General features: G+C 70.3%; 48 protein-coding genes and 1 pseudogene. 33 read left to right on the top strand and 16 right to left on the bottom strand.

What is annotated here, in order from left to right:
- Window positions 1–114: 114 nt before the first annotated feature.
- The 8 genes from mtnB to ACFVHO_RS35865 form a co-directional block, all read right to left on the bottom strand.
- A complete protein-coding gene (gene mtnB / locus ACFVHO_RS35900) occupies window positions 115–726 on the bottom strand; it encodes a methylthioribulose 1-phosphate dehydratase (protein ID WP_385724256.1) in 612 nt (203 codons plus the stop codon).
- A complete protein-coding gene (mtnC, locus tag ACFVHO_RS35895; RefSeq protein ID WP_385724254.1) occupies window positions 717–1,460 on the bottom strand; it encodes an acireductone synthase in 744 nt (247 codons plus the stop codon). The genes mtnB and mtnC overlap by 10 nt, the downstream gene beginning before the upstream one ends.
- On the bottom strand, window positions 1,457–2,050 hold the full coding sequence (locus tag ACFVHO_RS35890; protein WP_385724252.1) for an acireductone dioxygenase: 594 nt from the start codon (window positions 2,048–2,050) through the stop codon (window positions 1,457–1,459). Before ACFVHO_RS35890 ends, mtnC begins: the two co-directional genes overlap by 4 nt.
- Window positions 2,051–2,130: 80 nt before the next feature.
- Window positions 2,131–3,195 carry an LLM class flavin-dependent oxidoreductase gene (locus ACFVHO_RS35885; protein ID WP_385724249.1) on the bottom strand — a complete coding sequence of 355 codons (1,065 nt, stop codon included), beginning with the start codon at window positions 3,193–3,195 and terminating at the stop codon, window positions 2,131–2,133.
- A gap of 113 nt (window positions 3,196–3,308) precedes the next feature.
- Window positions 3,309–4,928 (bottom strand): FAD-dependent oxidoreductase, encoded by a 1,620-nt coding sequence (locus ACFVHO_RS35880; protein WP_385724246.1) that lies wholly within the window; start codon window positions 4,926–4,928, stop codon window positions 3,309–3,311.
- A 37-nt stretch (window positions 4,929–4,965) separates the two neighbouring features.
- Window positions 4,966–6,507, bottom strand: coding sequence for a glycerol kinase GlpK (glpK, locus tag ACFVHO_RS35875; RefSeq protein WP_030356227.1), 1,542 nt, complete (start codon window positions 6,505–6,507; stop codon window positions 4,966–4,968).
- Window positions 6,508–6,556: 49 nt separating this feature from the next.
- Window positions 6,557–7,342, bottom strand: coding sequence for an MIP/aquaporin family protein (locus tag ACFVHO_RS35870; protein ID WP_385724243.1), 786 nt, complete (start codon window positions 7,340–7,342; stop codon window positions 6,557–6,559).
- Between the two features lie 275 nt (window positions 7,343–7,617).
- On the bottom strand, window positions 7,618–8,382 hold the full coding sequence (locus ACFVHO_RS35865; protein ID WP_385724240.1) for an IclR family transcriptional regulator: 765 nt from the start codon (window positions 8,380–8,382) through the stop codon (window positions 7,618–7,620).
- 292 nt (window positions 8,383–8,674) lie between these two features.
- On the opposite strand from ACFVHO_RS35865, the gene metH reads away from it, so the two are divergent.
- From metH to ACFVHO_RS35845, 4 genes are all read left to right on the top strand, one after another.
- On the top strand, window positions 8,675–12,223 hold the full coding sequence (gene metH / locus ACFVHO_RS35860; protein ID WP_385724237.1) for a methionine synthase: 3,549 nt from the start codon (window positions 8,675–8,677) through the stop codon (window positions 12,221–12,223).
- Window positions 12,224–12,469: 246 nt separating this feature from the next.
- On the top strand, window positions 12,470–13,165 hold the full coding sequence (locus ACFVHO_RS35855; protein ID WP_385724234.1) for an HAD family hydrolase: 696 nt from the start codon (window positions 12,470–12,472) through the stop codon (window positions 13,163–13,165).
- Window positions 13,166–13,562: 397 nt separating this feature from the next.
- Entirely contained in the window at window positions 13,563–15,170 is a 1,608-nt protein-coding gene (locus ACFVHO_RS35850; RefSeq protein ID WP_385724232.1) for an ABC transporter substrate-binding protein, read from the top strand.
- A 42-nt stretch (window positions 15,171–15,212) separates the two neighbouring features.
- Window positions 15,213–16,793 carry an ABC transporter substrate-binding protein gene (locus tag ACFVHO_RS35845; RefSeq protein WP_385724229.1) on the top strand — a complete coding sequence of 527 codons (1,581 nt, stop codon included), beginning with the start codon at window positions 15,213–15,215 and terminating at the stop codon, window positions 16,791–16,793.
- A 109-nt stretch (window positions 16,794–16,902) separates the two neighbouring features.
- Here ACFVHO_RS35845 and ACFVHO_RS35840 read toward each other — a convergent pair whose 3' ends face one another.
- Together ACFVHO_RS35840 and ACFVHO_RS35835 are read right to left on the bottom strand one after the other, a co-directional pair.
- Complete coding sequence (locus ACFVHO_RS35840) at window positions 16,903–17,574, bottom strand: response regulator transcription factor (RefSeq protein ID WP_030356234.1); 672 nt, start codon at window positions 17,572–17,574, stop codon at window positions 16,903–16,905.
- Window positions 17,575–17,589: 15 nt separating this feature from the next.
- A complete protein-coding gene (locus ACFVHO_RS35835) occupies window positions 17,590–18,507 on the bottom strand; it encodes a RecB family exonuclease (protein WP_385724226.1) in 918 nt (305 codons plus the stop codon).
- A 129-nt stretch (window positions 18,508–18,636) separates the two neighbouring features.
- Here ACFVHO_RS35835 and ACFVHO_RS35830 point away from each other — a divergent pair, with 129 nt between their 5' ends.
- The 3 genes from ACFVHO_RS35830 to ACFVHO_RS35820 all read left to right on the top strand — a co-directional run bounded on the left by ACFVHO_RS35830 (window position 18,637) and on the right by ACFVHO_RS35820 (window position 21,999).
- Window positions 18,637–20,262 (top strand): site-2 protease family protein, encoded by a 1,626-nt coding sequence (locus ACFVHO_RS35830; protein WP_385724223.1) that lies wholly within the window; start codon window positions 18,637–18,639, stop codon window positions 20,260–20,262.
- A gap of 68 nt (window positions 20,263–20,330) precedes the next feature.
- Window positions 20,331–21,233 (top strand): tRNA (adenine-N1)-methyltransferase, encoded by a 903-nt coding sequence (locus tag ACFVHO_RS35825; protein ID WP_016639459.1) that lies wholly within the window; start codon window positions 20,331–20,333, stop codon window positions 21,231–21,233.
- A gap of 175 nt (window positions 21,234–21,408) precedes the next feature.
- Complete coding sequence (locus ACFVHO_RS35820; RefSeq protein ID WP_385724265.1) at window positions 21,409–21,999, top strand: hypothetical protein; 591 nt, start codon at window positions 21,409–21,411, stop codon at window positions 21,997–21,999.
- A gap of 140 nt (window positions 22,000–22,139) precedes the next feature.
- On the opposite strand, the gene ACFVHO_RS35815 is transcribed toward ACFVHO_RS35820, so the two are convergent.
- Window positions 22,140–22,454 carry a ferredoxin gene (locus ACFVHO_RS35815; protein WP_289953000.1) on the bottom strand — a complete coding sequence of 105 codons (315 nt, stop codon included), beginning with the start codon at window positions 22,452–22,454 and terminating at the stop codon, window positions 22,140–22,142.
- A gap of 254 nt (window positions 22,455–22,708) precedes the next feature.
- On the opposite strand from ACFVHO_RS35815, the gene arc reads away from it, so the two are divergent.
- The 6 genes and pseudogenes from arc (at window position 22,709) to prcA (ending at window position 28,480) form a co-directional block, all read left to right on the top strand.
- Window positions 22,709–24,475, top strand: coding sequence for a proteasome ATPase (gene arc / locus ACFVHO_RS35810; RefSeq protein WP_385724220.1), 1,767 nt, complete (start codon window positions 22,709–22,711; stop codon window positions 24,473–24,475).
- Window positions 24,476–24,734: 259 nt separating this feature from the next.
- A complete protein-coding gene (gene dop / locus ACFVHO_RS35805) occupies window positions 24,735–26,246 on the top strand; it encodes a depupylase/deamidase Dop (RefSeq protein ID WP_385724218.1) in 1,512 nt (503 codons plus the stop codon).
- A gap of 132 nt (window positions 26,247–26,378) precedes the next feature.
- Entirely contained in the window at window positions 26,379–26,597 is a 219-nt protein-coding gene (locus ACFVHO_RS35800; RefSeq protein WP_016325855.1) for a ubiquitin-like protein Pup, read from the top strand.
- Between the two features lie 49 nt (window positions 26,598–26,646).
- Window positions 26,647–26,844 (top strand): annotated as a pseudogene (locus tag ACFVHO_RS35795) (endonuclease VII domain-containing protein); the annotation flags it as partial.
- Complete coding sequence (prcB, locus tag ACFVHO_RS35790; RefSeq protein ID WP_380852719.1) at window positions 26,796–27,641, top strand: proteasome subunit beta; 846 nt, start codon at window positions 26,796–26,798, stop codon at window positions 27,639–27,641. The pseudogene ACFVHO_RS35795 and the gene prcB, both read left to right, overlap by 49 nt.
- A 50-nt stretch (window positions 27,642–27,691) precedes the next feature.
- On the top strand, window positions 27,692–28,480 hold the full coding sequence (gene prcA / locus ACFVHO_RS35785; protein ID WP_385724215.1) for a proteasome subunit alpha: 789 nt from the start codon (window positions 27,692–27,694) through the stop codon (window positions 28,478–28,480).
- A 26-nt stretch (window positions 28,481–28,506) separates the two neighbouring features.
- On the opposite strand, the gene ACFVHO_RS35780 is transcribed toward prcA, so the two are convergent.
- Complete coding sequence (locus tag ACFVHO_RS35780) at window positions 28,507–29,541, bottom strand: LacI family DNA-binding transcriptional regulator (protein WP_385724212.1); 1,035 nt, start codon at window positions 29,539–29,541, stop codon at window positions 28,507–28,509.
- A gap of 154 nt (window positions 29,542–29,695) precedes the next feature.
- Here ACFVHO_RS35780 and ACFVHO_RS35775 point away from each other — a divergent pair, with 154 nt between their 5' ends.
- The 12 genes from ACFVHO_RS35775 (at window position 29,696) to ACFVHO_RS35720 (ending at window position 42,150) form a co-directional block, all read left to right on the top strand.
- Complete coding sequence (locus ACFVHO_RS35775) at window positions 29,696–30,955, top strand: MFS transporter (RefSeq protein ID WP_385724209.1); 1,260 nt, start codon at window positions 29,696–29,698, stop codon at window positions 30,953–30,955.
- A gap of 9 nt (window positions 30,956–30,964) precedes the next feature.
- The gene (gene pafA / locus ACFVHO_RS35770) at window positions 30,965–32,326 is read left to right on the top strand and encodes a Pup--protein ligase (protein WP_385724206.1); all 1,362 of its coding nucleotides are present in this window, start codon (window positions 30,965–30,967) and stop codon (window positions 32,324–32,326) included.
- Between the two features lie 183 nt (window positions 32,327–32,509).
- Window positions 32,510–33,505: an FKBP-type peptidyl-prolyl cis-trans isomerase gene (locus tag ACFVHO_RS35765; protein ID WP_380838335.1), complete on the top strand. Its 996-nt coding sequence runs from the start codon at window positions 32,510–32,512 to the stop codon at window positions 33,503–33,505.
- 64 nt (window positions 33,506–33,569) lie between these two features.
- Complete coding sequence (locus ACFVHO_RS35760) at window positions 33,570–33,944, top strand: FKBP-type peptidyl-prolyl cis-trans isomerase (RefSeq protein ID WP_289953024.1); 375 nt, start codon at window positions 33,570–33,572, stop codon at window positions 33,942–33,944.
- A gap of 200 nt (window positions 33,945–34,144) precedes the next feature.
- Window positions 34,145–35,161, top strand: coding sequence for a helix-turn-helix transcriptional regulator (locus ACFVHO_RS35755; RefSeq protein ID WP_385724203.1), 1,017 nt, complete (start codon window positions 34,145–34,147; stop codon window positions 35,159–35,161).
- An 18-nt stretch (window positions 35,162–35,179) separates the two neighbouring features.
- Window positions 35,180–36,208, top strand: a complete 1,029-nt coding sequence (locus tag ACFVHO_RS35750; RefSeq protein ID WP_385724200.1) for a helix-turn-helix transcriptional regulator — start codon at window positions 35,180–35,182, stop codon at window positions 36,206–36,208.
- Between the two features lie 52 nt (window positions 36,209–36,260).
- On the top strand, window positions 36,261–36,506 hold the full coding sequence (locus ACFVHO_RS35745; RefSeq protein ID WP_385724198.1) for a hypothetical protein: 246 nt from the start codon (window positions 36,261–36,263) through the stop codon (window positions 36,504–36,506).
- Between the two features lie 9 nt (window positions 36,507–36,515).
- Window positions 36,516–36,713, top strand: coding sequence for a hypothetical protein (locus ACFVHO_RS35740; RefSeq protein ID WP_385724195.1), 198 nt, complete (start codon window positions 36,516–36,518; stop codon window positions 36,711–36,713).
- 239 nt (window positions 36,714–36,952) lie between these two features.
- The gene (tatA, locus tag ACFVHO_RS35735) at window positions 36,953–37,252 is read left to right on the top strand and encodes a Sec-independent protein translocase subunit TatA (protein ID WP_385724192.1); all 300 of its coding nucleotides are present in this window, start codon (window positions 36,953–36,955) and stop codon (window positions 37,250–37,252) included.
- 95 nt (window positions 37,253–37,347) lie between these two features.
- Window positions 37,348–38,250: a twin-arginine translocase subunit TatC gene (tatC, locus tag ACFVHO_RS35730; protein ID WP_385724262.1), complete on the top strand. Its 903-nt coding sequence runs from the start codon at window positions 37,348–37,350 to the stop codon at window positions 38,248–38,250.
- Between the two features lie 86 nt (window positions 38,251–38,336).
- Entirely contained in the window at window positions 38,337–39,227 is an 891-nt protein-coding gene (locus tag ACFVHO_RS35725; RefSeq protein WP_385724189.1) for a diacylglycerol kinase, read from the top strand.
- A gap of 112 nt (window positions 39,228–39,339) precedes the next feature.
- The gene (locus tag ACFVHO_RS35720) at window positions 39,340–42,150 is read left to right on the top strand and encodes a DEAD/DEAH box helicase (RefSeq protein ID WP_385724186.1); all 2,811 of its coding nucleotides are present in this window, start codon (window positions 39,340–39,342) and stop codon (window positions 42,148–42,150) included.
- 65 nt (window positions 42,151–42,215) lie between these two features.
- Here ACFVHO_RS35720 and ACFVHO_RS35715 read toward each other — a convergent pair whose 3' ends face one another.
- Entirely contained in the window at window positions 42,216–43,883 is a 1,668-nt protein-coding gene (locus ACFVHO_RS35715) for an IS1182 family transposase (RefSeq protein ID WP_385724183.1), read from the bottom strand.
- Window positions 43,884–44,391: 508 nt separating this feature from the next.
- On the opposite strand from ACFVHO_RS35715, the gene ACFVHO_RS35710 reads away from it, so the two are divergent.
- From ACFVHO_RS35710 to ACFVHO_RS35690, 5 genes are all read left to right on the top strand, one after another.
- Window positions 44,392–46,023, top strand: coding sequence for an ATP-binding protein (locus ACFVHO_RS35710; protein ID WP_385724180.1), 1,632 nt, complete (start codon window positions 44,392–44,394; stop codon window positions 46,021–46,023).
- Window positions 46,020–46,427: a roadblock/LC7 domain-containing protein gene (locus ACFVHO_RS35705; protein WP_385724178.1), complete on the top strand. Its 408-nt coding sequence runs from the start codon at window positions 46,020–46,022 to the stop codon at window positions 46,425–46,427. The genes ACFVHO_RS35710 and ACFVHO_RS35705 overlap by 4 nt, the downstream gene beginning before the upstream one ends.
- Window positions 46,424–46,834: a DUF742 domain-containing protein gene (locus ACFVHO_RS35700; RefSeq protein ID WP_385724175.1), complete on the top strand. Its 411-nt coding sequence runs from the start codon at window positions 46,424–46,426 to the stop codon at window positions 46,832–46,834. The genes ACFVHO_RS35705 and ACFVHO_RS35700 overlap by 4 nt, the downstream gene beginning before the upstream one ends.
- A complete protein-coding gene (locus tag ACFVHO_RS35695) occupies window positions 46,815–47,444 on the top strand; it encodes an ATP/GTP-binding protein (RefSeq protein ID WP_385724172.1) in 630 nt (209 codons plus the stop codon). Before ACFVHO_RS35700 ends, ACFVHO_RS35695 begins: the two co-directional genes overlap by 20 nt.
- Window positions 47,445–47,548: 104 nt before the next feature.
- Window positions 47,549–49,078, top strand: a complete 1,530-nt coding sequence (locus ACFVHO_RS35690; protein WP_385724169.1) for a cytochrome P450 — start codon at window positions 47,549–47,551, stop codon at window positions 49,076–49,078.
- Here the strand turns inward: ACFVHO_RS35690 and ACFVHO_RS35685 are convergent.
- Entirely contained in the window at window positions 49,072–50,043 is a 972-nt protein-coding gene (locus tag ACFVHO_RS35685; RefSeq protein WP_385724166.1) for an RluA family pseudouridine synthase, read from the bottom strand. The genes ACFVHO_RS35690 and ACFVHO_RS35685 overlap by 7 nt on opposite strands.
- A gap of 98 nt (window positions 50,044–50,141) precedes the next feature.
- Between ACFVHO_RS35685 and ACFVHO_RS35680 the strand changes: the two genes are divergently transcribed.
- A complete protein-coding gene (locus ACFVHO_RS35680) occupies window positions 50,142–50,744 on the top strand; it encodes a GNAT family N-acetyltransferase (protein ID WP_385724163.1) in 603 nt (200 codons plus the stop codon).
- Window positions 50,745–51,078: 334 nt separating this feature from the next.
- Here the strand turns inward: ACFVHO_RS35680 and ACFVHO_RS35675 are convergent, their stop codons facing one another.
- Both ACFVHO_RS35675 and ACFVHO_RS35670 read right to left on the bottom strand, forming a co-directional pair.
- Window positions 51,079–51,918 (bottom strand): siderophore-interacting protein, encoded by an 840-nt coding sequence (locus tag ACFVHO_RS35675; RefSeq protein WP_385724160.1) that lies wholly within the window; start codon window positions 51,916–51,918, stop codon window positions 51,079–51,081.
- 76 nt (window positions 51,919–51,994) lie between these two features.
- A complete protein-coding gene (locus tag ACFVHO_RS35670; RefSeq protein ID WP_385724259.1) occupies window positions 51,995–52,909 on the bottom strand; it encodes a 5'-3' exonuclease H3TH domain-containing protein in 915 nt (304 codons plus the stop codon).
- A gap of 248 nt (window positions 52,910–53,157) precedes the next feature.
- Between ACFVHO_RS35670 and ACFVHO_RS35665 the strand changes: the two genes are divergently transcribed.
- Both ACFVHO_RS35665 and ACFVHO_RS35660 read left to right on the top strand, forming a co-directional pair.
- A complete protein-coding gene (locus tag ACFVHO_RS35665) occupies window positions 53,158–54,267 on the top strand; it encodes a glycine betaine/L-proline ABC transporter ATP-binding protein (protein ID WP_385724157.1) in 1,110 nt (369 codons plus the stop codon).
- Complete coding sequence (locus tag ACFVHO_RS35660) at window positions 54,260–56,869, top strand: ABC transporter permease/substrate binding protein (protein WP_385724155.1); 2,610 nt, start codon at window positions 54,260–54,262, stop codon at window positions 56,867–56,869. The genes ACFVHO_RS35665 and ACFVHO_RS35660 overlap by 8 nt, the downstream gene beginning before the upstream one ends.
- The last annotated feature ends 131 nt before the right edge of the window (window positions 56,870–57,000 follow it).

Here is a 57,000-nt window from a genome sequence, read left to right as displayed (position 1 = left end):
CTTCTAGCCCGTCCGGCGATTGAGGACGAGGCGCGAAGCGCCGACAAGCGGGGTCCAGGGGGCGCAGCCCCCGGTTTCGGAGAAGGGGCGGGACTGGGGCGCCCCCGCGAGGGCTCAACCCCCCGCCAGTTCCAGCTCCAGCAACCACTCCACCACCTCGGCCCGATGCCGCGCCTCGCGAGGGTCCGCTCCCCAGACGTACAACCCGTGCCCAGCCACCACCACCGCAGGCATCCCGGGCGACAACGCGGCCTCGAGCCGATCCCCGAGCACCTCCATGTCCTGACTGTTGCCGATCACCGGCAGGGTGACGGCCACCTCATGGGTGGGATGCCCGAGCCCCTTGAGCATCTCCAGGTCCCGGAAGGCGATGCCCTCCGGCCGCCGCCGCCCGAGCGCGACGGAGGCGACGGTGTGGACGTGGACCACGGCCCCCGCCCCGGTGAGCCGCACGACCCGCGCGTGCAGCGCGGCCTCGGCGGACGGCCGCCCGGCCCCGAGGGCGGCGCCCCGGTCGTCGGTGAGGACGACGTCGGAGGGGGTGAGCTCCCCCTTGTCGCGCCCGCTGGCGGTGACGGCGAGCCGTACGGGATCGCGGGAGACGACGACGGAGAGGTTCCCGGAGGTCCCCCGCATCCAGCCGAAGGAGGCGAACCGCGCGGCCTCGGCGGCGAGCACGGCCCCGGCCTCCTCGAGGTCCAGGTCGAGATTCACCTTCACGTCCATTCGTCCGTCCTCCGCTCAGAGAACAACTCGATCTCCCCGAAGGCGGCCGCCTCCGGATGCCCGCCGACCCCGGCGTCGAAGTACGGCTCCCCGACCCGCCGTACGCCCACGGTCCGCCACCCGGCGCCCCGCGCGGCGTCCAGCTCCCCGAGCCGGTCGGACAGGAAGAGGGTGCGCCCCGCCGGCACGCCGATCGCGGCGGTGATGGCGCGGTAGGAGCCGGACTCCTGCTTCGGCCCGGCGTTCTCGGTGTCGTACAGGCCGCTGACGAGCCGGGTGAGATCGCCCTCGGCGGAGTGCGTGAACCACGCGCGCTGCGCGGCCACCGACCCGGAGGAGTACACGTACAGGCGCAGCCCGGCGGCGTACCAGCGCCGCAGCACCGGAACCACGTCTTCGTAGAAGTGGGAGACGAGGTCCCCGAGGGCGAAACCCTCGGCCCAGAGGACGCCTTGAAGGGCCTTGAGGGGGGTCGCCTTGCGGTCCGCGTCGGCCCACTCGCCGAGGACCTTCTCGACGCGTGCCGCGTCCGCGTCCGGTTCGCCGATCTCCTCGCGGACCTGTGCCACGGCCCGCGCCACGACGGGCTCCTCGGCCCGCCGGGTCAGCAGCTCGCCGAACCGCTCGCGGGCGTAGGGGTACATGACGTCCACGACGAATCCGGTGGCGCTCGTGGTGCCCTCGATGTCGAGCACCACGGCGTCCACGGAGCCGGACGGGAGGCGCACGCTCACGCGGCGGACTCCGCGTACCCCGCGTGGATGGTGTCGAAGTCCGGGAAGCGCTCGGCGATGGGGCTGCCGGTGAAGTTGCCGATCCAGCCGTCCTCCTCGTGGAAGAAGCGGATGGCGGTGAACGACGGTGACGTCCCCATGTCGAACCAGTGCGTCGTGCCGCGCGGCACCCCGAGCAGGTCGCCCTTCTCGCAGTAGACGGCGTGCACTTCGCCGGCCGCGTGCAGATAGAAGATCCCGGCGCCCGCGACGAAGAAGCGGACCTCGTCATCGTCGTCGTGGGTGTGCTCGGCGAGGAACTTCTGCCGGGCCGCCTTGGCCTTGTCGGGCCAGCCGGGGTCGTCGCTCGGGTGCAGGGCGACGACGTCGACGGTCCGGAAGCCCTCTTCGGCGTTGAGTCGGTCGATCTCCGCGCGGTACGCGGCGAACACGGTGTCGCTGTCCGCGTCGGCGGGCACGTCCGCGCGGACCGGCCACTGTTCGTAGCGCACACCGAGGGGCGCGAGGGCGGCGGCGATCTCGGCGGGGTCGGCGGTGCGGCGCACGACGGTCGCGGGGCCGGACTCCGGCCATGTGGTGAGGAGGGTCATGGGTCACTCCAGGAGGCAGTGAGCGGTACGGGGAGCGGGGCCGGACGCCTGTACGGATCGTAGCCCGGCGCGGTCAGGGGTCACGAGGGGTCCCACAGCGTGGACGGCGCCTCGCGCCGCACCACCGGAGCGATCTCCTCCGCGAACCGCTGGAGGGTTTCGACCTGTTCGCCGCGCGACAGGCCGAAGCCGTCCACGGAGATCGACTGCAGATCGTGCCGGTACACCTCGTGGTAGCCGAGGATCTTGTCGATGATCTGCTGCGGCGAGCCGATGAGCTGCGGTCCGTCGGCGATGGCGTCCTCGATGGTGCGGAAGGGGGTGTTGTAGCCCGCCTTCCCTTCGAGGTGCGGCTTGAACGTCTGGCGCACCTTCGCCTCGTACAGGTCCCGGTAGCGGCTCACCGCCCGCTCCGCGCTGTCCGCGATGAGCAACCCGCCCGAGCCCGCCGCCACATGGGCGCGCGCCGGGTCGTGGCCGTGCGCCTCGAACCGCTCCCGGTAGTGCGCGATGAGCTTCGCGTACGCGGCGCGCGGCTGGATGGCGTTGGCGGTGAAGAGCGGATCGCCGTGCAGGGCGGCGAGTTCGGGGGAGTTGCGGGAGGTCGCGGAGCCGTGCCAGACGCGCGGCGGTCCCGCGTAGGGGCGCGGCACGGTCGTGACGTCCTTCAGGGCGGGCCGGAACTCGCCCGACCAGTCGACGTTCTCCTCCCGCCACAGCCGCCGCAGGAGTTCGTACTTCTCCTTCTGGAGGTCCCACTGACGGTCCTCGTCGAGCCCGAACAGGTCGAAGTGGCCCGCCTCGGCGCCCTTGCCGATCACCAGCTCCACGCGCCCGCGCGAGAGCTGGTCGAGCGTCGCGTAGTCCTCGGCGACCCGCACCGGGTCGAGGATCGCGACCACCGTCACGCCGGTCAGGAGCCGGATGCGGGAGGTGCGTGCCGCGAGCGCGCCGAGCACCACGGTCGGGCTCGACGACAGGAACGCGCCCGCGTGCCGCTCGCCCACCGCGTACGCGTCGTATCCGAGCCGTTCCGCCTCGACACCGACCTCGACGACGTCCTCGAACCGCTCGGCGGCGGAAGGGAGTTCACCGGTCAGGGGGTGGGGCGAGTGGGAGATGAGGGAAAGGACCTGAAACTTCATGCTTCAAATGTGCGCGCCGAACGTTGCGGCGGTGTGGCGGCGGCATGGCACACCTGGGCATGCGTAAGGGGCGGCCTCCATGGAGGCCGCCCCTTACCCACGCCGAGTGGGCGTCAGCTCTTCTTGCCCAGCAGGTCCTCGACCTTGCCACGGACCTCGTCCGTCGCCAGGCCCCGGATCGTCAGGGTCGTACGGCGACGCAGCACGTCGTCGGCCGTCTCGGCCCACTCGTTGTCACGGGCGTACACGACCTGCGCCCAGATCTCGGGGGCGTCGGGGTGGACGCGCTCGGCCAGCTCCGGGTTCTCGTTCGCCAGGCGGGCGATGTCGAACGACAGCGAGCCGTAGTGCGTGGCCAGGTGCCGCGCGGTGTCGGGCGCCATGCGCGGGCCGGGCGCCGGGCCGTCGACCAGGAGGCGGTGGGCGACCGCGCGCGGGTTGGCGATACCGGGCAGCGGCAGCTTCTTCGGCAGTTCGGAGATCGGCTCGTAGTCGTCACCGAGCGGGTGGCCGGGAAGGGCCTCCAGCTTCTTCATGACCGTACGGCCGATGTGGCGGAACGTCGTCCACTTGCCGCCCGCGACCGACAGCATGCCGCCGCGGCCCTCGGTGACGACCGTCTCGCGCTTGGCCTTGGAGGTGTCGCCGGGACCGCCCGGCAGCACCCGCAGACCCGCGAAGGAGTACGTGATCAGGTCCCGGGACAGCTGCTGGTCGCGGATGGAGAACGCGGCCTCGTCCAGGATCTGCGCGGTGTCGGACTCGGTGACGCGCACGTCCGCCGGGTCGCCCTCGAACTCCTCGTCGGTGGTGCCGAGAAGCAGCATGTCCTCCCAGGGCAGGGCGAACGTGATGCGGTACTTGTCGATCGGCGTGGCCAGCGCGGCCTTCCAGGGGGCGGTGCGCTTGAGGACCAGGTGGGCGCCCTTGGAGAGCCGGATGGAGGGGGCCGCGTCCGGGTTCTCCATCTTGCGCAGGTGGTCGACCCAGGGGCCGGTCGCGTTCAGGACCAGGCGGGCGTTCACACCGAACTCGGTGCCGTCTATCCGGTCCTTGAGGTCGGCGCCGGTGACCCGGCCGCCGGTGAAGCGCAGGCCGGTGACCTCGGCGTGGTTGAGGACGGCGGCGCCGGCCTCGGCGGCGGCGCGGACCGTCATCAGGGCCATGCGCGCGTCGTTCATCTGGTCGTCGCCGTACACGGCTACGGCCTTCAGGTTGTCCGTGCGCAGCTCCGGCACGTCCTGCGCCGCCTTGGCGGGGGAGAGCAGGTGGCCGACGCCGTCGCCGAACGCGGAGAGCGCCGAGTAGGCGAAGACGCCCGCGCCGAGCTTGGCGGCGCCGTGCGGGCCGCCCTTGTAGACCGGCAGGTAGAAGGTGAGCGGGTTGGCGAGGTGCGGTGCCACCTGGCGTGACACCGCACGCCGCTCGAAGTGGTTCTCCGCGACCAGCTTCACCGCGCCGGTCTGCAGGTAGCGCAGACCGCCGTGGAGGAGCTTGGAGGAGGCGGAGGAGGTGGCGCCGGCGAAGTCGCCGGCGTCCACCAGGGCCACCCTGAGACCCGACTGCGCGGCATGCCAGGCGGTGGAGATGCCCAGGATTCCGCCGCCGATCACCAGGAGGTCGTAGGACGCCTTGGACAGACGTTCCCGGGTCTCGGCGCGGCTCGGCGCGCTGCCGGCGGCCGGGGGCGTGCCGAGAGCCGGAAAGGCGGGGCCGCTCTGCAGGGTGGTCATGGTTGCTTAACTCCTCATCAGCTGAGCTGAGTGCGGTTCAGCTCTCGTCGTCCTCGAGCCAGCCCATGGTCCGCTCGACGGCCTTGAGCCAGTTCTTGTACTCACGGTCGCGGATGTCCGCGTCCATGCGGGGGGTCCACTCCGCGGCCCGGCGCCAGTTGGCGCGCAGGTCGTCGGTGGAGGACCAGAAGCCGACGGCGAGACCGGCGGCATAGGCGGCGCCGAGGCAGGTCGTCTCGGCGACCATGGGGCGCACCACCGGCGCGTCCAGGAAGTCCGAGAGGGTCTGCATCAGCAGGTTGTTGGAGGTCATGCCGCCGTCGACCTTGAGGGCCGCGAGCTCGACGCCGGAGTCCTTCGTCATGGCGTCGGTGATCTCGCGGGTCTGCCAGGCGGTGGCCTCCAGGACGGCGCGCGCGATGTGCGCCTTGGTGACGTACCGGGTCAGACCGGCGATCACACCGCGGGCGTCGGAACGCCAGTACGGGGCGAACAGGCCCGAGAAGGCCGGTACGAAGTAAGCGCCGCCGTTGTCGTCGACCGAGGACGCCAGCGTCTCGATCTCGGCGGCGGAGTTGATCAGGCCCATCTGGTCGCGCATCCACTGCACGAGCGAGCCGGTGACGGCGATGGAGCCCTCGAGGGCGTAGACCGGCTTCTGCTCGCCGATCTGGTAGCCCACGGTGGTGAGCAGCCCGGAGTACGAGTTGATGGCCTTCTCGCCGGTGTTCATCAGCATGAAGGTGCCGGTGCCGTACGTGGACTTGGCCTCGCCCTCCTCGAAGCAGGTCTGGCCGAAGAGGGCCGCCTGCTGGTCGCCGAGGGCGGAGGCGACCGGGATGCCGCCCAGGATGTCGCCGAGCTTGCCGCCGGTGACCTCGCCGTAGACCTCGGCGGAGGAGCGGATCTCGGGGAGGATCTGGGTCGGCACGCCGATGGACTCGGCGATGCGCTCGTCCCACTCCATGGTGTGCAGGTTCATCAGCATGGTGCGCGAGGCGTTGGTGACGTCGGTGACGTGCTTGCCGCCGTTCACCCCGCCCGTCAGGTTCCAGATGACCCAGGAGTCCATGGTGCCGAAGAGGATGTCGCCCGCCTCGGCGCGCTCGCGCAGGCCGTCGACGTTGTCGAGCAGCCAGCGGGCCTTGGGACCGGCGAAGTAGGAGGCCAGCGGCAGGCCCGTCTCGCGGCGGAAGCGGTCCTGGCCGACGTTGCGGCCGAGCTCCTTGCAGAGGGCGTCGGTGCGGGTGTCCTGCCAGACGATGGCGTTGTACACCGGCTCGCCGGTGTTCTTGTCCCACAGCAGCGTGGTCTCACGCTGGTTGGTGATGCCGATGGCCTTGATGTCGGCGCTGGTGATGCCGGCCTTGGAGATGGCTCCGGCGACGACTTCCTCGACGTTGGTCCAGATCTCGGTGGCGTTGTGCTCGACCCAGCCCGGCTTCGGGAAGATCTGCTCGTGCTCCTTCTGGTCGACGGAGACGATGCGCCCGTCGCGGTCGAAGACGATACAGCGGCTGGAAGTGGTGCCCTGGTCGATGGCGGCGATGAAGGGGCCGGCGGTGTGTGCGTCGGTCACGGTGTGCTCCTGAAGGTCCGTCGGGTTCTCGGCGTGGTCGGCTGGTCGCTCAGAACAGCTTGAAGATGTATGCGGCGAGAGCGCCGCCGATCAGCGGTCCGACGACGGGAATCCACGCGTACGACCAGTCGGAGCCACCCTTGTTGGGGAGCGGGAGCAGCGAGTGGACGACGCGCGGGCCGAGGTCACGGACCGGGTTGATGGCGTAGCCCGTGGGGCCGCCGAGCGAGAGGCCGATGCCCACCACGACGAGCGCGGTGATCAGGGCGCCGAGGACGCCGAGGCCGTTGCCGCCGTCGTTGAGGCCCTGGGTGAGGATCGCCAGGACGAGCACGGTCGTGGCGATGATCTCGGTGACGAGGTTCTGGGCGACGTTGCGGATCTCCGGACCGGTGGAGAAGACGCCGAGCACGGGGCCCGCCTTGGGCGCGGCCTTCAGGTCGACCATGCCCTCGTCACCGGACTTGGCGCCCACGATCTCCGGGTCCGTGAGGTGGGCCTGGAACTGGCCGTAGTACGTGGCCCACACGAGCACCGCACCGATCATGGCGCCGAGCAGCTGCGAGCCGAGGTAGATCGGCACGTCGCTCCACTTGGTGCCGCCGTCCACGGCCAGGCCGATGGTGACCGCCGGGTTCAGGTGCGCGCCGGAGACGCCGCCCGCGAGGTACGCGCCGGTCAGTACGGCGAAGCCCCAGCCGAACGTGATCGCGAGCCAGCCCGCGTCCTTGGCCTTCGAGCGCTTGAGCGTGACAGCGGCGCACACGCCACCGCCGAGCAGAATGAGCACGGCGGTACCGATGGTCTCGCCGATGAAGATGTCGGAGCTGGACACCCGCGACTCCTTTGTCCTTCGTCCAGGGAAAGGCGAACCCCGGGTCCCTCCGGTGGTCCGCGCCCTCAGGTGAGGGCGTTGCCGGCCCTGGCTTGCCCCACTGTAACGCGTAATGCCGTTAGGTGTTCGACAATGCCGACCGGTGGACGCGAGTCTGGCCGTGGGGTTACCAACACGTCAAGACTTCTGTTATTGAAAACACGATCGTTATTGATCGTTCTGGGTTATCGCCGCCGCCGCAACCAGGAGGGCCCCGAGTCGCGCCGGGTGCCGGGTCAGAACCGGCTCGCGCCCAGATCCCGGGAGACGGCCCGCGCGCAGTCCCGCACGGCCGCGATCAGCTCGGGCTTCATCTCGCCCGCGGGACACACCCGCTCCACGGCTCCCGTGATCCCCACCGCCCCCACCGGCATCCGGCGCCGGTCGTGGATGGGCGCGGCCACGGACGCGATCCCCTCCCAGGTCTCCTCCACGTCGGCCGCGTACCCCCGCGCGCGCGTGAGGTCGAGGACCCCCTCGAACGCCTCCGCCGCGCTCACCGTGTGCGCCGTGAACGACTCCCGCTCGGCCTCCAGGGCCTCGCTGTGCGCCACGGGGTCGTACGCCGCGAGCACCTTGCCGAGCGCCGTGGAGTGCAGCGGCTGCATGGCCCCCACCTCCAGGACCTGGCGGCTGTCGTCGGGCCGGAAGACGTGGTGCACGATCAGCACGCCCTGCTGGTGCAGGACGCCCAGGTACACGCTCTCGCCGCTGGAGCGGGCCAGGTCGTCGGTCCACACCAGGGCGCGGGCGCGCAGCTCGTGGACGTCCAGATAGCTGTTGCCGAGCCGCAGCAGCTCCGCGCCCAGCTGATAGCGGCCCGAGGCCGCGTCCTGCTCGACGAAGCCCTCCTGCTGGAGGGTGCGCAGAATGCCGTGGGCCGTGCCCTTGGCGAGGCCGAGGGCGGAGGCGATGTCCGAGAGGCCCAGTCGGCGCTCGCCGCCCGCGAGCAGGCGCAGCATCGCGGCGGCCCGCTCGAGCGACTGGATGTTCCGTGCCATCGCAGCCCTGTCCTCCATCCCGTGCCACGCACGCAAGTCCGCAGCGAACTCAAGAACGCATTCACCGTTCGACAATGCTGAACACTATCGGTCGTTGCCGACCTGTGGCTAAGGGTGCGCATACAGCGTTTCCGCCAGACGGGGTCGGGCGAACACTTCCGGCCACATGGCGAAGGGGTCCGCCCGCTGGGACGCTCTCACGGTGGGACCGGGGTCCCCGCTACCCTGGCCGGGTGCGGGTCCCCAAGGAACCCGCAAAGCCGACAGCCGTCGCACTCCAGGGAGCTCATTCATGGCCTCGTCGCCGACCCCCTCATCCGCTTCCACGGTGGACACCTCCGCCGGGAACCGGGCCGACGCCCTCCGCGAAGCACTGGCGACCCGCGTGGTCGTCGCCGACGGTGCGATGGGCACCATGCTGCAGGCGCAGGATCCCAGCCTCGAGGACTTCCAGAACCTCGAGGGCTGCAACGAGATCCTGAACATCACGCGCCCCGACATCGTGGCCTCCGTCCACCGCGAGTACTTCGCCGCCGGCGTCGACTGCGTCGAGACCAACACCTTCGGCGCGAACCACGCGGCCCTCGGCGAGTACGACATCCCCGAGCGCGTCTTCGAGCTCTCCGAGTCCGGCGCCCGCATCGCCCGCGAGGTCGCCGACGAGTTCACCGTCTCCACCGGCCGGCAGCGCTGGGTCCTCGGCTCCATGGGCCCCGGCACCAAGCTCCCCACCCTCGGCCACGCCCCGTACACCCTGCTGCGCGACGCCTACCAGCAGAACGCCGAGGGCATGATCGCGGGCGGCGCCGACGCGCTCCTGGTGGAGACCACCCAGGACCTGCTGCAGACCAAGGCCGCCCTCCTCGGCGCCCGCCGCGCCCTGGACGCCACCGGCGCCACCGTGCCGCTGATCTGCTCCGTCACCGTCGAGACCACCGGCACCATGCTGCTCGGCTCCGAGATCGGCGCCGCGCTGACCGCCCTGGAACCGCTGGGCATCGACATGATCGGCCTGAACTGCGCGACCGGACCGGCCGAGATGAGCGAGCACCTGCGCTACCTCGCCCGGCACTCCCGCGTCCCGATCCTCTGCATGCCCAACGCCGGCCTGCCCGTCCTCGGCAAGGACGGCGCGCACTACCCGCTGACGCCCCCCGAGCTCGCCGACGCCCAGGAGACCTTCGTCCGCGAGTACGGCCTGTCCCTGGTCGGCGGCTGCTGCGGCACCACCCCCGAGCACCTGCGCCAGGTCGTCGAGCGCGTCCGCGGCCTGACCCCGACCGCGCGCGAGCCGCGCCCGGAGCCGGGCGCGGCCTCGCTCTATCAGACTGTCCCGTTCCGCCAGGACACCTCGTACATGGCGATCGGCGAGCGCACCAACGCCAACGGCTCGAAGAAGTTCCGCGAGGCCATGCTGGACGCCCGCTGGGACGACTGCGTGGAGATGGCCCGCGACCAGATCCGCGAGGGCGCCCACATGCTCGACCTGTGCGTCGACTACGTCGGCCGGGACGGCGTCGCCGACATGCAGGAGCTCGCCGGGCGCTTCGCCACCGCCTCCACGCTGCCCATCGTCCTCGACTCCACCGAGGTGCCCGTCATCCAGGCGGGCCTGGAGAAGCTGGGCGGGCGCGCCGTCATCAACTCCGTCAACTACGAGGACGGCGACGGCCCCGACTCCCGGTTCGCGAAGGTCACCGCGCTCGCCCAGGAGCACGGCGCCGCCCTGATCGCCCTCACCATCGACGAGGAGGGCCAGGCCCGCACCGTCGAGAACAAGGTCGCCATCGCCGAGCGCCTCATCGAGGACCTGACGACGAACTGGGGCATCCACGAGTCGGACATCCTCATCGACACCTTGACCTTCACCATCTGCACCGGCCAGGAGGAGTCCCGGGGCGACGGCATCGCCACCATCGAGGCCATCCGCGAGCTGAAGAAGCGCCACCCCGACGTCCAGACCACCCTCGGCCTCTCCAACATCTCCTTCGGCCTCAATCCGGCCGCCCGCGTGGTCCTCAACTCGGTGTTCCTCGACGAGTGCGTCAAGGCGGGCCTGGACTCCGCGATCGTGCACGCCTCGAAGATCCTGCCGATCGCCCGCCTGGAGGAGGAGCAGGTCAAGGTCGCCCTCGACCTGATCTACGACCGCCGCCGCCCCCAGCAGGGCGACGAGCCCGCCTACGACCCCCTGCAGCGGCTCATGGAGCTGTTCGAGGGCGTCAACATGAAGTCGATGAAGGCGGGCAAGGCCGAGGAACTCCTCGCCCTGCCGCTGGAGGAGCGGCTGCGGCGCCGCATCATCGACGGCGAGAAGAACGGCCTGGAGGCCGACCTGGACGAGGCGCTCGTCGACCGGCCCGCCCTGGACATCGTCAACGACACGCTCCTGGAGGGCATGAAGGTCGTCGGTGAGCTGTTCGGCTCCGGCCAGATGCAGCTGCCGTTCGTGCTCCAGTCCGCCGAGGTCATGAAGACCGCGGTGGCCCACCTGGAGCCGCACATGGAGAAGTCCGACGCCGAGGGCAAGGGCACCATCGTGCTCGCCACCGTGCGCGGCGACGTCCACGACATCGGCAAGAACCTCGTCGACATCATCCTGTCCAACAACGGCTACAACGTGGTCAACCTGGGCATCAAGCAGCCCGTCGCCGCGATCCTCGACGCCGCCCAGGAACACCGCGCCGACGTCATCGGCATGTCGGGCCTTCTGGTCAAGTCGACCGTGATCATGAAGGAGAACCTGGAGGAGCTGAACCAGCGCCAGATGGCCGCCGACTACCCGGTCATCCTCGGCGGCGCCGCGCTCACCCGCGCCTACGTCGAACAGGACCTGCACGAGATCTACGAGGGCGAAGTCCGCTACGCCCGCGACGCGTTCGAGGGCCTGCGCCTGATGGACGCCCTGATCGCCGTCAAGCGCGGCGTGCCCGGCGCCACCCTGCCCGAGCTCAAGCAGCGCCGTGTCCCCAAGCGCGACACGCCCGCCGTCGAGGTCGGCGAGCCCGAGGGCCCCGCCCGCTCCGACGTCTCGACCGACAACCCCGTGCCCACGCCCCCGTTCCGCGGCACCCGCGTCATCAAGGGCATCCAGCTCAAGGAGTACGCCTCCTGGCTGGACGAGGGCGCGCTGTTCAAGGGCCAGTGGGGCCTCAAGCAGGCCCGCGTCGGCGACGGACCGACGTACGAGGAGCTGGTCGAGACCGAGGGCCGTCCGCGTCTGCGCGGCCTCCTCGACGAACTACAGACCAAGAACCTCCTCGAAGCCGCCGTCGTCTACGGCTACTTCCCCTGTGTGTCCAAGGGCGACGACCTGATCATCCTGGACGAGCAGGGCAACGAGCGCACCCGCTTCTCCTTCCCGCGCCAGCGCCGGGGCCGACGCCTGTGCCTCGCCGACTTCTTCCGCCCCGAGGAGTCCGGCGAGACCGACGTCGTCGGCCTCCAGGTCGTCACCGTCGGCTCGAAGATCGGCGAGGCCACCGCCGAGCTGTTCGCCGCCGACGCCTACCGCGACTACCTGGAACTGCACGGCCTGTCCGTGCAGTTGGCCGAGGCCCTGGCCGAGTACTGGCACGCCCGCGTCCGCGCCGAACTGGGCTTCGGCGGCGAGGACCCGGCCGATGTCGAGGACATGTTCGCGCTCAAGTACCGCGGCGCCCGCTTCTCCCTCGGCTACGGCGCCTGCCCCGACCTGGAGGACCGCGCCAAGATCGCCGAACTCCTCCAGCCGGAGCGGATCGGCGTGGAACTCTCGGAGGAGTTCCAACTCCACCCCGAGCAGTCGACGGACGCGATCGTGATCCACCACCCGGAGGCGAAGTACTTCAACGCGAGGTGATCGAGCCCGCCCGGCTCAAGGTGATCGAACCCGTCCGGCTCGAGGTGATCGAGCCCGTCCGGCGATTGAGGACGAGGCGCGAAGCGCCGACAAGCGGGGGCAAGGGGGCGCAGCCCCCATAGCGGCGCCCGCCCCGGCAATATCGCAGCGCGAGTTCGGCGCCGGGAACGTACACTGGTCGGTCCAGCTCTCAGGCCGGTCCCCCTTGGGGGACCGGCCTTCTCGTCCCTCATGGAGGTGTGCCCGATGACCAGTACGGTTCCCGCCCTCGGTACCCGAACGGCCGAAGGATCCGCTCTGCAGGCCGTTCTCCTCGACATGGACGGAACCCTCGTCGACACCGAGGGCTTCTGGTGGGACGCCGAGGTGGAGGTCTTCGCGGCGCTCGGGCACACCCTCGACGAGTCCTGGCGCGACATCGTCGTCGGCGGCCCCATGACGCGAAGCGCCGGCTTCCTCATCGAGGCCACGGGCGCCGACATCACCCTCGCCGAGCTGACCGTGCTGCTCAACGACGGCTTCGAGGACCGCATCAGCCGCACCCTGCCGCTGATGCCGGGCGCCGCCAGACTGCTCGCCGAACTCGCCGCCCACGACGTGCCGACGGCGCTGGTCTCCGCCTCGCACCGGCGCATCATCGACCGGATCCTCGGCTCCATCGGCACCCACCACTTCCGCCTGACCGTGGCGGGCGACGAGGTGGAGCGCACCAAGCCGCACCCCGACCCCTATCTGATCGCCGCCGCCGGCCTCGGTGCCGAGCCCGGCCGCTGCGCCGTCATCGAGGACACCGCGACCGGCGTGGCCGCAGCCGAGGCCGCGGGCTGCCGGGTCGTGGCCGTCCCGTCCGTCGCGCCGATCGCCCCGGCCGCCGGCCGCACCGTCGTGCCCACGCTCGAACACGTGGACCTGCGGTTCCTGCACGGCCTGATGAGCCTCTGAGAAGAGTGCCCGAACGGGCATGACGGCCGGTGAACCAGCCTCGGGTGGCTGAAATGCCCGGGGCATACGGCCAGTTGAAAGTGTGACGTTTCCCACTTGAAAGAGGGTCGACAGCCCTTCGATCCTGTGCCGGAGAGCCCTTACCTCTCAGGCGGGGCGTGCCCTTGTGTCCTGATTGGGCCGCCCGTGCACGAAACCTTCCGGTGTCGGGTTATCGGTGCGTCCACGCCCCGTATCACTGCGTGATGGCAGCTCAACTCCGGTCCCCTCCAACGCCTCTGCTGGTGCGGACTAATCTCGTCGCGAGAACATCGCCCCACCCCCCCCGTGACCCATCAACCCCACCCCGCCGTTGCCGGAAAACACGGGTATTCAAGAGTTCTGGAGAACGTCCAGCATGAACCGCAAGACTTTGGTGCTGCCGGCCCTGATAGGTCTGCTCGCCCCCACGCTCGCCGCGTGTGGCGGTTCGGGCAGCGGGGACGGCGACGACCCCATCGCGGTGGGCACCACGGACCGGTTCGCCGTCTCGAAGGAAGTCCCGGCTCCCTTCGACCCTGCGTACTCCTACGACGCCGGAACCTGGAACATTCTGCGGCAGACCCTGCAGACGCTCATGGCCATGCCGCGCGGGGGCGGCGAGCCGGAGCCCGAGGCGGCGCAGAAGTGCGGCTTCACCGACACCGGCAACGAGCGGTACGCGTGCACCCTGCGCAAGGACCTCAAGTTCGCCGACGGCAAGCCGCTGACCGCCTCCGATGTGAAGTTCTCCATCGAGCGGGTGCGGGACATGAAGGTCGCCAACTCCAGCGGTGTCGACGGCCTCGTGTCGAACGTCGAGACCATCGAGGTCCAGGGCGACCGCGGTGTCGTCTTCCACCTCAAGAGCCCGGACGCGACGTTCCCGTACAAGCTCGCCACGCCGATCGCGGGCATCGTCAGCCCCGATCACTACAGCAAGACGAAGCTGCGCGACGGCTTCGAGGTGGACGGCTCCGGTCCGTACACCGTGAAGCAGGAAGTCAAGGGCGACCAGCTCGTCAAGGCGGTCTTCACCAAGAACCCCCACTACAAGGGTTCCTTCGGCCAGCAGAACGAGAAGGTCGAGCTGCGCACCTTCGTGAACGCGGCCGGCATGGGCAAGGCCCTCGACAGCGGCGACATCGACCTGATGACCCGCACCATGTCGCCGCAGCAGGTGAAGAAGCTGGACGAGAACGCCGGCAAGGACATCGACCTCGTCGAGATGCCCGGCCTGGAGATCCGCTACATCGCCTTCAACACCAACGCGTCGACGGTCAAGGACAAGGCCGTCCGCCAGGCCATGGCCCAGATCGTCGACCGCGGCGCGCTCACGAGCAGCGTGTACGGCTCCATGGCCGACCCGCTGTACTCGCTGGTGCCGACCACCATCACCGGCCACTCCAACTCGTTCTTCAACAAGTACGAGGAGCCGGACCCGAAGAAGGCCAAGAAGCTGCTCACCGAGGCGGGCATCGACACGCCCGTCAAGCTGACCATGCACTACACCACGGACCACTACGGCCCGGCCACGAAGAAGGAGTTCGAGACGCTGCAGCAGCAGCTGAACTCCTCCGGCCTCTTCGACGTGAAGATCAAGGGCGAGATCTGGAACACCTTCCGCCCGGCGGAGCGCGAGGGCAAGTACGACGTCTACGGCATGGGCTGGTTCCCCGACTTCCCGGACGCCGACAACTTCCTCGCGCCGTTCCTCGACAAGGACAACTTCCTCGGTTCGCCGTACCGCAACAGCACCATCAACGACGAACTGATCCCCACCTCCCGGCGCGAGGCCGACCGCCTCAGCGCCAGCAAGAGCATCGAGAAGATCCAGGACATCGTGGCCGATGACGTCCCGGTGCTGCCGCTGTGGCAGGGCAAGCAGTACATCGCCGCACGTGACGACATCACGGGTGTCGAATGGGCTCTCAACTCCTCCTCGAATCTGCAGCTGTGGGAGCTCGCCCGCGGTGTGAGCGACTGACCGGCGCCTCACCGAGTACGGAAACAACGACAAGGCACGCAAGTGAAAATGCGCAACCAGTGGCTGGCCCTGCCCCTCACCTCCGGCCTGGCCGCCACCCTGCTGACCGGCTGTGGATCGGAGTCGGGCGGTTCCGCCGCTGACAGTGACTCCGTGGTGGTGGGGATGTCCGACGACGTCCTCGCCACCGACCCGGCGTCCGGTTACGACCCGGGCTCGTGGCTGCTGTTCAACAACGTCTTCCAGTCGTTGCTCAGCTTCCCCAACGGCGCCACCCAGCCGGAGCCGGAGGCCGCGCGCAAGTGCCGCTTCACCGACCGGCAGACCAAGGTCTTCACCTGCACGCTGCGCGACGGCCTGAAGTTCAGCAACGGCAACGACCTGACCTCGAAGGACGTCAAGTACTCCTTCGACCGCGTCCGGGAGATCAACGACAAGACCGGCCCGGCGATCATGTTCCCGATGCTCGACGAGGTCGAGACGCCGGACGCCAAGACGGTCGTCTTCAAGCTGAAGTTCCCCGACGCGACCTTCCCGAGCAAGATCGCCTCGGGTGCCGGTTCGATCGTCGACCACCGCGAGTACCCCAAGGACAAGCTCCGCGCCGACGGCGAGGCGGTGGGCTCCGGTCCGTACAAGCTCGACTCGTTCGACAAGGACGAGGCGGTCTTCTCCGTCAACTCCGGGTACGAGGGCACCGCCAAGACCCGCAACGACGGCGTCACCCTGCGCTTCTTCCACGGTGACCGCAAGGGCCTCAAGCAGGCGATCACCGACCACGACATCGACGTCGCCTACCGAGGCCTCGCCGCCGCGGACATCGCCGACTTCGAGAAGGGCACCTCCGACAGCAAGACGGAGGTCGTCGAGGGCACCAGCGCCGAAGTGCAGCACCTGGTGTTCAACATGAAGGACCCGATGGCCGGCAAGCCCGGCGTGCGCAAGGCCATCGCCTACCTCCTTGACCGCGAGGCGCTGGTCGACCAGGTGTACCAGGGCACGGCGACGCCGCTGTACTCGATCGTCCCGGCCGGCATCGGCGGCCACAACACCGCCTTCTTCGACACCTACGGCGCCCGCCCGCAGCGCGACAAGGCCGCCGCGGCCCTGCGCGGGGCCGGCATCGAGGGCAAGGCCAAGCTGACGCTGTGGTCCACGCCGTCGCGCTACGGCCCGGCCACCGACGAGGAGCTGCGCGCGATAGCCAAGCAGCTCAACGCCAGCGGCCTGTTCGAGGCGGATGTGAAGTCCGTCGAGTTCGAGCAGTACGAGAAGGACATCGAGGCCGGGAAGTACGGCGTCTACGTCAAGGGCTGGGTGCCGGACTACCCGGACCCGGACAACTTCACGCAGCCGTTCTTCGGCAAGGGCAACGTCCTGTCGAACCACTACGAGAACAGCGACATCACCGGGAAGATCATCCCCGACACGGCCGCGCAGAGCGACCGCACCTCGACCGACAAGGCCTACGGCAAGCTCCAGAACATCGTCGCCGCCGAGCTGCCGATCCTCCCGGTCTGGCAGGCCAAGCAGTACGCGGTCGTCCAGGAGAACGTCTACGGCGTGGAGTCCTGCCTGGACGCGTCGACCGTCTTCCGCTTCTGGGAGCTCAGCAAGGACTGACGCCTGAGCTGAGGCTGACGCCTGAGCCAGACGCCTGATCCGAGGCGAGCACGACTGAGGGGGCGCCCACCGGGCGCCCCCTCAGTCATGCTTTCCGTTGCCGCCGGGGCTACTGCGCTCCCGGCCGGACGAGGCCGCTCTCGTAGGCATACACCGCCGCCTGCACGCGGTCGCGCAGGCCCAGCTTCGTCAGGACGTGCCCCACATGCGTCTTCACCGTGGTCTCGCTGACGAACAGATCCGCGGCGATCTCCGCGTTGGACAGCCCGCGCGCCACCAGCTTCAGCACCTCGACCTCGCGGTCGGTGAGGGTGTGCAGCGTGTCCGGGACCGGCTCGTCGCCCGAGGGGAGGTGCCCGGCGTACTTGTCGAGGAGCCGGCGCGTGATGCTCGGCGCGAGCATCGCCTCACCCGCGGCGACCACCCGGATCGCCTGCACCAGCTCGTTCGCCGGCGCGTCCTTCAGGAGGAAGCCGCTGGCACCGGCGCGCAGCGCCTCCACCACGTACTCGTCGAGGTCGAAGGTGGTCAGGACGAGGACCTTCGCCGGTCCGTCCCGGCCGGGTCCGGTGATCTGCCGGGTCGCCTCGACCCCGTCCATCCGCGGCATGCGGATGTCCATCAGCACGACATCGGGCTGCAACGCCCGAACCTGGTCCAGAGCCTGCAGACCGTCTCCGGCCTCGCCGACGACCGCGATGTCCTGCTCGGCCTCCAGGATCATCCGGAAACCCGTGCGCAGCAGCGGCTGGTCATCGACCAGTAGGACGCGGATGGCCACGTAACTCTCCTTCGCCTAGCCCGGGCCCATTCTGCCCTGCTCCGCGTCCGGCGACTCCGGCGGCCTCACCGGAAGCGGATACGGCGGTGGCGTGCCGCCGAATTCCGGACAGACCGCCTGGTGGTCGCACCAGCCGCACAGCTTCGTCGGCCGCGGCCGCCAGTTCCCCGTCTCCGTCGCGAGCACGATGGCGTCCCACAGCGCGAGCAGCTTGCGCTCGACCCGCTCCAGGTCCGCCGCCACCGGGTCGTACGTGATGACGTCGCCGCTGCCCAGATAGACGAGCTGGAGCCGCCGCGGGATCAGGCCCTTCAGACGCCACACCACGAGGGCGTAGAACTTCATCTGGAACAGCGCGCCCTCCGCGTACTCGGGGCGGGGCGCCTTGCCGGTCTTGTAGTCGACGATGCGGACCTCGCCGGTGGGGGCGACGTCGACGCGGTCGATGATGCCGCGCAGCTTCAGGCCCGAGGCCAGCTCGGCCTCCACGAAAAGCTCCCGCTCGGCGGGCTCCAGGCGCGTGGGGTCCTCCAGCGTGAACCACCGCTCGACCAGCTTCTCCGCGTCGGCGAGCCACCGTGCCATGCGCTCGGCCGCGCGATCGCCGCCGTCCGCGCCGTCGCCGCCGTCACCGTCCGCCTGGGCGAACAGCTCGGCCAGCTCCGGCTTGGCCTCGCGCAGCCGGTCCCACTGGCCCGGGATCAGCTCCTTGGCCCGGGGCGCGGTGCGCTCCGCCGACGGCGCGTCGAAGAGTCTCTCCAGGACCGCGTGGACCAAGGTGCCCCGCGTCGCCGCCTCGCTCGGCTTCTCCGGCAGCTTGTCGATCACTCGGAAGCGATACAGCAGCGGGCACTGCATGAAGTCGCTCGCGCGCGAGGGCGACAGGGACGCCGGGCGCGCGGCCGCCCTGACGTCGTCGGTCCTGGTTTCCATGACAACAGACCCTACGACCCGCCACTGACAACGGACGCATACCATCGACGACAGACCCTCCCGCCCTGCATGATCGTGTGTGTACCGCGCCACAGCAGGAGCGGGGGACGCTTCGAACGAGGGGACATCGTGGACGAAAGCGGCGGCAGCGGCAGGCCGCAGTCCGACGAGCACGCGCCCGCCCAGGCGGAACACGCGTCCGACCAGGCGGAGACCGAGCCCGGCCGGACGGCGGGTGCGTCCGGCCACGCGGAGACCACGTCCGGCCGGACCGCGAGCGCGTCCGGTCAGGCGGAGAGCGCGCCACGCCGGGCGGAGAGCGCGCCGTCCAGCGCGCCCCGGCCCGCGACCGAGCGCCCCGGCGCGGAGGGGGACGCGCACGCGGGCGCCACGGGGGAGGGCGGGACCCAAGTCGAGGTCGACGGCTCCGACGCCGAGCCCGAGCCGACGCCGGGCGCGGCGCGCCCCGAGTCCGCCGATCCCGCCGACCGGCCGAACCTCTCCAAGGCCCCCGCGCCCACCCCGGCACGGGCCCACGCCCACCACACCGGTGAGCCGCTGAAGGGCGCCAAGGAGGACAAGGAGGACAAGGACGAGCCGAAGAACCCCGGAGGCGGGCTGCTCATGGGGCGCCCCTTCGGCGTGCCCGTCTACGTCGCGCCCAGCTGGTTCCTCGTCGCCGCGCTGATCACCTGGGTGTTCGGCGGCCAGCTCGACCGCGTCCTGCCCGAGCTCGGCAGCGCCCGCTATCTCGTGTCACTGTTCTTCGCCGTCGCCTTCTACGCCTCGGTGCTCGTGCACGAGCTGGCCCACACCGTCGCCGCCCTGCGCTTCAAGCTTCCCGTGCGCCGCATCCAGCTGCAGTTCTTCGGCGGCGTCAGCGAGATCGAGAAGGAGAGCGAGACCCCCGGCCGCGAGTTCGTCCTCGCCTTCGTCGGACCGCTGCTCTCCCTCGTCCTCGCGGGCGTGTTCTACGTGGGCATGCGCGCCGTGGAACCCGGCACGGTCCCCGGCGTCCTGCTCGCCGGCCTGATGATCTCCAACCTCATCGTCGCCGCGTTCAACCTCCTGCCCGGCCTGCCGCTCGACGGCGGCCGCATGCTCCGCGCCGTCGTTTGGAAGATCACCGGCAAGCCCATGAGCGGCACCATCGCCGCCGCCTGGGTCGGCCGCGCGCTCGCCATCTCCGTCCTCATCGGCCTGCCGCTCCTCAACCAGTCCGGCGCCCTCGGCGGCGAGACCCAGGACATCGGCGGCATGGACACCGTCACCGACGCCCTGCTCGCCGCGATCCTCGCCGCCATCATCTGGACCGGGGCGGGCAACAGCCTGCGCATGGCCCGGCTGCGCGAGCACCTGCCCGAACTGCGCGCCCGCGCGCTCACCCGCCGCGCTGTCCCCGTGGAGACCGACACCCCGCTCTCCGAGGCCCTGCGCCGCGCCAACGCCGCGGGCGCCCGCGCCCTGGTCGTGGTGGACGCCGACGGCGACCCGCTGTCCGTGGTCCGGGAGGCCGCCATCGTCGGCGTTCCGGAACACCGCCGCCCCTGGGTCACCGTCAGCGGCCTCGCCCAGGACATCACCGAAGGCATGCGCGTCCCCGCCGAACTGGCGGGGGAGGACCTCCTGGACCGGCTGCGGGCCACCCCGGCCACCGAATACCTGGTCGTCGAGACCTCCGGGGAGATCTACGGCGTCCTGTCCGCCGCCGACGTCGAGCGCGCCTTCGTCAACGCCATGGCCCGGCCCAGCTGACCGCGCCCGGCGCGGCCCGCACGACCGCGGTGGTCGGCGGCCCCCGCCACGGCCGGTAGGCTGGTCACATGTCCGAACCGACCGGTGCCGCCCGCCGACGCGGGCCCTTCAAGGTCGGGGACCAGGTCCAGCTCACCGACCCCAAGGGACGCCACTACACGTTCACGCTCGAGGCCGGGAAGAACTTCCACACCCACAAGGGTTCCTTCCCGCACGACGAGCTGATCGGCGCTCCCGAGGGCAGTGTTGTCCGCACCACGGGGAACGTCGCCTACCTCGCGCTGCGTCCCCTGCTCCCCGACTACGTCCTGTCCATGCCCCGCGGCGCCGCCGTGGTCTACCCCAAGGACGCGGGGCAGATCCTGGCCTTCGCCGACATCTTCCCCGGCGCGCGCGTCGTGGAGGCGGGCGTGGGCTCCGGCTCGCTCAGCGCCTTCCTGCTGCGCGCCATCGGCGACCACGGCATGCTGCACTCCTACGAGCGCCGCGAGGACTTCGCCGAGATCGCCCAGCAGAACGTGGAGCGCTACTTCGGCGGCCCGCACCCCGCCTGGCAGCTCACCGTCGGCGACCTCCAGGACAACCTGTCCGACACCGAGGTCGACCGCGTCATCCTCGACATGCTGGCCCCCTGGGAGTGCCTGGAGGCCGTCTCCAAGGCCCTGGTGCCCGGCGGCATCCTGTGCGCGTACGTCGCCACCACCACGCAGCTGGCCCGCACCGTCGAGTCGATCAGGGAGATCGGCGGCTTCAACGAGCCGACCGCCTGGGAGTCGATGATCCGCAACTGGCACATCGAGGGCCTGGCCGTCCGCCCGGACCACCGCATGATCGGCCACACCGGCTTCCTCCTCACCGCCCGTCGCCTCGCGGACGGCGTCGAGCCGCCCATGCGGCGCCGCCGCCCCGCCAAGGGCGCCTACGGCGAGGACTACACCGGCCCGAACGCCGACGGCGGCAGCCCCCGCTGACCGCCCGCCCGGACGCGCACCCCGCGCGCCCGGCGCACTCCGCACAACGCACCGGCGCCGCCGTGTTGGACGCGTGTCACCGCACGGGACCCCGGTGTTCCCCGGCGCTGTGAGGTGTGGCAGCATGCTGGCCACCCCACCCCCACCGGCACAGCCCTCACAGGAGACACTCCTCGTGCAGCACCCCGCCGTCCCGGAACTGGCCCACACGGTGGACCGGCCGTGGGCCACCCGACCCATCCACTGGGTGGCCACCGCCGCCGCGCTCGCCGCCGTCGTCGCGGCCTCGGGCTTCCTCCAGCCCGACCCGGCCACCGCCGCCCCGACCGCCCCCGAGCCGGAGTCAAGGAGCGCCCCGGCCCCCGCGCCCGCGCCCGACCCGGCCATCGTCGCCTATCCCCTGGAATGCCCCGCCAAGTCCGTCGTCGCCAAGAAGGCGACCGGTGACCTCGACGGCGACGGCCGCCCGGAGACCGTCGCGGCCGTGCACTGCGAGGCCGGCTCCGGCACCCCGCCGCACGCCCTGTACGTCATCACCCGGCCCCGGGAGGGCAAGCCGCGCGTCGTCGCCACCCTCCTCGACACCAAGGAGGGCCGCACCGTCAGCGCGCTCGCGGTGCGCGGGGGCGCGGTGACCGCGACGCTCCTCGGCTACTCCTCGATCGACGTGCCCCGCTACCGCCCCGATCTCCGCGACGAAGCCAAGTGGCAGTGGAAGAACGGCGCGTTCACCCGCTCGACACCGGGTGCGACGCGCGGTGTGTGACGCACCCGCCGCCCCACGCGCCGCCGCGGTGGACGGCGCGTGGACCCCCGGGTGCGCCCGGCGGACATGAGAAGGGGCCCGTGGTTACCGTCAGACGGTAACCACGGGCCCCGTTTCGCTCACACAGCGAAACAATTCGGTCACTCTGCGTCGGGGCCGTAGACCTCGACCTTGTCCGAAACCCGACGTACATGAATACAGTCGCCCGGGCACTCCTTCGCGGAGTCGGTGACGTCCCGCAGCAGCGGCAGCGGCACGGGCGTTGTCGCCCCCGGCGTCTGCAACAGCTCGTCGTCGCCGCCCTTCACATAGGCCAGGCCATCAATGTCCAGCTCGAAGACCTCCGGCGCGTACTGGGCACAGATGCCGTCGCCGGTACACAGGTCCTGATCGATCCAGACCTCGAGCAGATCATGGCTCTCGCCGACGGTCTCCGCCTCGTGCTGCACGGTCATCTCTCCTGCCGAAACTGCGTCGAGCAGGGCCGACTTTGCTGCAAGTCCGGCCAGCCCTGACGGGTGTTGAACACTTCGACCCTACAACCGGCGGCTTTCCGATGTTGTTGGGTGGGTATTCCCCTGGCGTGAGGGAGAGCGCAAGGGTGAAGATCGGACACACCCCGACCGTCTTTGTGATCTAGGGGTTTCAATCAGCACCCACCCAGGTAGGGTCAGGAAGCGTCCAGCTCCCCTTGGAGGAGGTGAGGACCGTGGCAGCCCACGACGACGACATCAACCGCGGCATCCGGCCGGGGCGAGGGTCTGAGGACCCAGCCGGTCAGGTTGCCTATCTCGAGCAGGAAATCGCCGTCCTGCGACGCAAGCTCGCCGACTCTCCGCGTCACACGAGGATTCTCGAAGAGCGGATCGTCGAGCTGCAGACCAACCTGGCAGGCGTATCCGCGCAGAACGAACGGCTCGCCAACACGCTCCGCGAGGCCCGCGACCAGATCGTGGCCCTCAAGGAAGAAGTCGACCGGCTCGCACAGCCGCCGGCCGGCTTCGGAGTCTTCCTCACGGCGAACGAGGACGGCACCGCCGACATCTTCACCGGCGGCCGCAAGCTCCGCGTGAACGTCAGCCCGAGCGTCGAACTCGACGACCTCAGGCGCGGCCAGGAAGTCATGCTCAACGAAGCGCTCAACGTGGTCGAGGCCATGGAGTACGAGAGCGTCGGAGACATCGTCACCCTCAAGGAGATCCTGGAGGACGGCGAACGAGCCCTGGTGCTCGGACACACCGACGAGGAACGGGTGGTGAGGCTCGCCGAGCCGCTCCTGGACGTCACCATCCGCCCCGGAGACGCCCTCCTGCTCGAGCCCCGCTCCGGCTACGTCTACGAGGTCGTACCGAAGAGCGAAGTAGAGGAACTGGTCCTCGAAGAGGTCCCGGACATCAGCTACGAGAAGATCGGCGGCCTCGGCGGTCAGATCGAGATGATCCGTGACGCCGTCGAGCTTCCCTACCTCTACCCCGACCTCTTCAAGGAGCACGAACTGCGGCCGCCCAAGGGCGTCCTGCTCTACGGCCCGCCCGGCTGCGGCAAGACACTGATCGCCAAGGCCGTCGCCAACTCCCTTGCCAAGAAGGTCGCCGAGGTCACCGGGCAGCCCGCGGGGAAGAGCTTCTTCCTCAACATCAAGGGCCCCGAGCTCCTCAACAAGTACGTCGGCGAGACCGAGCGGCACATCCGCCTGGTCTTCCAGCGCGCACGGGAGAAGGCGAGCGAAGGCACCCCCGTCATCGTCTTCTTCGACGAGATGGAATCCCTCTTCCGCACCCGCGGCAGCGGCGTCAGCTCGGACGTGGAGAACACCATCGTCCCCCAGCTGCTCGCCGAGATCGACGGTGTGGAGGGCCTGGAGAACGTCATCGTCATCGGCGCCTCCAACCGCGAGGACATGATCGACCCGGCCATCCTGCGGCCCGGACGCCTCGATGTGAAGATCAAGATCGAGCGCCCGGACGCCGAGGCGGCCAAGGACATCTTCGCCAAGTACCTCACCGAACGACTGCCCCTGCACTCCGACGACCTCGCCGAGCACAGCAGCGACAAGGCCGCCACCGTGCACGGCATGATCCAGTCCGTCGTGGAGCAGATGTACGCCGAGTCCGAGGAGAACCGCTTCCTCGAAGTCACGTACGCCAACGGCGACAAGGAAGTCCTCTATTTCAAGGACTTCAACTCCGGCGCCATGATCGAGAACATCGTCGGCCGCGCCAAGAAGATGGCCATCAAGGCCTTCCTCGAGCAGAACCAGAAGGGTCTCAGGGTCTCTCACCTCCTCCAGGCTTGCATCGACGAGTTCAAGGAGAACGAGGACCTGCCCAACACCACCAACCCGGACGACTGGGCCCGCATCTCCGGCAAGAAGGGCGAGCGGATCGTGTACATCCGCACGCTCGTCACCGGCAAGCAGGGCGCCGACACCGGACGCTCCATCGACACGGTGGCCAACACCGGTCAGTACCTGTAGATGGCAGGGCGGCTGCGGGTGCCCTCCAGGGGTACCCGCAGCCGACTGTTTTCCGCCGGTCGCGGGCGCCTCGCAGCCGCGTCACCAACCCAGCGAGAGCAAAGCAGGAAATGATCTCCCCACCAGCGCAGAGGCGTTCTAGGCTCTTCCGTACCGCCGAGTCGCGCAGTGCGGGGACGGGCACCGCACACGCACCGGAGAACCAGCGGTACTTGAGCGGTGCCCCCGACCGAGGGCGCCGCCGGGCAAGGAGGGCCGCATGACCGTACGGCGAGTAATGGGCATCGAGACGGAGTACGGCATCTCCGTCCCCGGCCACCCCAACGCCAATGCCATGCTCACCTCGTCCCAGATCGTCAACGCCTACGCCGCGGCGATGCACCGGGCGCGACGCGCCCGCTGGGACTTCGAGGAGGAGAACCCGCTGCGGGACGCGCGGGGCTTCGACCTCGCCCGCGAATCCGCCGACGCCAGCCAGCTCACCGACGAGGACATCGGCCTCGCCAACGTGATCCTCACCAACGGGGCCCGCCTCTACGTAGACCACGCACACCCCGAGTACAGCGCCCCGGAGGTCACCAACCCCCGCGACGCGGTCCTCTGGGACAAGGCCGGCGAACGCATCATGGCCGAGGCCGCCGAACGGGCCGCCGCGCTCCCCGGCGCCCAGCCGATCCACCTCTACAAGAACAACACCGACAACAAGGGCGCCTCCTACGGCACGCACGAGAACTACCTGATGAAGCGGGAGACCCCGTTCTCGGACATCGTGCGCCACCTCACGCCCTTCTTCATCTCCCGGCAGGTCTTCGCCGGGGCGGGCCGCGTCGGCATCGGGCAGGACGGCCACGAGCACGGCTTCCAGCTCAGCCAGCGCGCCGACTACTTCGAGGTCGAGGTCGGCCTGGAGACCACCCTCAAACGGCCCATCATCAACACCCGCGACGAGCCGCACGCCGACGCCGAGAAGTACCGCCGCCTGCATGTGATCATCGGCGACGCGAACCTCTCGGAGATCTCCACCTACCTCAAGCTCGGCACCACCTCGCTGGTCCTCGCCATGATCGAGGACGGCTTCATCGCGGTGGACCTCGCCGTCGACCAGCCCGTCCGCACGCTCCACCAGATCTCCCACGACCCGACCCTCCAGCACCTGGTCACGCTCCGTAGCGGCCGCACCCTCACCGCCGTCCAGCTCCAGATGGAGTACTTCGAGCTGGCCCGCAAATACGTCGAGGAGCGGTACGGCGCCGACGCGGACGCCCAGACCAAGGACGTCCTGACCCGCTGGGAAGACGTGCTCAACCGCCTGGAGAACAACCCGATGAGCCTCTCCGGAGAGCTCGACTGGGTCGCCAAGCGGGAACTCATGGAGGGCTACCGCCGCCGTGACGGCCTCGACTGGGACGCCGCGCGCCTGCACCTGGTGGACCTCCAGTACGCGGACGTACGCCCCGAGAAGGGCCTGTACAACCGCCTCGCGGCCCGCGGCAAGATGAAGCGCCTCCTGGACGAGGGCGACGTCGAGCGGGCCCGTAGCAAGCCGCCCGAGGACACCCGCGCCTACTTCCGGGGCCGCTGTCTGGAGCAGTACGCCGACGACGTGGCCGCGGCCTCATGGGATTCGGTCATCTTCGACCTGCCCGGACGCGACTCGCTCCAGCGCGTTCCCACCCTGGAGCCGCTTCGCGGAACGCGTAATCACGTCAAGGAGCTGCTGGACCGCTGCCGCACGGCGGAGGATCTGGTCCGGGTGCTCTCCGGAGGCTGAAAGGCGGCTGAAAGGCCGGCCGCGGGGGAATCACAGAGGTGGGCCCCGCACGTTGTACGAAGTGCGGGGCCGATGTCAGACCCGGCTTGTAGGGTCTGATCAAGAAACGTCTAACCGAGCGGGGTGAGGTAGATGGCGACCAAGGACACCGGCGGCGGACAGCAGAAGGCGACGCGTTCCACCGAGGAGGTCGAGGAGCAGGCGCAGGACGCGCAGGCTTCCGAGGACCTCAAGGAGCGCCAGGAGAAGCTGAGCGACGACGTGGACTCCGTCCTCGACGAGATCGACGACGTCCTCGAGGAGAACGCAGAGGACTTCGTGCGCTCCTTCGTGCAAAAGGGTGGCCAGTAGGCCGCTCCTCCCTTGGTTTCCAAGGGCGGGCGAGGGCTGTCGAGCGCGCTGCGAAAGCGCGGCGGCCCATGTGGATCACTGCCACGAGACGGGTAGGGTCCGTGGCGTACTGTGCTTCAACTGCAATTCGGCGATCGGCAAGTTGGGAGATGCTCCCGGCACCTTGCGCCGGGCCATCAGTTACCTGGAAGGAAACCCGTGGAAGCCAACACTCGAAAGCCCGGGCGTCTACCGGCTGCCTTCCTGACCCCTGGTTCTTCGTCCTTCATGGACTTCCTCTCCGAGCACCAGCCGGAAATGCTCCCCGGCAAGCGGCAGTTGCCGCCGACGCAAGGGGTGCTCGAGGCTCCGCACGGCACGACCATCGTGGCGACGACGTTCCCCGGCGGCGTGGTGCTCGCCGGTGACCGTCGCGCCACGATGGGCAATGTCATCGCGCAGCGCGACATCGAGAAGGTCTTCCCGGCCGACGAGTACTCGGCGGTCGGCATCGCGGGCACGGCCGGTCTCGCCGTGGAGATGGTGAAGCTGTTCCAGCTGGAGCTGGAGCACTTCGAGAAGGTCGAGGGCGCGACGCTCTCCCTGGAGGGCAAGGCCAACCGCCTCTCGACGATGATCCGGTCCAACCTGGGCATGGCGATGCAGGGCCTCGCGGTCGTCCCGCTCTTCGCGGGGTTCGACGTGGACCGTGCCAAGGGCCGCATCTTCTCGTACGACGTGACGGGCGGCCGCAGCGAGGAGCACGGATTCGCGGCGACGGGCTCGGGTTCGGTCTTCGCGCGCGGCGCGATGAAGAAGCTGTACCGCGACGACCTGACGGAGGAGCAGGCGACGACGCTCGTCGTGCAGGCGTTGTACGACGCCGCGGACGACGATTCGGCGACGGGCGGCCCGGATGTCGCCCGGCGGATCTATCCGATTGTGACGGTGATCTCCGAAGAGGGCTTCCGGAGGCTGGCGGAGGCGGAGACCTCCGAGATCGCGCGCTCGATTCTGGCTCGTCGTCTCGAGCAGCCGGACGGTCCGCGCGCCGCGCTGCTCTGAGTGCCCCGTTGTTGTTGTGTGAATTTTTGACAGAAAGGGACGGATAGCCGGTGTCGACGCCGTTCTATGTCTCACCCCAGCAGGCCATGGCCGACCGGGCGGAATACGCCCGCAAGGGCATCGCTCGCGGTCGCAGTCTGGTCGTGCTGCAGTACGCCGACGGCATTGTGTTCGTCGGCGAGAACCCGTCCCGTGCGCTGCACAAGTTCAGCGAGATCTATGACCGGATCGGTTTCGCCGCGGCCGGTAAGTACAACGAGTACGAGAACCTCCGCATCGGCGGCGTCCGCTACGCGGATCTGCGGGGTTACACCTATGACCGTGACGATGTGACGGCCCGTGGTCTGGCGAATGTGTACGCGCAGACGCTGGGCACGATTTTCTCCAGCAACGCCGAGAAGCCCTACGAGGTCGAGCTGGTCGTCGCCGAGGTCGGCACGACGCCGGACGGCGACCAGATCTATCGGCTGCCGCACGACGGCTCGATCGTCGACGAGCACGGCTCGGTCGCGGTGGGCGGCAACGCGGAACAGATCAGTACGTATCTCGATCAGCGCCACCAGGACGGGATGACGCTCGCCGAGGCGCTGAAGCTCGCGGTGCAGTCGTTGTCGCGTGACACCAACGGCAGTGAGCGGGAGATCCCCGCGGAGCGCCTCGAGGTGGCGGTCCTCGACCGTACGCGGCCGCAGCAGCGGAAGTTCAAGCGGATCGTCGGCCGGCAGCTGGAGCGGCTGCTCGGTGAGGACGGTTCGGCGGGGGAGTCGGAGGAGGGCGCGGAGCCGGACGCCGGTTCCGAGGCCGAGTCGGACTCCGGTTCGGGTTCCGCCGGGGAGTAGTTCCACGCGGCCCCGCGTCCCGGCGTTCAGCGCCGGGGCGCGGGGCTTTGTGCTGTGGAGCCGCGGACGACGAGGTGGGCGGGCAGGGCCGCGGGTTCCGGGGCGTGCCCGTCGAGGACGGCGATGAGGGTGGCCATGCCTTGCTCGCCGAAGCGTTCGGCGGGCAGGGCGACGGTGGTGAGTTCGGGCTCGACGGCGGTGGCGAGGGTCAGATCGTCGAAGCCGGTGACGCTGAGGTCGTCCGGGACGTGCAGGCCGAGGCGGCGGGCGGCCTTGCAGACGCCCGCGGCGAGGATGTCGTCGTCGCAGACGACGGCGGTGGGGCGGGGGCCGGGTCCGCCGAGCGCGGTCTCGGCGGCGATCCTGGCGTCGTCGACGGTGAGGAGCGCCTTGGCGGTGCGCACGGTCGCGCCGGTGCCCCGGACGGCGGCGACGAGGGCGTCGCGGCGCACATGGAAGGTCCAGGAGTCGATGTCGGCGGCCAGGTGCAGGAGGTCGCGGTGGCCGAGGGCGAGCAGGTGCTCGGTGGCCTGGCGCATGCCGTCGGCGATGTCGAGGTTGACGGTGCTGGCGCCGAGGCTGCCGGCGGGGTCGCTGTCGAGCATGACGAGGGGGAGTTCGTCGCCGCGGATCGCGCCGAGGGCCTCGGAGGCCATGGAGGACGCGAGCACGCCGTCGAGTGAGGCGCGGGCGGAGTCGAAGGGGTCGCGGGCCGGGGCGTTGAGGTCCGGGGTGGGGTAGAGAACGACGCCGATGCCGTGGCGGGCGGCCACGCGGGCGGCGCCGGTGTGCACACGCGCGAAGAACTCGTTGGTGAGGGCGGGGACGACGAGGAGGGCGGTGCGGGTGCGGCCGAGGCGCAGGTTCCGGGCGGCGAGGTTGGGCCGGTAGCCCAGTTCGCGGGCGGCGGCACGGACGCGCTCCGCGGTGCGCTCGGCGACGCGGCCCTGCCACTTGTCGCCCAGGACGAGGGAGACGGTGGCCTGCGAGACCCCGGCGGCGCGGGCGACGTCGCGGCTGGTGGGGCGGGGGGCCGCGGTGTCGTGCTGGGGTCCGGCCACGGACGTCTCCTGGTCGCTGTGGGGCGCCCGGCGCACGGCGGGCGCGCACGGGCAGTGGACTGGTGAACAGCGCACATGGTACGTATGACCCCGCGAAGTTATACGTACAACTAAAGGCGCATCGGCGCGCGGGCGGGCGAGGAGAGGCTCACTGATGGCTTCCGGTTACGGCGAGATCCTGCGCGCGCGGTACGCGACGCGGCTCCTTGCGGGCACCCTCGTGGGGCGACTGCCGAACGCGACGGCGGCGATCGGCATCGTGCTGTTCGTCCGCGCGGAGGGCGGCTCGTACAGCCTGGCCGGTGCGCTCGCCGCGGTCTACGGAGTGGCGACGGCCGTGGGGCAGCCATTGCTCGGGCGCCTGGTGGACCTGCACGGCCAGCCGCGCGTGATGCTGCCGGCGGCCGTCGTCTCGGGCCTCGGCATGGCGGCCTTCGCGTTCACCGGCCCCGACATGCTCGTCGCCGCGTACGCCGCGATGGTGGTCGCCGGTCTGTTCACGCCACCGCTGGAGGGCGGGCTCCGGGCGCTGTGGCCGGACGTGCTGCGCAAGGAGGGCCAGGTCCACACGGCGTACGCGATGGACGCCGTGGCGCAGGAGGTCATGTTCACCGTCGGGCCGCTCCTGGTGACCGGGCTCGTGTCGCTGTGGTCGGCGAGCGCGGCGCTGCTCGTGGTGAACGCGATCGGTGTGCTCGGCGCGCTCTCGGTCGTGGTGTCGCGCCCCTCGCGCGCGTGGCGGTCGGCGCCGCGGGAGGCGCACTGGCTCGGCGCGCTGCGCTCGCCGGGGCTGCTCGCGCTCCTCGGCGCGTTCCTGTTCGTCGGGACGGCGCTCGGCGCGATCACGGTGGCGGGGGTGTCGTACGCGGACGGGCACGGCGGTGACGCGGTGTACGGCTGGATGATGGCGGCCCTCGGCCTCGGGGCGCTCGCGGGCGGGACGGTCTACGGGGCGCGGCAGTGGAGCGGCGCGCCGGAGCGCCGCCTGGTGCTGCTCGTGGCGCTGCTCGCGGTCTGCTACGTGCCGCTGGTCCTGGTGCCGGGCGCGGTGGGGATGGTGGCGCTGACGGCGCTCGCCGGGGTGTTCCTCGCGCCGGCGCTCGCGTGTGCGTTCATCGTCGTGGACCGGCACGCGCCCCGGGGCACGGTCACGGAGGCGTTCTCGTGGCTGGTGACGACGTTCACGGTGGGCACGTCGGTGGGGACGGCGGCGGGTGGTCCCGTGGTCGAGTGGGCCGGGACGCGGTGGGGGTTCGCGGTTCCGGGTCTGGCGGGCGGGGCGGCACTCCTGGTGCTCGTGTGCACGGGGCGGGCGTTCGCATCCGCAGGTGTGGGCCCGGTGGTTGCGGGTTCATCGGAAAATGATCGAAACGGTGCTGCCGAACCCGGTTTCAGTGCGGGGCATCGGGCGTAATGTTCAGTCATGGACCGCCGCATTTTCGGGCTGGAGAACGAGTACGGCGTCACGTGCACGTTCAGGGGACAGCGCCGTCTGTCGCCTGACGAAGTGGCGCGCTACCTCTTCCGCCGTGTTGTGTCATGGGGCCGCAGCAGCAACGTCTTTCTGCGGAACGGCGCCCGCCTGTATCTCGACGTGGGCTCACACCCGGAATACGCGACACCCGAGTGTGACAACGTGACCGAGCTGGTCACCCACGACAAGGCAGGCGAGCGCATTCTGGAAGGCCTGCTCGTCGACGCCGAACGCCGCCTGCACGAGGAGGGAATCGCGGGCGACGTCTATCTCTTCAAGAACAACACCGACTCGGCGGGAAACTCCTATGGTTGTCATGAGAACTATCTCGTGGCCCGGCACGGGGAGTTCTCGCGTCTCGCGGACATCCTGATTCCGTTCCTCGTCACCCGGCAGTTGCTCTGCGGCGCGGGCAAGGTGCTGCAGACCCCGCGCGGCGCGGTGTACTGCGTGAGCCAGCGCGCGGAGCACATCTGGGAGGGCGTGTCGTCGGCGACGACACGCTCGCGGCCGATCATCAATACGCGTGACGAACCGCACGCGGACGCCGAGCGCTACCGCCGACTGCATGTGATCGTCGGCGACTCGAACATGTCCGAGACGACCATGCTGCTGAAGGTCGGCGCGACCGACCTCGTACTGCGGATGATCGAAGCGGGCACGGTGATGCGGGATCTGACGCTGGAGAACCCGATCCGGGCCATCCGCGAGGTCAGTCACGACATCACGGGCCGCCGCAAGGTCCGCCTGGCCAGCGGCCGGGAGGCCTCCGCCCTCGAGGTGCAGCGCGAGTACTACGAGAAGGCGGTCGACTTCGTCGAGCGCCGCGGCATCCGCACCGGCACGGTCGAGCAGGTCCTCGAGCTCTGGGGCCGCACGCTCGACTCGATCGAGAGCGAGGACCTGGACCGCATCTCCACCGAGATCGACTGGGTGATGAAGTACCAGCTCATCGAGCGGTACCGCGCCAAGAACAACATGACGATGTCGCACCCGAGGGTCGCTCAGATAGACCTCGCCTACCACGACATCCACCGTCGCCGGGGCCTGTACTACCTCCTGGAGAAGAAGGGCCAAGCCGCCCGGATCTGCAACGACTTGAAGATCTTCGAGGGCAAGTCGGTGCCGCCGCAGACCACCCGGGCGCGGCTGCGCGGCGACTTCATCCGCCGTGCCCAGGAGCAGCGCAGGGACTTCACGGTGGACTGGGTGCACCTCAAGCTCAACGACCAGGCACAGCGCACCGTGTTGTGCAAGGACCCGTTCCGTTCCGTCGACGACCGGGTGGAGAAGCTGATCGCCGGAATGTGACCGGGCCCGGCCGCCGGGTGACGGGATCGCGGTCGGCGGATGGCCGGATCATGGCCCACGAGACGCCAGGGTGTTGTGGGAACGCAACGCGGGGCGCCGTACGTTCCTCGTACGGCGCCCTTCTCACTGCGTAGAGTTGCGCGCACGCCAACCCACAAGATCGATTGATACGAGGCCCCCACCGTGCGCCGACGCTCACTTCTCCTGGCCGTTCCGGCCGGCCTGCTGACCCTGGCCGGATGCGGCGACGACGACAAGTCCGACAAGGCCAAGTCCAAGGACAGCCCGTCCCCGTCGAATTCCACGCCGCCGAAGGCGAAGATCGTCGACGGTCCCGTGCCCGCCGTGACCAAGGGCACGAAGTTCGGCGAGAAGCCCACGGTCGCCAAGGGCTCCGGCAAGCCGTCGACCGACCTCGCGGTGAAGACCCTCATCGCGGGCAAGGGCGCCACGGTCGCCAAGGGCGACTATCTCCAGGCTCACTACCTGGGCCAGATCTGGGACACGGCCAAGGTCTTCGACAACTCCTACGACCGCAAGGCCCCGACGATCTTCCCGATCGGCGTCGGCCAGGTCATCCCGGGCTGGGACCAGGCCCTGGTCGGCAAGAAGATCGACAGCCGCGTCGAGCTCGCCATCCCCCCGGAGCTGGGGTACGGCAAGCAGGGCAACAAGCAGGCGGGCATCAAGGGCACCGACACCCTGGTGTTCGTCGTCGACATCGTGAACACGTTCAGCACCAAGAGCTCCGCCAAGGGCAAGGAAGTGGCCCAGGACAACAAGGACCTGCCGAAGATCGGGACGAACACCGACGGCAAGGCGCCCTCCATCGACGTTCCGAAGACGGACGCCCCGAAGAAGGTCGCGTCGGCCTACGTCATCGAGGGCGACGGCGACGAGGTCAAGGAGAGCGACACGCTCCTCTGCCAGTACAAGGGCGTGCTGTGGGCGGACGGCAAGCAGTTCGACTCCTCCTACAAGAGCGGTCAGCTCGCGCAGTTCTCCCTTGCGCAGGTCATCCCCGGCTGGCGTGAGGGCCTGAAGGGCAAGAAGGTCGGCAGCCGCGTCCTGGTGGTCGTGCCGCCGAAGGAGGGCTACGGCGACAAGCCGCCGCAGGGCAGCTCCATCAAGAAGGACTCCACGCTGGTCTTCTCCGTGGACATCCTCGCCAAGATGTGATCACCCCCGGGACGGATGGCAGACTGTCCCGGTTGCCCATAACGCACATGAGCAGGAGTTTTTCGTGAGCATCGACAAGCCCGAGGTCGACTTCCCCGTCGGTGAGCCCCCCACCGAGCTGCAGATCAAGGACCTCTGGGAGGGGGACGGCGCCGTCGCCAAGGCGGGCGACTTCGTCAAGGTCCACTACGTGGGCGTGGCCTTCTCCACCGGTGAGGAGTTCGACGCCTCCTGGAACCGCGGCAACCCGCTGGAGTTCCAGCTCGGCGCCGGACAGGTCATCGCCGGCTGGGACCAGGGCGTGCAGGGCATGAAGGTCGGCGGCCGGCGCGAGCTGACCATCCCGGCGCACCTGGCCTACGGCGACCGCGGCGCCGGCGGCGGCCGCATCGCCCCGGGCGAGACGCTGATCTTCGTCTGCGACCTGGTCGCGGTCTGAGCCACCCCTGAGTCACTCCCGGACGTGTCCGCGTTCGATCCAGGTCCGATCCAGGTCCGATCCAGGTCGGATCCAGGTCGGATCCACGTCCGACCGGAAGTGTCCGCCGAGGGCCCTGCCAACCATGGCAAGGGCCCTCGGCTTTTGCCACCACACCCCGGGGCGGTACGGTCGTCGACCGGGAGAGAGAAAGGGCGTCGATGGCCATTGCCAAGGCCGAGCGGCTGATGAATCTGGCGCTGTGTCTGCTCGGGACGAGGCGTCCGCTCAGCAAGCGTGAGCTGCGGGAGTCCATCGAGGCCTACGTCGAGGCCTTCGGGCCGGGGCCCGGTGCGCCCTTCGGGCCGGGCAGGAGCGCGCTCTCCGGTCCTTCCGCCGGGTCCGAGGACTCCTTCAACCGCATGTTCGAGCGAGACAAGGACGACCTCCGCGAACTCGGCCTGGTCATCGAGACGGTGGAGAACCTGGACGGCGAGGTCGGCTATCTCGCCCGCCGCGACAGCAACCGGCTGCCTCCCATCACGCTCGACGCCGAGGAGGCCGCCGCCCTCGGCCTCGCCGCGAAGGTCTGGCAGCAGGCCCGGCTCGCGGGCGCGGCGAGCGGCGCCCTGCAGAAGCTGCGCGCCGCGGGCCTGCCCGAGGACGTGGACCCCTATGAGTCGCACGGCGCACTGGAGCCGCACATCCCCGTGCACGAGGCGGCCTTCGAGCCGCTGATGCTCGCCTGCCGCGACCGGCGCCCCGTCGTGTTCGACTACCGCAAGGCCACCGCCGCGCGCCCCGAGCAGCGCCAGGTGGAGCCCTGGGCCCTGGAGTGCTGGCGCGGCCACTGGTATCTGGCGGGCTGGGACCGCGACCGGGAGGCCGAGCGCGTGTTCCGGCTCTCCCGCATCACCGGCAAGGTCCGCTCACGCGCCGGGAAGTTCCGCGCCGAGGTGCCCGACGTGGTGACCGTGCGGGAGACCGTGGCGAGCTGGGCGGGGGAGCGGGCGGACGGCACCGCGCTGATCCGGCTGCGCAAGGGCGCCGGCTACCCGCTGCGCGCCAAGGCCGTCGCCGCCCGGGAACTCGGCGAGGGCTGGGACGAGTTGGAGATTCCGTACGGGCACGGGCTCGACGCCTGGCTGGTGGAGTTCGGGCCCGACGTGGTGGTCCTCGAACCCGCCGAGCTGCGGGCGGACGTCGTGGACCGGCTGCGCGCCGTGGCCAAGGGCTGAGGGGAACGAAAGCGAGCTATGGCCGCGAACGCCATCGACCAGACCAGGCGGATGCTGTCCCTGGTGACCTATCTGCGCGAACGCCCCGGCGCCCGCGTCGCCGACGTCGCCCGCGCCTTCGGCATCACCCCCGACGAGCTGATCTCCGACCTGGACGTGCTGCCGCTGTGCGGCACCAGCTTCCGCGGCGGGGACCTGCTCGACATCGACACCGACGGCGACCGCATCTGGTGGCGCAACCCGGGCGCCCTCGGCGCGGACACGGCCGAGCCGCTGCGCCTCGCCGCCGACGAGGCCACGGCGCTGCTCGTGGCCGCGCGCGCGGTCGCCACGCTGCCGGGCCTTCGCGAGGGCGACCGGCTCGCGCTGCTGCGCGCCACGGCGAAGCTGGAGGAGGCCGCGGGCGAGGCGGCCGGGGCCAGCTCGCGGCTCTCGGTCACCTTCGAGTCCGAGGGCGGCGTCTTCGCCGACGTGGACCGCGCCATCTCCGAGCGGCGCAGACTCTGGATCCGCTACTACTCCCCGGCCCGCGACCAGCTCAGCGAGCGCGAGATCGACCCGATCCGGCTCGTCAGCGTCGGCCACACCTATGTGGAGGCGTGGTGCCGCCGCTCCGAGGCGCGCCGCACCTTCCGGCTCGACCGGGTCGCCGAGATCAAGATCCTGGACGAGCCGTCCGCCCCGCCCGAGGTCGAGCTGCGGGACCTCTCCGCGGGCCTGGTGCAGCCCGCCGCCGAGGACCCCGAGGTCGTGGTCGAGGTGGGCCCCGGCGGCCGCTGGGTCGCCGAGTACTACCCGCACGACAGCGCCGAGGAGCTGCCCGACGGCGGCCTGCGCATCACCCTGCGCACCCCCGACCCCGCCTCGCTGCGCCGTCTCGCCCTGCGCCTCGGCCGTGACGGCCGCATCGTCTCGCCGCAGGACCTGACGGACAGCGCCCGCCGCGCGGCCCAGGAGGCACTCGCCGCCTATGAAGAGGAGGCCGTGGGTCACGTGGGGGAGCGCGATGGCGAGCGCCCGGGCGGGGCCGACGTCGCGGGAGCGTGACCGTGCGCAGGCTGGAGAACGGAACCGAGGAGAGTTGCGCAGTATGTCACTGATGCCCCTTTCGCCCCAGTCGGTGGCCGCGGTTCTCTTCAAGGCCGCCTGCCCGGACTGCCGTGCCCGCTTCGAACTGTCCGCGGGGGCCCTGCGGTTGGCCATCGGCGCCAGCCGCCGTACGACCTTCTACTCCTTCACCTGCCCCGAGTGCGGCACCGCCGTGCGCAAGCCCGCCGGGGAGCGCATCGTCGAACTGCTCACCGGGGGCGGGGTGCGGACGCTGCGGCTGCACTCGACCGTCTAGGCTCGGCACATGTTCTGGGCGATGCTGGCGGTGGGCGCGGGGTTCTGCGGCCTCGCCGTCCTGAGTGTGTTCGCGATCAAGGTCTTCATCGAGGCGCAGCGGCTCGGCCGCCAGGTGTCCGAGACCACGCGGCGGATCAACCGCGCCGCCGAGGATCTCGAGAAGGCCGCGACCGACGTCGCCCACGCGGGCCGGGACCTCCGCTGAGCGCCCGCTCCGGCCGGTCGTCGGTGCGGGGCGTGGTGCGGCCTGTCGACTCCCCATACCCGGCAGGTACGCTGCTGAAGTGGCCCGAAATGTGAGGCGCGGGCCGCAACTGGGAGTATGCACGGGGATTGCCCTGCGTTTACTCCAGGGGGTTACGATCGCTGCCAAGCCCGGTGGTCGGACGACTGTCCGACACCCGGTCCCGAAATCTGACGCCTCGGTGAAGAAGGTAGACAGCTATGGGTAGGCTCGGCCCCACCGAGATCATCCTGATCCTCGTCATCCTGGTCCTGCTCTTCGGTGCGAAGAAGCTCCCGGACATGGCCCGGTCCCTCGGCAAGTCGGCGCGCATCCTCAAGAGCGAGGCCAAGGCCATGAAGTCGGACGGCAAGCAGGACGAGAAGGCCCCGGCCGACCCGCCCGCGCCCGCCGCCGACCAGAGCGCCCCGCAGCAGCCCCGCACCATCCAGGCGGCCCCCGGCGACGTGACCAGCTCCCGTCCGGTCGCCGAGCCGACCGACCACACGACGCAGCGCTGATCCAAGGCCGGCTGCCACCGCCGGCCTGCCGCACGAGATGAGGACGTGGGTTGCTCAAGTCTGCCCGCAAGAAGGAGAGGGACCCCGAGGGGCGGATGCCCCTCGCGGACCATCTGCGCGAGCTCCGCAACCGGCTCGCGAAGGGGATGCTGGCGATCACGATCGTCGCGATCGTCGCCGCGTTCTACAGCGAGCAACTCATGGAGTTCCTCGCCGACCCCGTGCCCCGCTGCAAGGAGGGCATGTCGACGACCGGCGGTGAGTGCGCCACCGTCGCGTACACGGACCTCCTCTCGCCCTTCACCACGACGGTGAAGGTGTCCCTCATGGCGGGCATCATCGGAGCCAGCCCGATCTGGCTCTATCAGCTCTGGGCCTTCGTCGCGCCCGGACTGCACAAGAGCGAGCGCAAGTACACCTACGCCTTCGTGTCCGCGGCCGTGCCGCTGTTCTTCGGCGGCGCCTGGCTCGCGTACGTGATCATGCCCGTCAGCATCCGGGTACTCCTCGGCATCACGCCCGAGGGCTCCGAGAACATCCTGCCGATGGACAAGATCCTCGACTTCAGCGTCAGGATGGTCCTGGTCTTCGGCGCCTCCTTCGAGCTGCCGCTGCTCCTCGTCATGCTCAACATGACCGGGATGGTCACCGGGCGCCGCATGCTCGGCTGGTGGCGCGGTGTCGTCATGGGCGTCTTCGTCTTCGGCGCGGTGGCGACCCCCACGACCGACCCCGTCGGCATGCTCGCGCTCGCCGGCCCCATCGTGGTCCTGTACTTCCTCGCCGTCGGCTTCTCCGTCCTGAACGACAAACGCCGCCGACGCGCCGACCCGGACGCCGAGCTCGACGACGACGAGGCCTCCGACCTCGACCTCACCCCCGAACCCATCAACGGGAACGAGCCCGCCCACGCCGCCAAGGCGCTCCCGGAGCAGACCGACAGCAGCGGCTCCGAGGGCCGCGCGTCCCGGTACAACGGCTACGACGACGTCACCTGACGGCTCTGACGGCGCTGAGGGCTTCTGCGAGCCCTGACAGCACGGACGACTGGTTGTCGCGGCGGACCGCCTTGTAAGGTCCGCCCGTGACCAGCGAGATCACCCTCTTCGTCAATCCCACCGCGGGCCGCGGCCGGGGCGCGCACGCCGCGCAGCCGGCCGCCGCCGCCCTGCGCGCCGCCGGATTCTCCGTACGGACCGTCATCGGCGAGGACGCCGGGGACGCGCTGCGCCGGGCCAGGACCGCCGTCGACGGAGGCACCGGTGCCCTGATAGCCGTCGGTGGCGACGGCATGGCCAGCCTCGCCCTCCAGGCCGTCGCCGGGACCCGCACCCCGCTCGGGGTGATCGCCGTGGGAACTGGCAACGACTTCGCGCGCGCTCTTGGCCTGCCCGTGCGGGAACCCGCCGCGGCGGGCGCCCTCGTCGCCACGGCCCTGAAGGAGGAGCGGATCCGGGACGTCGACCTCGGACGGGTCGGCGCGACCTGGTTCGGGACGGTGCTCGCCTCCGGGTTCGACTCGCGGGTCAACGACCGCGGCAACCGCATGCGCTGGCCCACCGGACGGTTCAAGTACGACCTCGCGGTGCTCGCCGAACTGGCCGCGTTCAAGCCGGTCCCGTACCGCGTCACGCTGGACGACGGAGCCGTCCACGAGGTCGACGCGACCCTGGTGGCGATCGGCAACGGCACGTCGTACGGCGGTGGCATGCGGATCTGTGCCGGGGCCGACATGAGCGACGGACTCTTCGACGTCACCATCGTCGGCGACTGCAGCCGCAGCACGCTCCTGAAGGTGTTTCCGCGGGTCTACAAGGGCACGCATCTGGACCACCCGAAGGTCACCGTGCACCGGGCCGCCACGGTGCGGATCGAGGCGGCGGGCACCACGGGGTACGCGGACGGGGAACGCCTCGGGGAGCTGCCGCTGACCGCCACCTGTGTGCCGGGGGCGGTGCGCGTCCTCGGGCCGTGAGCCCGCCCGGGCGTCGGCGCCCCGCTCGCCGTACGCCTGCCACCTGCGGATTCGCCCCGGTCCCGATAATGATCGTCCGTTGTCAGTGGTGGCCGGTAGGCTCGAAAGCACGATGACAGAGGACCTCTCACCGGCCGAGCGGTATGCGGCGGCGCGTCAGCGTGCCGCCGAGCAGGCCACCGCACTCGCGTCCTTCCGCGAGATGTACGAATTCGGCCTCGACCCCTTCCAGATCGAGGCGTGCCAGGCGCTCGAAGCCGGAAAGGGCGTGCTCGTGGCCGCCCCCACGGGCTCCGGCAAGACGATCGTCGGCGAGTTCGCCGTGCACCTCGCCCTCCAGCACGGCAAGAAGTGTTTCTACACCACACCGATCAAGGCGCTCTCCAACCAGAAGTACGCGGACCTCGCCAAGCGGTACGGCGCGGACCAGGTCGGCCTGCTCACGGGCGACAACAGCGTCAACTCCGAGGCGCCGGTGGTCGTGATGACCACCGAAGTCCTGCGGAACATGCTGTACGCGGGCTCCCAGTCGCTGCGCGGCCTCGGCCATGTGGTGATGGACGAGGTGCACTACCTCTCCGACCGTTTCCGCGGCGCCGTCTGGGAGGAAGTGATCATTCACCTCCCGGAGTCGGTCACGCTGGTGTCGCTCTCGGCCACCGTCTCGAACGCGGAGGAGTTCGGGGACTGGCTCGACACGGTCCGCGGTGACACCGAAGTGATCGTCTCCGAGCACCGCCCCGTGCCGCTGTTCCAGCACGTGCTCGCGGGCCGCCGGATGTACGACCTCTTCGAGGAGGGCGAGGGCCAGCGCAAGGCGGTCAACCCGGACCTGACCCGGATGGCCCGCCTGGAGGCCAGCCGGTCGTACAACCCGCGTGATCGCCGCAAGGGCAAGATGATCCGCGAGGCCGACCGCGAGCGGGAGCGTCGATCGCGGTCGCGGATCTGGACACCGGCCCGTCCCGAGGTCATCGAGCGCCTGGACGCCGAGGGTCTGCTCCCCGCCATCACCTTCATCTTCAGCCGCGCCGGCTGCGAGGCCGCCGTGCAGCAGTGCCTCTACGCGGGCCTGCGCCTGAACGACGACGAGGCGCGCCTGCGGGTGCGCGAACTCGTCGAGGAGCGCACCGAGTCCATCCCGAACGAGGACCTGCACGTCCTCGGGTACTACGAATGGCTGGAGGGCCTGGAGCGCGGCATCGCCGCCCATCACGCGGGCATGCTGCCGACCTTCAAGGAGGTCGTGGAGGAGCTGTTCGTACGCGGCCTGGTGAAGGCCGTGTTCGCCACCGAGACCCTCGCGCTCGGCATCAACATGCCCGCGCGCAGCGTGGTCCTGGAAAAGCTCGTGAAGTGGAACGGCGAACAGCACGCCGACATCACCCCGGGCGAGTACACCCAGCTGACCGGCCGCGCGGGCCGCCGAGGCATCGACGTCGAGGGCCACGCGGTCGTGCTGTGGCAGCGCGCCATGAGCCCCGAGCACCTGGCGGGCCTCGCGGGCACCCGCACGTACCCGCTGCGCTCCAGCTTCAAGCCGTCGTACAACATGGCGGTGAACCTGGTCGAGCAGTTCGGGCGGCACCGCTCGCGCGAGCTGCTCGAGACGTCCTTCGCGCAGTTCCAGGCCGACAAGTCGGTCGTCGGGATCTCCCGGCAGGTGCAGAAGAACGAGGAGGGTCTTGAGGGCTATCACGCCTCGATGACCTGCCACCTCGGCGACTTCGAGGAGTACGCGCGGCTGCGCCGCGAGCTGAAGGACCGCGAGAACGAACTGGCCAAGCAGGGCGCCAACCAGCGCCGGGCCGCCGCCGCTGCCGCCCTGGAGAAGCTCAAGCCGGGCGATGTGATCCATGTGCCGACCGGGAAGTACGCGGGCCTCGCGCTCGTGCTCGACCCGGGGCTGCCCGCGGGCCGGGCCAACGGACACCGCGGCTTCGAGCACCAGGACGGGCCGCGCCCGCTGGTGCTCACCGCCGAGCGGCAGGTCAAGCGGCTCGCGTCGATGGACTTCCCGGTGCCCGTCGAGGCCGTGGAGCGGATGCGCATCCCGAAGTCGTTCAACGCGCGCTCCCCGCAGTCGCGCCGCGACCTCGCCTCCGCGCTGCGCACCAAGGCCGGGCACCTGGTGCCCGAGCGCCATCGCAAGGGCCGCGCGGCCGCCGCCGACGACCGCGAGATCTCCCGGCTGCGCGCCGAGCTGCGCGCGCACCCGTGCCACGGCTGCGACGAGCGCGAGGACCACGCCCGCTGGGCCGAGCGGTACTACCGCCTGCGGCGCGACACCCAGCAGCTGGAGCGGCGCATCGAGGGCCGGACCAACACCATCGCCCGCACCTTCGACCGCATCGTCGCCCTGCTCACCGAGCTGGACTATCTGCGCGGCGACGAGGTCACCGAACACGGCAAGCGCCTCGCCCGGTTGTACGGCGAGCTGGACCTGCTGGCCAGCGAGTGCCTGCGCGCCCGGGTCTGGGAGGGCCTCGGCCCGGCCGAACTGGCCGCGTGCGTCTCGGCGTTGGTGTACGAGGCCCGGGTCGGCGACGACGCGCTCGCGCCCAAGCTGCCCTCGGGCGGGGCCAAGGCGGCGCTCGGCGAGATGGTGCGCATCTGGGGTCGGCTCGACGCCCTGGAGGAGGAGTTCAAGATCAGCCAAGCCGAGGGCGTGGGGCAGCGCGAGCCCGACCTCGGCTTCGCCTGGGCGGCGTACATGTGGGCGAGCGGCAAGGGCCTCGACGAGGTGCTGCGCGAGGCGGAGATGCCGGCCGGTGACTTCGTGCGCTGGTGCAAGCAGGTCATCGACGTGCTCGGGCAGATCTCGGCGGCGGCGCCGCGCGAGGACAGCACGGTCGGGAAGAACGCGCGCAAGGCGGTGGAGCAGCTGCTGCGCGGTGTGGTGGCGTACAGCTCCGTCGGCTGACGTACACCGGCTGACGCACATCAGCTCTGGGGCGGCCCCTGCCGGGTGAAACCGGACGCTGTTGGTTAATTCCGCCCCGCTGGATCTGATCCGGCGGGGCGGAGTGCTGCGAAGGGTGAGACGCGGGTGCGGGCGAGTGGTCTGCCGGTGAGCCAGGCGTCGAGGCGGGCGAGGTTGATCGCAGCGCCGGTGAAGTGGTGTTGCAGTCGGGTCTTGGCGAGTCCGCGGTAGCGGGATCTGCGCAGGCCGAAAGCCTGGACGCCTTGGGAGATGGTGCCCTCGACGCCAGCACGGTGTCCGTAGCGGTGGCGCCACCGATCGCTGTCCTGTTCGATCCGGGCTTGCTGAAGGATGTCGTGCTCGGCTTGCGGCCGCAGCGTCAGATTGCGGCCGGTCTGCGCGTCGGTGCATGAGGTCCGCAGTTTGCAGGGGCCGCAGTGCCGGGCGGCGAAGCGGACGCGGGTGACCGGGGTGTCCCGGTGGCTCTGGGCTTCTCGCCACGAAACACTGGACTGGCCGCCGGGACAGACGGCCTGTCGCTGGTCCCAGTCAACGGTGAAGTGGGTGTTGTCGAAGAAGTCACCGCTCACCTGCCCCTTCACGCTGGTGGCTTTGACCGGTCCGACCAGCTCCATGCTGTGATCACGCCGGGCGTGGTGGATCTGTTCGGCATCGACGTATCCGGCGTCCACCAGGTGTTCGTCCGGCAGCAGGCCACGCTCGGCCAGCGCGGTGTGGATGTCCTCCAGGACGACCACGTCGTTGACCGGCGCTGGTGTGGTGTGGATATGGGTGATCAGGTGGGGGGCGTCGGGCTCGCAGGTCTCGCTGAGGTGGACCTTGTAGCCGGACCAGCCCAGATCCCGCTTCGATCCGGTCCTGGCCTCGGGCTCGTGCGGGGTCCGTAAGCGGATCAGGCCGGGCGGAAGGTTCTTCGGCTCACGCCAGCGCACGGCGCCGTTGACGTGGTGGAACTGCTGCACCCACGTCTGCCGCAGGAACTCCACTGCGGGCAAGCTCCGCAGGCCGGGCGGGGCAGCAGGGGACCGGAGGGCCTCCAGCACCACGATGCCGTCGGCCCCGCACTGATCGCCGTGCTCGACGCGGGCGGCCCATCGGGAGGGGAAACGGCTGTCCTCGGGCCGGGCGGAGTAGCGGTCGAACCACTCCGGCGCCGCCACTCTCACCAGCCAGTCCCCGGCTTCCTCGGCGAGCTGGTTCAGTGCCGCACGCAGGGTCTCGACCACGAACTCCAGCCGGTTCAGGTCCCTGGTCGCGGCCAGCACATGGGTGGCGTCGGTTCGCTGCCGCTTGCCCGGCTTGACCAGGCCCGCCTCACCGGCCGCCCTCAGCACCGCGTCGAACACTTCCCGGCCGGCGTCGCCGTCGACCAGTCGGCCACGGAACTCGCTGAGCACGGAGAAGTCGAACCCGGTATCGGTCAGCTCCAGCGACAGGGCGTACTTCCAGTCCAGACGCGAGCGGACCGCGTGCGCGGCCTGCCGGTCGGTCAGTCCTTCCGCGAACTGCAATACCGACACCAGCGCCAGCCTGGCCGGCGACACCGCCGGACGCCCCCGGACCGGGAACAGTTCGTCGAACTGGGCATCGGCAAAAACCGGTCCGAGCGTGTCCCGCACCCGCATCGCCAGACACCCCTTCGGGAACACCGCGCGTGCCACCCGCGCCGTCTCCTCCGGGATCTCCGCCAGCCCCACCCCACGCAACGACACGAACCCACCCCTGAACACGACTACGCCCTGCACAACCCCAACGGGGTCGTACAGGCCGTAGTCACGAAGGCCCTCGCGGATTTACCAACAGCGTCCGGGTGAAACCGGTGGGGGCCTTCTTCATGCCCGCGCCGGTGTCCGCGCGCCGTGCGCGCCCCCGGATCGTCACTGCACGCAGCGCTCCGGTCGCCATACGTGCAAATGGAGCTGAGTGTATGCCCCTCGGCGGGCGCTCGCAGAGGGTTGCCGAATATGACTCCAGCGTGATGCGAGCGGACTAAGCTCGCCCGAAGCGCGGCGAGTTGAACGAGTTGCGATGGATTCGCGCGCTTGTTCCCAGATATTCGAAAGTTCGTTTTCCCGCGCGGGGCCGAACCCGGCGGAAGACGCGAAAACCCCACACCCCCCTATACCCCCACACCGATCACATGCATCACATGCGTTACCAGTGTCACCCCCGTACCGTTCCCCAACTTCCTCCCCCAAGACGAGTGTTCAGAGGGCATACATGGTGAGTGTTCAATCGCCTCCCGGTGGCCGAGAAGTCCCTTACGCACGCGTGCTGTTGCTGCCCGCCATGGTCATGGCGGCGGCGACGGGAGCCGCCGTCGCCGCGGTGCCCGAACCGGCCCGGATCGCGGTCGGCTTCTGCGGCGCCATCGCCACGCTCGTGGTCGTCGCCGTCGGCGCCGAGGCCGCCCGACGCGGCCGCGTCATCCGGGACCTGCACCGGAGCCACGCGAAGCAGACCGCCCACCTCCAGCGCCGCATCGAGACCCACGACGAGGACACCATCCGCCTCGGCCGCGACCTGCTGCCGGAGACCCTCTACCGGGTCCGGCAGGGCGAGGCGCCCTCCGAGGTTATCCGGCACGTCATCGACGGCGACGAGACCAACTGCCGGCTGCCGCAGGCCCAGCGCATCCTGCTGCGCTCCATCCTGGACATCCTCGACCGCGAGGAGGCCATGCGGGAGAACTCCCAGCGGGCCTTCGTCAACATCGCGCGCCGCGTGCAGTCCATCGTCCACCAGCAGGCCGCGGAACTGCGCGACATGGAGGAGTTCCACGGCCGCAACCCGGAGGTCTTCGACGACCTGCTGCGCATCGACCACGGCACGGCCCTCATCGGCCGCCTCGCCGACTCGATCACGGTGCTCGGCGGCGCCCGCCCCGGACGCCAGTGGCCCAAGCCCGTACCGCTGTTCAGCGTGTTGCGCGGCGCCATGTCCCGGATCCTGGAGTACCAGCGTGTCGACCTGCACTCCATCGCCAAGGTCGCCATCCACGGCACCAAGGTGGAGCCGCTGATCCACGCCTGCGCCGAACTCCTCGACAACGCCACGCGCTACTCGCCGCCGCAGACCCGGGTGCACGTCACCGCGGTCGAGGTGCAGACGGGCATCGCCGTGGAGATCGAGGACGGCGGTGTCAGCCTCAGCGAGGAGGCCCGCTTGCGGGCCGAGCGGATGCTGGAGAAGGCCCAGCAGGGCATGGACCTCAACGACCTCGGTGAGACGCCCCGCCTCGGCATGGCCGTCGTCGGCCGGCTCTCGCAGATGTACAACCTTCAGGTGTCGCTGCGGCAGTCCGCGTACGGCGGCGTGCGCGCCGTCCTCATCGTGCCGCGCGAGATGATCACCGCCGGGGCCGCGCCGGGGCTCGCGCACGGCATCGGCGCCTCCGCCGTGCCGCGCGTGAACGCCGACGGCACGATCATCGAAGAGGCCCGCGACATCCGCCGCAAGAAGCCGCGCAAGGTCACCACGGTGCCGCGCCCCTCCATGCCGCTCACGGCGTCCATGGAGGACGAGATCCCCGAAGTCACCGAGTGGACGGCCAACGGCCTTCCGCAGCGCAGGAGTCGCGTCAAGATGTCGCTCAGCGAACGCTACGCGCAGGAGGCCGAGGTCCAGCGCCGGGCCGAGGCGGCCATGGCAGCCGCCCCACCGCCACCTCCGCCGCCCGGCCCGAAGGAAGAGAAGGAACCCGGTCTGTGGATCGAGGCCTTCATGAAGGGCGTCAACGGCGAGGACCCGACCGCGGGCGACCGCCCCGGCGACCCGGCGGCCCAGCGACAGGTCCGCGACCAGAACGACCACGGCAGCACCGACAACGCCGATGAGGGGGGCTGGAAGTGATCCAGCAGCGGGCCAACTTCGACTGGATGCTCAAGGAACTCGCCGACGGCGTCCACGGCACCCGGCAGATCGTGGTGCTCTCCGCCGACGGGCTGCGCATCGCGCGCCACGGCGGCGACCCGGACGGCGCCGACCGACTCGCGGCCGCCTGCGCGGGGCTGCAGAGCCTCGCCGCCGCCGTGGCCACCGAGATCCCGGAGAGCGACGGCAAGATGCGGATGGTCATCATCGAGGTCAACGGCGGCTACTTCTACATGATGGCCGCGGGCGCCGGGGCCTACCTCGCCGTGCTCGCCGAGGAGACCGTCGACGCCGGACTCATCGGCAACCGCATGCGGGACCTGGTCGTGCGCATCGGCGCACACCTCACGAGCCCGCCGCGGCGAGACGGGCAGGCCGTATGACTCATCCGCTACACCCCCCGCAAGGCGATGAACCCGATGCCCGCTTCCAGGCGGAGGTGCCAGTCCGACGTGAACGCCGCAGCCCCGAGAACCCCGAGCGGCTCTACATCCTCACCGGCGAGGACTCCGAACGGGCACCGCTCGACCTGGTCACGCTGATCGTCGCCAAAGGCGATCCCTCCCCGACGGCACAGCCCGAACAGTCCGCCGTGGTGCGGCTGTGCCGGACGCCGCTGTCCGTCGCGGAGCTGTCGGCCTACATGGCCCTGCCGTTCAGCGTGGTGACCGTGGTCCTGACGGACATGCTCGCGGCGGACTTAGTGCTGGCGCGCGCGCCCATCGTGCGCTCCGCGCTCCCCGACCGTTCCCTTCTCGAAGCGGTGATGCATGGACTTCAAAAGCTCTGACACGCTCACCTCCGGCGCGATCACCGGCCCCCGCGCGCAGGACGTCCTGCCCGCCACGGCCACGGCCGCCGTGAAGGTCGTCATCGTGGGCGGGTTCGGAGTCGGCAAGACGACGATGGTGGGCTCGGTCAGCGAGATCCGTCCGCTGACCACCGAAGAGACCATGACGCAGGCCGGCATCGGCGTCGACGACAACTACGGCTCCGAGACCAAGACCGCCACGACCGTCGCGATGGACTTCGGCCGGATCAGCATCTCCGAAGAGCTGGTGCTCTATCTGTTCGGCACCCCGGGCCAGGAGCGGTTCTGGTTCCTGTGGAACGGCCTCTTCGAGGGTGCGCTCGGCGCCGTCGTCCTGATCGACACCCGCCGCCTGCAGGTCAGCTTCGACGTGATCGGACGCCTGGAGGAGAAGGGCGTGCCCTTCATCATCGCCGTCAACGACTTCCCGGACGCGCCGCGGCACCCGATGGACGCCCTGCGCAGAGCGCTCGACCTGGAGCAGGGCGTGCCGATCGTGCACTGCGACGCCCGGCACCGGGTCTCCAGCAGGGACACCCTGATGACGCTCATGCGCTATCTGCACTCCCTCGCCGTGGCCAGGGCCTGAGCCCACCACCGCAACCCGCACACCCGGACCCCGCACCACCCCGGGCCCCTACCACCCCGGACCCCATCCCCTCCCGGAACCTTCACGACCCCGGAGCCACCACCGTGACGACCCCTTCCCGGCACTCCCCATCCTCCCCGTCCTCCCCGTCCTCCGCATCGAGCCCCGGCATCGATCCCGCCGCCGCCCCGCCCCCCGGTTGCCCCGCCCACCAGTCCTCCGGCTTCGGCCGCGACGGACTGCGCCGCCTGTACGGCCCCGAGGCGGACCAGGACCTCGCGGGCGTCTACGAGAAGCTGCGCGCCGAACACGGCGCGGTGGCCCCGGCGCTGATCCACAACGACGTCCGCCTCTGGGCGGTGCTCGGCCACAGCGAGAACCTGCACATGGTCCGCACGCCGTCCCAGTACACCCGCGACTCCCGCATCTGGACCGCGGTCAAGGACGGCACGGCGGGCCCCGACAACCCGCTCGCGCCCGTCTTCACCTGGCAGCCGATGTGCACCTTCGCCGAGGGCGCCGAGCACCAGCGGCTGCGCGGCGCGGTCAACGGCGCCATGGCGGGCCTCGACCACCGCGGCATCCGCCGTCACATCAACCGCTACAGCAACCAGCTCCTCAACGACATCTGCGAGACCGGCGAGGCCGACCTGGTCGGCCAGTTCGCCGAGCACCTGCCGATGATGGTGATGCTGCACGTCCTCGGCATGCCCGAGGACTACAGCGAGCGCATGGTCCAGGCCGCCCGCGACATGATCAAGGGCACCGCGACCGCCATCGAGAGCAACGCGTACGTGATGGAGGCCCTCACCCGGCACACGGAGCGCCGCCGCGCCCAGCCCGAGGAGGACTTCACCAGCGCCCTGATCGCCCAGCCCGAGCAGCTCACCGACGACGAGGTCGCCGCGCACCTGCGCCTGGTCCTGATCGCCGCGTACGAGGCCACGGCGAACCTCATCGCGAACGTGCTGCGGATGGTGCTCACCGACCCGCGCTTCCGCGCCCAGCTCAGCGGCGGCCAGATGACCGTGCCCGAGGCGGTCGAGCAGTCGCTGTGGGACGAGCCGCCGTTCAGTGCCATGGTCGGCTACTTCGCCAAGCAGGACACCCAGCTCGGCGGGCAGGAGATCAAGGCGGGCGACGGACTGATGCTCGGGATCGCGCCCGGGAACGTCGACCCCGTCGTCCGCCCCGACCTGTCCGCGAACATGCAGGGCAACCGCTCCCACCTCGCCTTCGGCAGCGGGGTGCACGAGTGCCCCGGCCAGGACATCGGGCGCGCCATTGCCGACACCGGCGTGGACGCGCTGCTCATGCGGCTGCCCGACGTGGAACTCTCCGTGGACGAGCGGGAGTTGAGCTGGCGCTCGTCGATCCTGTCGCGGCATCTGGTGTCGCTGCCGGTGCAGTTCGAGAAGCGGCCGCCGCAGGACGTCAAGGCCCGGCCGATGTCCCATGTGCCGACGCCGCGCAAGAACTGGGAGGTGACGTCCCCGGCGCCCCGACCGGCCGAGGCACCGGCCGCCCTGCCGCAGCCGGTCGCTCCCGCGGCCCCGGCCCCGGAGCCCTCGGCCGCGCCGGTCCGGCGCAAGGGCGCGTGGCGCCGCTTCCTGGAGTGGTGGCGGGGTTACTGAGCCCGCGGCAGGTCCTGCGCCCGCCCGGCCCACACGTCGTACGCGGACCAGGCGCCCAGGGAGCGCCCGCTCTCGAAGCGGTGTGCCGCGCCCGTCACGGGGTCGGTGAACTCCAGGACCCGGGCGAGGAGTTGCAGGGGGCGCCGGAAGTCGTCCGGCGCCACCGGCGGGCGCACCTCGGGGTAGAGCGGGTCGCCCAGGATGGGCAGGCCGAGGGCGTTCATGTGGACGCGGAGCTGGTGGGTGCGGCCGGTGTGCGGGAGCAGCCGGTAGCGCCCCAGGCGGCCGTCGTGCTCGACGAGTTCGACACGGCTCTCGCTGTTCGGCTCCGCGTCCGGGACCTCGTAGGCCGCGAGGACGCCCCGCTCCTTGACGATGTGGCTGCGCACGGTGCGGGGCAGGGGCACCTCCGGGTCGTACGCGGCCACGGCCTCGTACTCCTTGTGCACCCGGCGGTCGCTGAACAGGGTCTGGTAGGCGCCGCGTTCCTCGGGGCGCACCGTGAACAGGAGCAGCCCCGCGGTGAGCCGGTCCAGGCGGTGGGCGGCGCCGAGCGCCGGGACGTCGAGCTGTGCGCGCAGCCGGGCGAGGGCGGTCTCCGCGATGTGGCTGCCGCGCGGCATGGTGGCGAGGAAGTGCGGCTTGTCGGCGACGACGATGTGCTCGTCGCGGTACACGACGTCGATGGCGTCGGGCACGCGCGGCTCGTCGGGCAGATCCCGGTGGAACCACAGGTACACGCCCGGGGCGTACGGCGCGTCCGGTGCCACAGGGCCGCCGTCGGCGCCGACGACCCGGCCTTCGCTCAGCATCGCGTCGATCACGCCGGGCGGCGCCGAGAGCCGGTCGACGAGATGGTCCCGTACGGTCGTCCACGCCACGCCGTCCGGCAGCCGCACCCGCACGGGGTCGACGCCGTCGCGCTGCGGCAGGGGAGCGGGCGGAGTGCGGCGTCTGCGGGTCACACCGGGCAAGCGTACGTGGCGCGGTGACGGCGGGGCGGTCGCGCGCCCGGCGCCGAAAATCGCTGTCCTGTGCGGCGGCCGCGCTGCACGATGACGGCATGCCCTACAAGATCCCGAACGTGGTGGAGGCCGGCACCTTCGCGGGCCAGGCACAACCGACCCTTCCCGCCGTCGGCGGACTGCTGCTGCGCCCCTGGGCGCCCGCGGACGCGCCCGCCGTGTACGAGGCGTTCCAGGACCCGGTGCTGCAGCGGTGGCACGCGCGCGTGGCCGACTCCGAGGACGAGGCCCGCGAGTGGATCGTGGGCTGGCGGGCGGACTGGGCGGAGGAGCGCACCGCCACCTGGGCGGTCGTGGACTCGGCCACCGACGAGGTGGCGGGCCGGGTCGCCCTGCGGGAGATCATCTTCTCCGACGGCCAGGCGGAGATGGCCTATTGGACGCTGCCCCGTGCCCGCGGCCGCGGCGTCGCGCCCCGCGCGGTGACCGCCCTCGCCGACTGGGCGCTGAACGTGGTCGGCCTGCACCGCCTGGAACTCACCCACGCCACGGCCAACGAGGCGTCGTGCCGCGTGGCCCTCAAGACCGGCTTCGCACCGGAGGGCACGAAGCGGAGCGCGGTGCTGCATGAGGACGGCTGGCACGACATGCATCTGCACGCGCGGATCAGGGGGGACGGGGCGGAGGCGGCGGCTGGGTGACGGGAGCGCGTCCGGCGGGCCGGGCACGTGCGGGTGGGGTGTCCCGGAGCGGGGTGCGTGTCTGGGGAGGGCTGTCCGTGACGGGGGTGCGTGTCTGAGGGGGGCGGCTGTCCCCGACGGGGCGCGTGTCTGCGGGCAGTTCCCCCCGACCGGGGTGCGCACCTTCGGGCGGTTGCCCCCGACGTGGGCGCGTGTCCGCGGGCGGTTGCCCCCGGCCGGAGTACGCGCGGAAGGGCGGCCACCCCCGCTCGAGGTGACCGCCCTCCTCCGGCGTCGCGCGACGGCACCGCCTACGGGCGGCACCGCGCACCGGAACCGCGTGCCGGCGCGGTTCCTACGCCGCCGTCTGCTCCTGCTCCGCCTCCACCTGCGCGTTCCACTCCGGCTTCGACGCCTGCCAGCCGTCCTCGTTGTGGCCGAGGCGCCAGTAGCCGGAGACGGAGAGGCGCTCGCGCGGGACCTGGTGGTCGACGCGCAGGACGCGGCGCAGCTCCTTCACGAAGCCCGCCTCGCCGTGCACGAAGGCCTGCACGTCACCGGCGGGGAAGTCGAGCGCGCGGACCGCCTCGACCAGGGCCTGGCCGACGGGGCGACCGCCCCGGTGTAGCCAGACGACCTCGGCGTGCGTGTCGATCTGCTGCTCCTCCTCGGGGCCCTCGACCTCCACGAACGCGCGCACGTCGGCGCCCTCGGGCAGGGACTCCAGGGCGGCGGCGATGGCGGGCAGGGCGCTCTCGTCACCGGCGATCAGATGCCAGTCGGCGGTGGGGTCCGGGGCGTAGCCGCCGCCGGGGCCGAGCATGCGGACCGTCTCGCCCGGCTGGACGCTCCGCGCCCACGGCCCGGCGAGGCCCTCGTCGCCGTGGATGACGAAGTCGAGGGCGAGCTCGCGGGCCTTGGGGTCCCACCAGCGCACCGTGTACGTACGGGTCACCGGCCACTGCTCGCGCGGCAGTTCCTCGCGGATCCGCTGGATGTCGAAGGGCTCGGGGTACGTCACGCCGTCGGGCGCGAAGAGCAGTTTCACGTAGTGGTCCGTGCAGTCCCCGGCCGTGAACTCCGCAAGACCCTCGCCGCCGACGACCACGCGCCGCATGTGTGGCGTCAGCTGCTCGGCGCGCACGACCTGCGCGATGTGGGGCTTGGGAGTCCTGCGTGCGGGTCGCTCTGCCATGGCGGTCGGCCTTCCCCTGAAACGCTATTGGTTAGGTAAGCCTAACTTAGCATTCCGTCCGGGGCATGGGGAAAGGTCACCGCGGCAGCACCGACAGGAGCCGGTGCACGGCCCCGCCGAGCCCCCAGCGGGCCGCCAGCTCCTCCAGGGCGGCCGGATCGCGCGGCTCGCGCGGCAGCGCCAGGTCGACGTCCGGCAGCGGCACGTCGCTCGCGACCCGGACCACCTTCGGGGCCACCGCCACATAGGCGCGGGACTCGTCCAGGCGCTTGCGCTGCGACGGCGTGAGCTTGGACCGGGGGTCGTCGACCGCCGCCATGATCCCGGCCAGGTCGCCGAAGGCGTCGAGCAGCTTGGCCGCGGTCTTCTCGCCGATGCCGGGCACCCCGGGAAGCCCGTCGCTCGGGTCGCCGCGCAGCAGGGCGAGATCCACATAGCCGGAGCCGTCCACGCCGTACTTCTCGCGCAGCCACGCCTCGTCGGTCACCTGAAGGGTGCCCACTCCCTTCAAGGGGTAGAGGACGCGGATGCCGCGGGCGTCGTCCACGAGCTGGTACAGGTCGCGGTCGCCGGTGATGATGTCGACCGGGCCCGTGGCCCGCGCCGCGTACGTGCCGATCACGTCGTCGGCCTCGTATGCCGCCACGCCCACGCGGGCGATGCCGAGGGCGTCCAGGACGTCCTCGATGACGGGGACCTGGGGGGAGAGGGTGTCGGGGATCTCCTCGGCGTCCGGGTCCGGGGTGCCCGCCGGGGCCTCCTCGGCCACGCGGTGCGCCTTGTACGAGGGGATGAGCTCCACCCGCCAGTGCGGGCGCCAGTCGGCGTCCATGCAGGCGACCAGGTCGTCGGGGTGGTGGTCCTGGACGAGGCGGGTGATGAAGTCGAGCAGGCCGCGCACCGCGTTCACCGGAGTGCCGTCCGGGGCCCGCACGGACTCGGGGACCCCGAAGTAGGCCCGGAAGTACAAGGACGCCGTGTCGAGCAGCATCAGCCGCCGCGTTGCTTGAGTCACGAGCGCATCATGCCGCACCGCACTGACAGGAGCGGTCGAAGAACAGTCGCGAATGTGACCTGAGACACTCTTGCGTTTGGCTCCTGTAAGCGTGGGAAGGCGCGCACGCGGAGCGAACCCGGTCGAGTTTTCAACTTCTTGACGGGCAAGCGGGCAGACCCGCGTCGCTCCACGGCCCGCCGGCGGGGGAGGCGGGCCGTCTTGGTTCAACCCGAGAGGTGTATGTGTCCAGGCTGCAAGCCGAGCACCTGTACAAGGTGTTCGGCAGACGACCCGATGACGCGGTGGAGAAACTCCGCCACGGAACCGACCGTGAAGAGCTGCGCGCGAAGGGAACCACCGCCGCGGTGATCGACGCGTCCTTCACCGTCGAACCGGGCCAGATCTTCGTCGTCATGGGTCTCTCCGGTTCCGGCAAGTCCACGTTGCTGCGCATGCTCAACGGACTTTCGGAGCCGACGGCCGGGCAGGTGCTCTTCGACGGGCAGGACCTGACCAAGCTCAGCGCGCGCGAACTGCGCGAGGTGCGCTCCAAGAAGATCAGCATGGTCTTCCAGCACTTCGCCCTGTTCCCGCACCGCAGCGTCCTCGAGAACGCCGCGTACGGCCTCGAAGTGCAGGGCGTGCCGCGTGCCGAGCGCGAGAAGCGGGCCCTGGAGGCGCTCGAGCTCGCCGGGCTCAAGGGCTGGGAGAAGTCCTGGCCCGACGAGCTGTCCGGCGGCATGCAGCAGCGCGTGGGCCTGGCCCGCGCGCTCGCCACGGACGCCGACCTGCTGCTCATGGACGAGTCGTTCAGCGCGCTCGACCCGCTGATCCGCCGCGACATGCAGGACCAGCTCCTGGAGCTGCAGAAGCGCCTGAAGAAGACCATCGTCTTCATCACCCACGATCTGAACGAGGCCATGCGCCTCGGCGATCAGATCGCCGTCATGCGCGACGGCCGCATCGTCCAGATCGGCACGTCCGAGGACATCCTCGTCACCCCGGCCAACGACTACGTCGCCTCGTTCACGCAGGACGTCGACCGCTCCCGGGTGCTGACCGCGGGCGCCATCATGGCCGACCCCGACAAGGACTTCGTCCGGGCCGACGCCCCCGCGACGGTCACCGAGGACACCCCGATCATCGAGCTGTTCACGCCCTGCTCCACCAGCGGCGTGGCGGTCGCCGTGACCGACGCCGACGGCAAGCTCGTCGGCGTCGTGCCGCGGGCGCGGCTGCTCGCCGTGCTCGGGGAGCCCGCGCCGGCGGAGCCGCAGGACGTGGTCGTCCCCGTGGAGCAGGCCAAGGACAACGGCGGCAAGAACGTGGGCAAGGTGAGCAGCGGTGCCTAGGATTCCCTTCGGCGACTGGGTCAATGACGCGGTCGAATGGTCCAGAACCCACATGGACTGGCTGTTCGACTTCATCAAGACGCTCTTCCAGAACATGTGGGACGGCGTCTACGACGTCCTCTCCGGGCCCGAGCCGCTCCTGATGGCGGGCATCCTCGCCGTCATCGCCTTCTGGCTGCGCGGCCTGCTCGGCGGTGTGCTCGCCTTCGCCGGCTTCGCGTTCATCGTGTCCCTGGAGTTGTGGGACAACGCGATGATGACGCTGTCCCTGGTGCTCGTCTCGACCTTCGTGGCGCTGGTCATAGCCGTGCCCGTGGGCATCTGGGCGGCGCGCTCCAAGACGGTCAGCGGCATCGTCAGGCCGGTCCTCGACCTGATGCAGACGCTGCCCGCGATGATCTACCTCATCCCGGCGCTGCTGTTCTTCCGGATGGGCGCCCCCGCGGGCATCGTCGCCACGATCGTCTTCGCGCTCGCCCCCGGCGTGCGCATGACGGAGCTGGGCATCCGCCAGGTCGACAAGGAGCTGGTCGAGGCGGCCGACGCGTTCGGCACCACGCCCCGCAACACCCTCTTCCGGGTCCAGCTCCCGCTCGCCCTGCCGACGATCATGGCCGGTGTCAACCAGGTCATCATGCTCGGCCTCTCCATGGCGGCCCTGACCGGCATGGTCGGCACCCCGGGTCTCGGCGCCGACGTCAACGCCGCCATCGGCCAGCTCGACGTCGGCCTCGGCGCGGAGGCGGGCATCTCCATCGTGATCCTCGCCATCTACCTGGACCGCGTCACCAGCGGCCTGGGCGGCCAGGTCTCCCCGCTGGGCCGCCGCGCGCTCGCCAAGCTGCGCGCCGCGCAGGGCCTGAACGTGTGGAACTACCGCCCCCGGCCGGTCGTCGCGATGGCTGGCGTCGTCGCCCTCGCGCTCGTCGCGGGCGGCATGGGCATCTTCGGCGACAGCGACTCCGAATCCGTGGCCGACTCCGAGAACGTCGGCCAGGGCAAGGAAGTCAAGATCGGCTACATCCCCTGGGACGAGGGCATCGCCTCCACCTTCCTCTGGAAGGAGGCGCTGGAGCAGCGCGGCTTCAAGGTGAGCACCAGCCAGCTGGAGGCCGGTCCGCTGTACACCTCCCTGGCGCAGGGCGACATCGACTTCCAGACCGACTCCTGGCTGCCGACGACGCACGCCTCGTACTGGAAGAAGTACGGCAAGGACCTGGAGGACCTGGGCTCCTGGTTCGGCCCCACGTCCCTTGAGCTGACCGTGCCCGCGTACATGAAGGACATCAACTCCCTCGAGGACCTCAAGGGCAAGGGCGGCACGTTCGACGGCAAGATCACCGGCATCGAGACCAGCGCCGGAATGATGGGTCTGCTCAAGGACAAGGTGCTCGACGCGTACGGCCTCAAGAAGGAGTACAAGGTCGTCGACGGCTCGACGCCCGCGATGCTCGCCGAGCTGAAGTCGGCGTACGCCAAGAAGGAGCCGATCGTCACCACCCTGTGGTCGCCGCACTGGGCGTACAGCGACTTCAAGCTGAAGAAGCTCAAGGACCCGAAGGGTGCCTGGGGCAAGGGCGACGGGGTGCACACGCTGGCGCGCAAGGGCTTCTCGAAGGAGAACCCGCAGGTCGGCAAGTGGCTCAAGGACTTCAAGATGAGCGAGAAGCAGCTCACCAGCCTTGAGGCCGAGATCAACAAGGCGGGCAAGGGCAAGCAGCAGGAAGCCGTCCGCACCTGGCTGAAGAAGAACCCGGGCGTCCTCGACAAGATGGCGCCCCTGCCGAAGAACTCCGGCGGTGACGAGAACAAGCGTCCGCTGAAGGCCGCGTACTTCGCCTGGGACGAGAACATCGCCGTCACCCAGCTGTGGAAGCGCGTCCTGGAGAAGCGCGGCTACAAGATGGAGCTGACCCCGGCCGACGTGGGCCCCGCCTACACCGGTCTCGCGCAGGGCGACCTCGACCTCAACCTCGACGCCTGGCTGCCGACGGCCCAGAAGCAGTACTGGGACAAGAACAAGGCCAACCTCAAGGACCTCGGCTCCTGGTACAGCCCGACGTCCCTGGAGGTCGCCGTCCCGTCCTACGTCAAGGACGTGAAGTCCCTGGAGGACCTCAAGGGCAAGGGCGGCAAGTTCAACGGCAAGATCATCGGCATCGAGCCGGGCACCGGCGTGATGCAGGCGCTCAAGGACAAGGTCCTGCCGGGGTACGGCCTCGAGGACGAGTACGAGATCGCCGCGGGCTCGACCCCCGCGATGCTCTCCGAGCTGAAGTCCGCGTACGCCAAGAAGGAGCCGGTAGCGGTCCTGCTCTGGTCGCCGCACTGGGCGTACAGCGAGTACGACCTCACCAAGCTGAAGGACCCCAAGGGCGGCTTCGGCAAGGGCAACACGATCCGCACGCTCTCCAGCAAGGACTTCCCCGAGCAGTACCCGCAGCTCACGAAGTGGCTCAAGAACTTCAAGATGAGCGAGGGGCAGCTGGGCTCCCTGGAGAACGAGATCAACAAGGCGGGCAAGAACAACGAGCCCAAGGCCGTCGACGCCTGGTTGAAGAAGAACCCGGGCTTCGAGGAGAAGATGACGGCCGTGCAGTAGGCCACGGCCTTCACCGTCCCCCGAGGGGTGGGTGCCGCCCCACCGCGGGGCCCACCGCACGCGGCGTTACGGGGGCCTGCCCCGCGCACCGCCGCCGTCGCGCGGCCGGGGGGTGTGCGGTTGTAGGGGGA

It is taken from the genome of Streptomyces sp. NPDC127108 (genome assembly GCF_042677545.1).
Lineage (GTDB): Bacteria > Actinomycetota > Actinomycetes > Streptomycetales > Streptomycetaceae > Streptomyces.
This window is presented reverse-complemented; position numbering and strand designations above follow the sequence as displayed.

Bases quoted from the DNA above. Each gene is read 5' to 3' on its own strand.
- mtnB (WP_385724256.1), bottom strand. From the start codon at position 726: ATGGACGTGAAGGTGAATCTCGACCTGGACCTCGAGGAGGCCGGGGCC.
- ACFVHO_RS35890 (WP_385724252.1), bottom strand. From the start codon at position 2,050: ATGACCCTCCTCACCACATGGCCGGAGTCCGGCCCCGCGACCGTCGTG.
- ACFVHO_RS35885 (WP_385724249.1), bottom strand. From the start codon at position 3,195: ATGAAGTTTCAGGTCCTTTCCCTCATCTCCCACTCGCCCCACCCCCTG.
- ACFVHO_RS35880 (WP_385724246.1), bottom strand. From the start codon at position 4,928: ATGACCACCCTGCAGAGCGGCCCCGCCTTTCCGGCTCTCGGCACGCCC.
- ACFVHO_RS35865 (WP_385724240.1), bottom strand. From the start codon at position 8,382: ATGGCACGGAACATCCAGTCGCTCGAGCGGGCCGCCGCGATGCTGCGC.
- metH (WP_385724237.1), top strand. From the start codon at position 8,675: ATGGCCTCGTCGCCGACCCCCTCATCCGCTTCCACGGTGGACACCTCC.
- ACFVHO_RS35855 (WP_385724234.1), top strand. From the start codon at position 12,470: ATGACCAGTACGGTTCCCGCCCTCGGTACCCGAACGGCCGAAGGATCC.
- ACFVHO_RS35850 (WP_385724232.1), top strand. From the start codon at position 13,563: ATGAACCGCAAGACTTTGGTGCTGCCGGCCCTGATAGGTCTGCTCGCC.
- ACFVHO_RS35835 (WP_385724226.1), bottom strand. From the start codon at position 18,507: ATGGAAACCAGGACCGACGACGTCAGGGCGGCCGCGCGCCCGGCGTCC.
- ACFVHO_RS35825 (WP_016639459.1), top strand. From the start codon at position 20,331: ATGTCCGAACCGACCGGTGCCGCCCGCCGACGCGGGCCCTTCAAGGTC.
- ACFVHO_RS35815 (WP_289953000.1), bottom strand. From the start codon at position 22,454: ATGACCGTGCAGCACGAGGCGGAGACCGTCGGCGAGAGCCATGATCTG.
- dop (WP_385724218.1), top strand. From the start codon at position 24,735: ATGACCGTACGGCGAGTAATGGGCATCGAGACGGAGTACGGCATCTCC.
- ACFVHO_RS35800 (WP_016325855.1), top strand. From the start codon at position 26,379: ATGGCGACCAAGGACACCGGCGGCGGACAGCAGAAGGCGACGCGTTCC.
- ACFVHO_RS35775 (WP_385724209.1), top strand. From the start codon at position 29,696: ATGGCTTCCGGTTACGGCGAGATCCTGCGCGCGCGGTACGCGACGCGG.
- pafA (WP_385724206.1), top strand. From the start codon at position 30,965: ATGGACCGCCGCATTTTCGGGCTGGAGAACGAGTACGGCGTCACGTGC.
- ACFVHO_RS35755 (WP_385724203.1), top strand. From the start codon at position 34,145: ATGGCCATTGCCAAGGCCGAGCGGCTGATGAATCTGGCGCTGTGTCTG.
- ACFVHO_RS35750 (WP_385724200.1), top strand. From the start codon at position 35,180: ATGGCCGCGAACGCCATCGACCAGACCAGGCGGATGCTGTCCCTGGTG.
- ACFVHO_RS35745 (WP_385724198.1), top strand. From the start codon at position 36,261: ATGCCCCTTTCGCCCCAGTCGGTGGCCGCGGTTCTCTTCAAGGCCGCC.
- ACFVHO_RS35740 (WP_385724195.1), top strand. From the start codon at position 36,516: ATGTTCTGGGCGATGCTGGCGGTGGGCGCGGGGTTCTGCGGCCTCGCC.
- tatA (WP_385724192.1), top strand. From the start codon at position 36,953: ATGGGTAGGCTCGGCCCCACCGAGATCATCCTGATCCTCGTCATCCTG.
- tatC (WP_385724262.1), top strand. From the start codon at position 37,348: ATGCCCCTCGCGGACCATCTGCGCGAGCTCCGCAACCGGCTCGCGAAG.
- ACFVHO_RS35720 (WP_385724186.1), top strand. From the start codon at position 39,340: ATGACAGAGGACCTCTCACCGGCCGAGCGGTATGCGGCGGCGCGTCAG.
- ACFVHO_RS35710 (WP_385724180.1), top strand. From the start codon at position 44,392: ATGGTGAGTGTTCAATCGCCTCCCGGTGGCCGAGAAGTCCCTTACGCA.
- ACFVHO_RS35700 (WP_385724175.1), top strand. From the start codon at position 46,424: ATGACTCATCCGCTACACCCCCCGCAAGGCGATGAACCCGATGCCCGC.
- ACFVHO_RS35695 (WP_385724172.1), top strand. From the start codon at position 46,815: ATGGACTTCAAAAGCTCTGACACGCTCACCTCCGGCGCGATCACCGGC.
- ACFVHO_RS35680 (WP_385724163.1), top strand. From the start codon at position 50,142: ATGCCCTACAAGATCCCGAACGTGGTGGAGGCCGGCACCTTCGCGGGC.
- ACFVHO_RS35675 (WP_385724160.1), bottom strand. From the start codon at position 51,918: ATGGCAGAGCGACCCGCACGCAGGACTCCCAAGCCCCACATCGCGCAG.
- ACFVHO_RS35670 (WP_385724259.1), bottom strand. From the start codon at position 52,909: ATGCTGCTCGACACGGCGTCCTTGTACTTCCGGGCCTACTTCGGGGTC.